Below are 57,671 nucleotides of genomic sequence, written 5' to 3' on the forward strand. Positions count from 1 at the left end.
GATATCCTGCATTAAATCAAGATATTGCTTCATGGTTCTTCCTTTCCTTTACTACCCGCCGCCGCGGGATGACAAATCACAAATATAAAGAAAGCCGCAGGGATCTGCGGCTTAAACTGAAAATGTTACGCTGAGCGCGCTGCGCTTGGGTCTCTGCGATACGCCCAAATCACCATCAACACACCCACAATAATCATTGGAGTGGACAAGATCTGTCCCATGCTGATCCAGTCGCCAAACAACCCTAAGTGCGCGTCCGGCTCGCGATAGAACTCGACAATAAAACGGAATGCCCCATAGCCAATCAGGAACAGACCGGAAACAGCACCTGCAGGACGCGGCTTCTTGATAAACCAGTTCAGAATTAGGAATAGCACGATGCCTTCCAGCAAAAACTCATAAAGCTGCGAAGGGTGACGGGCAATCGGTCCGCCCGTTGGGAAAATCATCCCCCATGCCATGTCTGTCGCACGCCCCCAAAGCTCACCATTGATAAAGTTACCCAAACGGCCTGCACCCAGTCCAAATGGCACCAGTGGTGCGATAAAATCAGATACCGCAAAGAATGTCCGCTTGGTCTTGCGGGCATACCAAGCCATGGCCGCAATCACACCCAGCAATCCACCATGGAAGGACATGCCGCCTGTCCAGACTTTGAACAGGAAGAGCGGGTCTGCAAGAAATGCGTCGAATTGGTAAAAGAGCACATAGCCAATGCGGCCGCCCAACACCACCCCCAGAAAGCCCGCGAAGAGTAGATCACTGACTTCATCCCGCGTCCATCCGCTGCCCGGCTTATCTGCACGGCGGTTTGCCAGCCAAAGTGCAAAGGCAAAACCGGCGAGGTACATCAAGCCATACCAGCGTACTGCAAGCGGCCCGATTTCAATCAGGACAGGATCTATTTGAGGGAATGTCAGTGACATGAATTCGTCTTCCTTAGCTAAAAAACATGCTTGCGCCCACCAGGAGCAAGAATACCGCGAATACGCGTTTAATAATGGGTGTCGGTAAACGGGTCGCAAGTCTCGCCCCGTAACGCGTTGTCATTACGGAAGTGACTACAATACCAATCAATGCTGGCAAGTAAACATACCCCACACTATAAGGTGGTAATGTCTCGGGTTGCGTCAGGCCGAAAAAGATAAAACCTATGACACCGGAAAGCGCCAAAAAGACACCGCACAATGATGCACTGCCAATGGCTTTGCGCATTTCGACGCCATGATAGTTCAGATAAGGCACGGTTAATGAGCCGCCACCAATTCCCGCAAGGCTCGCTATCATACCAATCGCCGCTCCACTGGTCATGCTACCAAACGGAGAAGGTAGCGGTCTGGCTGATTTTATCCGAAGTGACAGTGCCATTTGCAGAGCAAGCAACAGTACGATAATCCCGAAGACTTTCGGCAAATATTCCGTTGGCATTTTGTCAGCAATCGCACTGCCAAGCAGCCCGCCCAGCAAGATACCCGGTAACAAGGTTTTAATGATGGAAGGCTGAACATTGCCCAGGCAATAGTGTGTACAAGCAGAAGAGGATGAAGTAATCACAATGCTTGCTAGCGATGTGGCAAGTGCCATAGGCATCACGAGATTGGCAGAAATCCCCGCCCAAGGCAGAAGCACGCTAAGCGCTGGCACAACAATCAGGCCACCACCGATCCCCAACAGCCCGGCTAACAGACCAACAACGCCCCCAACGGCAAGACAAACGCCAAATAACCACAATGTGGCTTCTAACATGGAATATTCCTATTGGTGCTGCGCTTTTTTAATAGCCAGATCACCTTATTTATTTGCCCTGAGCTTTACGTCCGAGTATCGCTGTGGCTACTTACCTACCCGGATCAAACCGCCGAGATTGTACTGTTCCAAAAAGGCTTCTGAAGCGTTTCTTATATCACGCGCTAATGACAGTTGTTGGACAGTCGCCGCGTGCGACTCAAGCTGCTTACTTGGAATATGGCGCAAAACGTATTTGATTTTCGCGACACTCCGCGTATTCATACTGAGCTGTCTGTACCCCATTCCCACCAGCAGTGATGCACCGATAGGATCACCGGCAAACTCACCACAGACACTCACCGGCAATTTGAGCCGTTTGCTGTTGTCGAGAATTTGCCTAAGCACCGCCAACACCGAAGGGTGGAATGTATCATAGACGTCTGCCACGCGGGCGTTGTTTCTGTCCACGGCCAGCAAATACTGTGTGAGGTCATTGGTGCCGACAGAGAGAAAGTCGATATGAGGAGCAATGGCGTCCAATTGGTAGAGTACGGAAGGAACTTCTACCATGATCCCAAGTTTTGGCAGCTTCAAGGTCTCGCCTTGCGCACCAGCCATTTCCATGACTTCCGAAAAGGCTCGCTCTACCAGTGCTTTGGCTTCTAACAGCTCAGACAAACCAGAGATCATTGGCAGCAGAATGGAGAGATTATCGCGCCCAATGCTGGCACGCAGCATCGCTCGAACCTGAATCAGGAAGATATCTGGATGGTCCAGGGTAAAACGGATTCCGCGCCAGCCAAGGAAAGGATTGTCCTCTTCGATTTTGAGATAAGGCAACGGTTTGTCACCGCCAATATCCAATGTGCGCATGACCACTGGCTGCTTGGGATAGCAATCCAGTATCGCACGGTATTGATTCACCTGATCGTCTTCCGACGGGAAGCTTCGTTGCATCAAAAACGGCACTTCGGTGCGGTAGAGGCCAACACCATCGACCCCACGGTTGATAGCAATGCTGGTATCAGCACTGAGTCCCGCATTCAAATGGACTTCTACCCTCACACCATCAGACGTTTCTGTCTTCTTTGTGAAGGTACTTTCGACTTCCTGTTGCAGCTCCAGCTCTTCGTCACGAAGACGTTCATACTCTTCAAGAACCTGAGGCGCAGGCTCAACCAGCAATCGTCCCTTGAAACCATCCAGCACGATTTGCTTGCGGTGAACCAATTGCGGGCTGAATTCCACGCCCATGACAGCAGGAATGCCCAAGGCTCTTGCCAAAATGGCAGCGTGTGCGTTCACAGCGCCTTCTTCAGCGACGACACCAGCTAAGCGATCACGAGGGATCGCAGCCAGCATGGCTGCCGTCAATTCACGGGCAAACAGCACGATAGGTTCGTCAAAGTTCCACTGCTTGATTTCCTGATTTTCAAGGAAGTAAAGCAAGCGTTGACCCAGTTCCTTCACGTCATTGGCACGTTCGCGAAGATAAGGATCTGACATGTTCTGGAAACGCTCGGCAAAAGCATCAATGGTTTGCTTCACCGCCCACTCTGCCAAATCGCCATTCTGAATGCGCTCATTCATCGCCTTTCGCAGCATGGGATCATTCAGAAGGTGGATAAAAAGATCGAAGATCGCCAGCGTGTCCTGATTCAGTTCACTGTCAAAACGCTTTCGCAAACGGCGAAATTCGGTAATGGCTGCGCTGATAGCACCATCCAATCTGTCGCGTTCTTTTTGTGTATCAAGGCAGGATGCCGGAAAAACCAAATCCAACCGGGGCTGGGATACATCACACCAGGCTTTAGCTATAGCAACCCCCGGTGATGCAGCGGCACCTTCCAACAGTAAGGCGCCTTTTGCGTTGTTGGGCCAAAAGCCTTGCGCTTTGGCGTGAGCAAAAACTACCGCAAGTTGAGCCGCCAACGTGACCAGAAAAGATTCTTCACTTTCATCAAACTGACGGGAATCACGCTGCTGGACAACCAAAATTCCCAGCACCTTTCGGCGATAAATAATGGGTGTACCAAGAAAGGCTTGGAAAATATCTTCGCCGATATCAGGAAAGTGTTTGAAGTCGCTATGCGAACTGGCGAGTGCAAGGTTGATAGGTTCGGCACGACGGCCAACTAACCCCACCAAGCCTTCATCAAAGGAGAGAGAAACACGGCGAGCACGGGCATTAAGTCCCTGCGTCGCCATAAGATCATATTGTTCACGGTCATAATCGGCGATGTAGACAGAGCAACACTCCGTCTCCATCGCAGAACAGGTCTCACGCACTAAGACATTGAGCGCCTGTTTGACGTCGGTGGACGACGCTACATTGTTAACGATATCCCTCAGTTTCGTCAGCATCGGCACCCTCGACGTTCATCCTTAGTTTTTCGCTGTGCCCCGCTTACCTTTTCGTTTGGTCTTTCTTTCGCGAAAAGGCATCGCCATTGGCGCAAACTCTTTCATCGCGCGTCGGTAAACTTCGCGTTTAAACGACACCACTTGCCTCACAGGGTACCAATAACTGACCCAACGCCAGCCATCAAATTCCGGTGTCCCCCCGCGCTGCATGTTCACCTTTGACTCGTCACATTCCAGCTTCAGCAAAAACCACTTTTGCTTCTGACCGATACACACTGGCTTGGAATCCCAGCGTACCAGACGTTTAGGTAATTTATAGCGTAACCAATGACGACTGGTAGCCAGAATTCTTACGTCTTTCTTCGTGAGCCCTACTTCCTCGTATAACTCACGGTACATGGCCTGTTCAGGTGTTTCACCGTCATCAATACCACCTTGTGGAAATTGCCAGGAGTGTTGTCCGTATCGACGAGCCCAGAGAACTTGACCGTGGCTGTTACAAATAACTATCCCCACATTGGGACGGTAGCCATCGCCATCTATCACTGGACGACCTCAAATATAAATCTCTATTACCAGTGATTTTTTCACACTATGTGCACAGTGGTAAACAAACATTGTGTATGAGACGCATTTTTTGGGGGCTTCAACCGCCTTTATGGATAAATACCCGGCCACCACTAAGTTATAAACAATCCGGTGAGACTAAGCGCACATTTATTCACGCTTTCTGTGGATACATTTGTGCAGAACAGACTTTAAACGGGACAAAAGTGTCTATTTGACCGACATGAAAAGTGTCCACATAAGCGGAGAATTAAAATTATATTTATATATATCAAACATATAATTAAATTCAGTCTCATATTTCCAAGCAAAATCGGAGGATAAAAACAGAACGATCTTAAAGTGGTCAAAGATCCATCAAAGTAAGACTTACCCACACCGCCAGCTCACTTTCTCATCAGAATGATCCAAAAATCACCTATTTATGTGACCAAAACCACTGTATAAGCATCCATGATCCATTTTTATACCTTCGGCACTTCGATCGTTGTGGATAACTCTGTAAGGGTGCAAAAATTAGTGGATCCATTATGGTGAGGCTGATAGCGTTCATTGCAGACAACTAAGACACCGAGGCATGATGATCCCCGCACCCAACTCAGAAGCTGAACTCCTTGAACGCGCCTTTGCTTTGGCGGGCTTTACGCTCGGTGAACTGGCCGAACAACATGGACTGGAGTGTCCCGTAGATCTCCGCCGAGAAAAGGGCTGGGTAGGCATGCTGCTTGAGACCTGTCTGGGTGCGACTGCAGGCAGCAAGCCCGAGCAGGATTTTCAGGAATTAGGGATCGAACTGAAATCCATCCCTATCAGCCATACAGGAAAACCATTGGAAACCACTTTTGTCTGTGTCGCGCCACTGACTGGTGTTCAGGGTCTGACCTGGGAAAACAGTCATATCCGCAACAAGCTATCAAAAGTGCTTTGGATCCCGGTTGAAGGTGAAAGGGAAATTCCGGTTTGCGAGCGTCATGTGGGTATGCCGTTATTATGGGAGCCTTCAGAAGATGAAGAGTCGCAGCTAAAAGCGGATTGGGAAGAATTGATGGAATTTATCGTGCTGGGAAAAGTGCATGAAATCAGTGCCAGACACGGTGAATTCTTGCAGCTTCGCCCTAAAGCGGCAAACAGCAAAGCCAAAACTGAAGCCTATGGCGCTAAAGGTCAACCCATCAAAACCTTGCCCCGTGGCTTTTATCTTCGCACTCAGTTCACGGGCAAGATACTCGCCCGCCACTTTATGCTGCCGGAAAGCGAAAGTTAGCTCTAGGATCTGTCGACCTTAAAGCGTAATTTCCATGTCCTCATTACAGGAAGTATCCGCAGGCCCAAACTCATCATAAGGATCCAGCAGACGTAACGTTGCTTTTTTCACTCCCACTTTACGAAGCTTCTCTGACACCTGTTCCATGTTGTCAAAATGCATCACTTCATCAGTATTGTCGTCTTTCAATGGCTCCAGCTTGTGCCTGACTTCCACTTCCACCACATACTGTGCACCACCTGCATGTGCAATCACATAGCAATGGGGAACGTTGTCCGGATGAGCCTGTATCCAGCTCTTCAATTGCTTTAATTTCATTTCGTTACCCGCATTGTTAACCGAATGTTAATTCTAGTATAAGGTCTCAGACTAGGGTGTGTGGTTTAAAACTGATAATTCTGATCGCTCCCACGTAATCCATTTGCGACATCTCAAAACCTTCATCCAGATCTACACCCAGTCCCTCACTTTTTCGCTTGTACCAACAAGAAAACTTCCTAAGATGGAAGGTAAACCCCGCACATCTCGAAAACGTGTTTCTCGTCGTCCATGAGATGCAGCTCAAGGAGAAAGGATGCAATACCACACTCTTCCCCATACCAATCTGGAAGTCAGTAAGATTTGTCTTGGCACTATGACGTTTGGTCAACAGAACACAGAAGCAGATGCTCATCAGCAGCTGGACTTCGCACTCGACCATGGCGTGAACTTTATAGATACCGCGGAAATGTATGCGGTGCCACCGACCCCAGAAACGCAGGGGCTGACGGAGCAATATATTGGCAACTGGCTGCAAAAATCCGGTAAACGCGACAAGGTGATTATCGCCACCAAGGTCGCTGGCCCCAGAGGCGTACCTTATATCCGTGAAAACATGTCACTGGATAGACGCAATGTCCGTCAGGCTGTCAACGACAGTCTCGCCCGTTTGCAGACCGATTACATCGACCTTTATCAGGTTCACTGGCCTCAGCGCCATGTGAACAGCTTTGGTCAATTGAACTACAACCATCAGGACGAAAACTCAGGCGTCACCTTGTTGGATACTCTGGATGCGCTTGCCGAACTGGTGCGCGAAGGCAAAATCCGTCACATCGGCGTCTCGAACGAAACGCCATGGGGGGTGATGAGCTATCTTCGTCTGGCAGAAAAGCATAGCCTGCCGCGTATTGTGTCAATCCAGAACCCGTATAATCTGCTCAACCGCAGCTTCGAAGTGGGGCTGTCAGAGATCAGTCATCAGGAAGGCGTCGAGCTGTTAGCCTACTCACCGCTCGCATTTGGCGTGTTGAGCGGAAAGTACCTCAATGGCGCTAAACCAGAAGGAGCACGCTGCACCCGCTGGGAGCGTTTCGCCCGATACTTCACCGAGCAAGGGCAGGCAGCAACGCAGGCTTATGTCGATCTTGCTAAGGAGTTCGCCATTGATCCATCACAGATGGCACTGGCCTATGTGAATACCCGCTCCTTTGTCGCCAGTAATATCATCGGCGCTACAACAATTGAGCAGCTCAAAACCAACATCGATTCCATAGACGTTGAATTGCCGGAAGAATTGCTGAAGCGCATTGAAGAGATTGGCCAGCAGTACTCCAATCCTTGTCCATAGCGCTTATTGGCCTTTGGTTTTCAAATAGAAAAAGCGCCGTAAGGCGCTTTTTTATTATGTGATTACAGGGAATTCGGGAGTCACCCAGCATAGTGACTCCCTTTTGATTACGTTGTCAGGTTCAACCTTAACTTTCTACGCATTCGTGCCACTTCGCGTTGAGCTTTAAATTGAGGTGCAACGGTGTGACCGATAGATAAGCCATCTTTCTCGAAACCAATATCTCGCATTAGATGCTCTGATAAAGGCTCGCCAACGTAGCGAATTCGGCGATGGGCTTTTCTCCAGGCTGCTTCTTCACGTTTGATATCCATACGGACGAAAAACACGGCCAGACGCAGGTACATAGATTGGTTCATGACGGACTCCTTGATGAGTTACAGGAGGCCTTGGATAGATTGCGGGCGAGGGATCTTGACTAGGAAGTGTCGCTCAGAGCCGCAGTCATATCCGCGGCCCATTTGCTAAAAGGGTGCGGATTAGTGTACAGGTTTTCGCATATCTGCGCGCAGATGGGTGGCGCAAGTCATGACGGATGTAAACAGTTGATTTGTCATCTTATTGCCTCCTTTCTGCGTAAACCTGCGGAACATTCCGCACTTGTAAATTCACTGTTAATACTAATGATTTAGATCAATATATCAACGCGTTATTTAATATAACCATGAATTTAGTGGCATCTTCTTTATTCAACAACTTGAACAAAGTTTCACCGCATCCTGTTCGATTATTTGCCTATTTAAAAGGACATATACCCAAGTAACTTCTGATTGCCTGCATTTTAAGGTCGTTTAGGTATGTAGCTTCAAGTTCCTGTCTGAGAATAAATTTTGCTCTGAGACCAATCTTCTGGCGAACATCAAGAATTTATAATGCGGTGAGATTACTCGCAAAGTCCATCCTTTTTTCGGATGGTAATTAACTATTTTCAATCTTATTAGTAGATATCATGTCGTCACTAATTGAGAGGAATGAACCATGAGAACTGCTGCTGACCGTATTCGACACGCCATCGCTTTTGAGGTGATTGGCCTTATTCTCATCGTGAGCATTTTGTCCCTGTTTGGTTTTGATGCGGCGCACACTGGCGTACTGGGTGTGGCCTTCTCCATCCTGGCGACTGGTTGGAATTACGTCTACAACCTCTGGTTTGACAAAGCCATGGTGAAATTTACCGGGAAAACCGAGAAAAAGCAGAAACACCGGGTTCTTCACGCTGTGCTGTTTGAACTGGGCCTGCTTTGGGTGACGCTGCCTGCTATTGCATGGTGGCTTAACATCAGCCTGTGGCAAGCTTTCCTGATGGACATTGGTCTGGTGGCTTTCTACCTGGTTTACGCATACGTCTACAATCTGGCGTACGATAAAATCTTCCCTATCAATGAAGGGAAGCTAGTCACCCAGTAATCAATCAGACGAAAAAAAACCGCCTAATCAGGCGGTTTTTTAATTCAGCTAATTACTTAGCGAAAGCTACGCGGTGCAGGAATCAAGCTGTGCTTGTTCAGCAAACGGTACATAGTCGCACGGGATACACCCAGCTCTTTCGCCGCCGCAGACACCTGACCATTGTTGCTTTCCAGCACAGCGAGCAGTGCGTCGCGCTCAGACTCTTCACGAATCTTACGCAGGCTTTGCTTGTAATCACCCTGACGTGGCAGATCCAGATGCTCGGCTTCAATCACCAGATTATCCGCCAGCAGTACTGCACGTTTTACCTGGTTGATCAGCTCACGTACGTTACCTGGCCAGCTATAGTTGGTCAGGATCTTGTTCGCTTCTTCAGAGAAGGTGCGTGCCTGCGTGTTGTACTGACGTGCAAACTTCAACAGGAAGTGCTCAGCCAGCTCAGGAATGTCTGCACTGCGCTCTTTCAGTGATGGCACAGAAATGCGCAGAACATTGAGGCGATAGAACAGGTCTTCACGGAACTGACCTTCAGCAACCGCTTTTTCCAAATCCATGTGCGTCGCCGCAATCACACGAACATCAATCTCTTTTGAGTATTTGTCGTCGTGCGTTTCTACCGTACCGTCCTGCAAAAGGTGCAGAAGGTTTGCCTGAAGATTCAGTGGCAAATCACCAATTTCATCCAGGAACAGAGTGCCTTGGTGCGCTTGCTGCACTTTGCCTTCTGTTGTGCCATCACCAAACAGCTCGTTTTGAATAAGCTTCTCTGGTAGCGCGCTACATTTCACAGAAACGAACGGACCTTTCGCGCGGGTTGAAGCATTGTGAATCGCCATGCCCACCAGCTCTTTGCCGGTACCGCTTTCACCGTTGATCAGAACTGATACGTCAGTCGGTGCGACACGACGAACCTGATCACGCAGTTTCTTCATCACAGAAGTTTTACCCAGCAGTCCCATGTCACTGTGGTCGCCCAGTTGAGGCCATACATGACGCTCAAGCTTCAGCATGCCCAGTTGGTGACCGATGGTGCTCATCAGTTGGCTATCTGGAATTGGAGAAGTGAAGTAGTCGATGCAGAAGCTCACAATGAACTGACAAATTGCATCATTGTTGAGTTGATCTTCGCGGATCAGCGCCAGCCAGCGAACCTGCTTGTTACGGTTTACCAGTGATGCGACACCGTTAAGACTGAAATCATCGTGGCTGATATCCACAATACCAATGCAAGGACCAATGTCCTGAAGGAGAGATTGTGCTGCTCTGAGGTCATAACAGCGGTGACAACGCCAACCTGCCTGTTCCAGTGTTGCCAGCCAAGGTTCATAAGTTCCTCCTACTACGACGAGTGAACTTGGAACCGCCTCAGATCTGAATTGCATACCCATAACGCCTGCCTTTAGTCATCCATTAACGACACGTGTTCAAAATGTTGTGAGTATCATTATATTTTGTAAGACAAGCAGGTCTGTCTCAATGTAGATACAAGGTAGCTCTCAAATCAGCACAGTTCCCAGATAAGACACTTTTGCTGTTCGATTTGCTGACAACATAGGCATCTAGTAGCTGACATATTTATCAGTATTATTAATAGGATAGACTATTCCATGATGCCCAAAAAAGCCATCAAAATGGCCAACACTTTAAACACTTCTCAATTTTGAGAAACTTAAGATTCTCTTTAAAATTTCTTAGATCATAGACTATGACCCGATTTAGTGAGGCTATCTATTGATAGAGAAAGCAAAAAAACGCGCCCAAGTGAGACGCGGTCTTTCATTTAAGGCAGGGCTTAGAGAATCTATCTCACTTCTTCACCACTGGCGATAACGGTTTCTCTGACTTTGTCTGCAAACTGCAACGCTTCCTGGCGCACTTTGTCTTCATTCACCGTCAGTATGTCTCTCTCCTGCATCAGGAGCTGGCCATCAACGATGGCATGTTTCACGTTCGATGCATACGCGGAGTAAACCAAGGCTGAATAAGGGTTGTACATTGGCACCATGTTTGGCGCTTTCGTATCAATTACGATGATGTCTGCCAGCTTACCCGCTTCCAGAGAACCTATTTTGTCTTCCATGTGGAACGCGCGGGCAGCTCCCATCGTCACCATCTTAACTACCTTGATTGGCAGCATTGCGTCACGGTCTTCGTACATACAAAAAACACTGGCATAGGCCAGTGTTTTTGGTGTCTCAGAGACGTCTCAGAAGTCAGTCAGATTTAGTCTTTCTTCTGGTTCTGTGGACGCATCGCCGGGAACAGAATCACGTCACGGATAGTGTGCGTGTTGGTAAACAGCATTGCCAAGCGGTCGATACCGATACCTTGACCCGCAGTTGGTGGCAGACCATGTTCCAGTGCAGTGATGTAGTCTGCATCGTAGAACATCGCTTCGTCGTCACCTGCGTCTTTCGCATCAACCTGCGCTTTAAAACGTGCGTCCTGATCTTCTGCGTCGTTCAGCTCCGAGAAGCCGTTCGCCACTTCACGGCCACCGATGAAGAACTCAAAGCGGTCGGTAAAGAACGGATTGTCATCGCTACGACGTGCCAGCGGAGAGATATCTGCCGGGTAGCCAGTAATGAAGGTTGGCTGGATCAGTTTAGGTTCTGCGGTTTCACCGAAGATTTCTTCCAGCAGCTGACCACAAGTCCAGAATTTCTCAACGTAGATCTCCAGAGACTTCGCAATAGCCACCAGCTTTTCACGATCCTGAACGTCTTCAACGGTCAGCGCTTGGATATCAGCGTGCTCAGGGTTGTAGTGTTTGATCGCTTCCAGCATGGTCATACGCGCGTATTTACCACCGAATTCCACGGTGTAATCGCCGTAAGGCATAAAGGTTTCACCCAGAACTTCAACAGCCACGGTACGCAGCATGTCTTCAGTCAGGTCGATCAGGTCGTTGTAATCTGCGTACGCCATGTAGAACTCAATCATGGTGAACTCTGGGTTGTGGCGTGGAGACAGACCTTCGTTACGGAAGTTACGGTTGATTTCGAATACGCGCTCGAAACCACCCACAACCAGACGCTTCAGGTACAGCTCAGGCGCGATGCGCAGGAACATTTCCTGATCCAGTGCGTTGTGGTGAGTGATAAACGGACGTGCAGAAGCACCACCCGGGATCACTTGCATCATTGGCGTTTCTACTTCCATGAAGTCTTTTGACTCCATGTAACGGCGAATTGCAGAAATCAGCTTAGAGCGTACCTTGAATGCGTTGCGCGAATCTTCGTTCACGATCAGGTCAACGTAACGCTGACGGTAACGCATTTCCTGATCAGTCAGACCGTGGAATTTTTCTGGCAGAGGACGCAGTGCTTTAGTCAGCAGTTGGTACTCTTCCATGTTCACGTACAGGTCGCCTTTGCCAGATTTATGCAGTGCGCCTTTCACACCGATGATGTCACCGATATCCAGACCTTGATATTGCTCTTTCAGCACGTTCTGAACGTCTTTCGCTGCGTACGCCTGAATGCGACCGCTCACGTCCTGAAGTGCCAGGAAAGGACCACGCTTTGCCATCACACGGCCAGCAACGCTGACTTTGTGATCCAATGCTTCCAGCTCTTCCTTACTCTTTTCGCCAAACTCAGCCTGAAGATCAGCCGCTTTGTGCTCACGGCGAAATTCATTTGGGTGGCCGTTTGCATTGCAGCTTTGACGAATGTGGTTCAGTTTTGCACGACGCTCCGCGATCAGCTTGTTTTCGTCTTGTAACTGGTCAGTCATAGTGAACCTTTGAATTAACTTAAAAAATTACAAACCAGATTTCAGGCTGGCTTCAATAAACTTGTCGAGATCACCGTCAAGCACCGCTTGGGTGTTGCGGTTTTCGATACCGGTACGCAGGTCTTTAATGCGTGAGTCATCCAGAACGTAAGAGCGGATCTGGCTGCCCCAACCGATGTCAGACTTCGCTGCTTCGTTCGCCTGTTTCTCTGCGTTCTGCTTTTGCAGTTCCAGTTCAAACAGTTTTGCGCGAAGCTGCTTCATCGCCTGATCTTTGTTCTTGTGCTGGCTTCGGTCATTCTGGCACTGCACCACGGTGTTGGTTGGTACGTGTGTAATACGTACCGCTGATTCGGTGGTGTTAACGTGCTGACCGCCGGCGCCTGACGCACGGTATACGTCGATACGCAGATCAGACGGGTTGATATCGATGTCGATATTTTCGTCCACTTCGGGGTAGATAAACGCAGAAGAGAACGAGGTGTGACGACGACCGCCTGAATCGAACGGAGACTTACGAACCAGACGGTGAACACCAGTTTCGGTGCGCAGCCAGCCGTAAGCGTATTCGCCGCTGATACGAACGGTTGCTGATTTCAATCCAGCCACATCACCTTCAGACACTTCAATCACTTCGGTCTTGAAGCCTTTTGCGTCAGCCCAACGCAGGTACATGCGCAGCATCATGGATGTCCAGTCTTGCGCTTCAGTACCGCCTGAACCTGCTTGCAGGTCGATATAACAATCAGAACCGTCATGATCGCCAGAGAACATGCGGCGGAATTCCAGCTTCGACAGCTTCTCTTCCAAATCGCTTAACTCTGGCTCGATTTCATCGAACGTATCCTGATCGTTTTCTTCTACTGCCAGTTCCAGTAGTTCGGTGATGTACTCGCCGCCCTGATCAAGCTGGTCGATAGTTTCTACTACCGCTTCCAGCGACGCGCGTTCACGACCCAGCGCTTGGGCACGCTCAGGTTCGTTCCACACATCAGGTTGTTCGAGTTCGGCATTAACTTCTTCTAGACGCTCTTTCTTGGCGTCATAGTCAAAGATACCCCCTAAGGACATTTGCACGCTCGCCAATGTCCGCTAGGCGGTTTTTGATTGGATTGATTTCAAACATGGTCACTTTTCTATGTTCGGAATGAGTTTTAACCGCCGAATTCTACAGAATTGCGGACGGAATATACAGAGTGTGATGGGGATCAAAGGAGAAATTTTCGGAGAAAAATGAGAGAAAAGGCTAAAGGCCCTGGGACCTAGGTCCGACAGTATTTGAACTGTTTGGCCTAACCTAAAGCTCCAGCTCCTCCTAGGACCTTCTTTTCCTTGGCCCCCAGGACCTGCTCTTCCTTACCTAAACCGCCGCCATATGCTCAACCATCAACTGCACCGTGCGGTTGCCACGGAACTCGTTCACATCGAGACGATAGGCGACCTCGACCATTTGAACAGAAGGATCTGGCCAGCGGCGTAAGTCAATATTGAAGGCAATGGCATCTACCATTTGTCCCCCCATGACAGGTTCCAGCATCATTTTCAGGTGTTTTCCGCCCACCAGCTTTTGATGCAGCAGCCTGAACTTGCCATCAAACAAAGGTTCAGGGAAGCCTTGCCCCCAAGGACCACCAGAACGCAGCGTTTCAGCCACATCCAGATTGATCTCGTTGGAAAGAAGCTCCCCGTCAGAAAGCAGCACACCTTTCAGCTCTTCTTCGCTGATGGTGTTTTTTACCGCTTCGTCGAACAGCTTCGAGAAACGTTCAAAGTCCGCTTCCGCGATGGTAAGACCCGCTGCCATGGCATGACCGCCAAACTTTTTAATCAGGCCCGGGTTTTGCGTATCAATCACATCCAGGGTGTCACGCATATGCAGTCCCTGAATAGAACGTGCTGAGCCTTTAATGGTGCCTTCACCGCCATCAGCGAAAGCAATCACAGGGCGGTGGAATTTGTCTTTAATGCGTGAGGCGAGGATACCAATCACGCCCTGATGCCATTCACGCTGGAACAGTGCAAGCCCACAAGGCAGGCTGCTGCCTTCACCAAATTGAAGACGCTCACAAATCGCCATCGCCTCTTCTTTCATGCCCTGCTCGATTTCCTTACGGCTTTGGTTCAGGGCATCCAGCTCGCTTGCCATCTGGCGAGCCGCTTGAAGGTTTTGACACAGTAAAAGCTCAATACCAAATGACATATCATCCAAGCGGCCTGCCGCATTGATGCGTGGCCCCAAAGCAAATCCGAAGTCACTCGCCACCAGCGTTGTCATATTGCGGTTCGCCACTTCAATCAAGGCCTGAATACCCGGGCGGCATTTCCCCGCGCGGATTCGCATCAAACCCTGATGCACCAAAATGCGGTTGTTGGTATCCAGCGATACCACATCGGCCACTGTACCCAATGCAACCAAGTCCAACAGTTCCGCCAAGTTCGGTTCAGCGATACCACGCTGGGCAAACCAGCCGTTGTCACGCAGATGAGCGCGCAGTGCCAACATCAGATAGAACGCCACGCCGACGCCTGCAAGCGATTTGGACGGAAAGCCACACTCGTTGAGGTTCGGGTTCACCATGGCATCAGCATCCGGCAGCACTTCGCCCGGTAAGTGGTGGTCGGTCACGACGACTTGAATATCGCGGGCTTTGGCTGCCGCAACCCCTTCAATCGAGGACACGCCGTTATCGACGGTCATGATAAGCTCCGCGCCTTTGGCCGCTGCTTGCTCTACCACGTCTGGGCTCAAGCCATAGCCATCGTCAAAACGGTTCGGCACCAGGTAATCGACGTTGGTGCAGCCCATCATGCGAAATGCTGTCACTGAGAGCGCCGAGCTGGTTGCGCCATCGGCATCAAAGTCGCCCACCACGATAATGCGTCGCCCTTCTGCCATTGCAGCTGCCAGCAGTTCTACGGCGCGTTCAATGCCATGAAGTTCGTTGTAATTCAGCAGCCCGCGAGCGCTTCGCTCCAGTTCACCTTCAGAGGTGATACCGCGGTTAGCGTAAATACGCTGGAGTAATGGCGGAATTGAAGCAGGAAAAGCAGCATCCTGTGCCGCGTGACGACGTTTTATTTCAATCATGGAATGAACCTGTGCCCGGCGGCGTTACCACCAAGTTGATGAATGCGGATTGAGGAGACATTGTAACGGGTGACGGAGAAAGAAAAAGCCCGAGGTCTGTTTTCGGTGAGCCACAAACGTAAAAGGCGCCGACTCTCGCCAGCGCCTTGGGTATCTAAGCAGGGATTAGCTTTCTTTTTGCTTCAGCACTTGCAGCAACTGAGGCGCAGGCAGATAACCTGAAAGCATGGTACCGTCTTCCAACATGATCGCCGGTGTGCCAGTCACTCCCATTGCACTTCCTAGTGCCATATGGCGGCGGATAAGATCGGTACACTCTTTGGTCTCTTCGTCGAAGTTACGCGCTTTCGCCAGGTTCATAGCATTGGCTTTGTCATCTGCACACCAAATCGCGCTCATCTGGCCGATATTCGGTGAACGCTCACCCGAGCGAGGGAAAGCCAGGTAACGAATGGTAATCCCCAGATCATTGTATTCCTGCATTTCACGGTGCAGCTTCATGCAGTACCCACAGGTGGTATCCGTGTACACATTCACCACGTATTTCTCGTCTTTCGCCGGATAGACGATCAACTCTTTCTCTACACCTGCCTCATCGAACAGCTTCTTGTTGCGTTTGGCCTGAGTGATTTCAGTCAGGTTGATAGATTCCGTCGGTGTAGTGTGGAAAAGCTGGCCGTAGATAAAGTAAGAACCGTCTTTATTGGCATAAACTACACCGCCATTGGTCACGACTTCGTACAGACCTTCAACCGGTGCTTTTTCAATGCTTTCAACATTCAGGCGGTATTTTGTCAGTACATCAGCAATCGCCGCTTTATCTGCGCCTTCCGCAGCTTGTACGCCGAATGACAACATGGCAGAAGCAATCAAAGCACGCGCCATCAGTTGTTTTAAATTCATAGTGTTCAGATCCTGAAAATGGGTTTGCGGGCAAACTGTCACTCACTCAGACCGGACAGAAACGAAAAAAATCCCAAGTGAGGTAAAAAAACGCCCGTTCGGCTGCATTATGCCCGAGGATGGTGCTCCTGATGCAACTGTTTTAGTCGCTCAGTCGCGACGTGAGTATAAATTTGTGTGGTCGACAGGTCACTGTGCCCCAACAACATTTGCACGACACGTAAATCTGCACCGTGGTTCAGCAGGTGCGTTGCAAAAGCATGGCGCAAAACGTGTGGCGAAAGCATGTCACCATCAATGCCTGCGAGCGCCGCATAAAACTTGATACGGTGCCAGAACGTCTGACGGGTCATCATGCGGGCGCGGCGGCTAGGGAAAAACACATCCGAGCTTTGTTCACCAAGCAATGCCGGGCGACTGTGCGCCATATATCGCTCCAGCCAGTCGATTGCTGCCTCTCCCATCGGCACCAGACGCTCTTTGCCCCCTTTACCAATAACACGCACCACGCCCTGACGCAGGCTTACGTTTTCAGTGGTCAGGCTGATAAGTTCAGTCACGCGAAGGCCTGTCGCATACAGCAGCTCCATCATGGCTTTATCGCGAAGCTCGAGAGTGTCTTCCACATCGGGCGCATCAAGTAGCGCTTCTACCTGCTCTTCCGACAAATCTTTTGGCAGACGCTTAGGCAATTTGGGGCTGATCAATGTGGCCGTTGGGTCGTCTTCACGCTGCTTTTCGCGGTAAAGGTATTGGAAAAGACGACGCATCGCAGAGAGCATACGGGCGCGGCTGCTTTGCTTGTAATCCTGATCGAATAACCAATGCTGGTAATCCTGCAGTTTGGACGATGACACTTTCACCAGAGCCACGCTGTCATTATCCAGCCACTGGCAAAGTTTGGTCAGATCGTTTCGGTAAGAGGCTAGGGTATTCTCAGATAAACCCCGCTCCATCCACATTGCATCCAAAAACTGCTCTACCAATGCCGCGTTTTGTTCCACGATTCACTCACTTAAGTTCAATTGTTGCTTCTCTCAAACTACCTCACCCCCGTATGAATGCAAGGTTTACCCTGATTAAGCAAAACGATTGCAGCAAAATGCGCCAAATCCTCGTGGTTTACGGGGTGGAGATACAAGGCCACGAGGAGTAGAATCCCCTCGACGCAACAGCAGGAAAAGCACATGAAAATAGGTTTGTTTTACGGCTCCACCACCTGTTACACCGAAATGGCGGCAGAGAAAATCCGCGATATCCTGGGTGACGATTTGGTGGATATTCACAACATCAAAGAAACGCCGGTTGACCAAATGAATCAGTACGATTTGCTGTTGCTGGGCATTTCCACTTGGGACTTCGGCGAGTTGCAGGAAGACTGGGAAGCGGTGTGGTCACAACTTAATGGCCTGAACCTGCAAAGTAAAGTCGCAGCCCTTTTCGGTCTTGGGGATCAAGAAGGGTATGCCGAATGGTACCTTGATGCCATGGGCATGCTACATGATGAGCTGTTGCCAACTGGCCTGAAATTTATCGGCTACTGGCCAAATGAAGGTTATACCTTTGAAGCCTCAAAAGCGCTGACCGAAGACGGTAAACAGTTTGTCGGTCTGGCACTGGACGAAGACAGCCAATACGAACTGAGTGATGAGCGCATCGCCACCTGGTGCGAGCAGGTGTTGGTTGAGTTTCAGGAAACGCTCTAGCCTCAGTTCCTCAGCCGGCTTTCAGACATAAAAAAACCACCGCATCCGGTGGTTTTTTGTATTCCAATAACCTTGCTTTACGCGTGTGACGTTTCGTCTTTACGCTTACCCGCAAAGCTTACTGCAACCAGCGCAATTGCCGTTGGCAGCAGCCATGCCATGCCATAGTTAAACAGTGGCAGCACTTTCAGCGCAGACACATCAACGCCCGCGACTTTCGCTGCATCCAACAGTGCGAACACCAAAGACACACCCAGTACCACACGGTATGCCAGTTGTGGGTTAGGCATAAAGCGGCGCAGGAACGTCAGAGCAATCAGCGCAATCGCAACTGGGTACAATGCAAACAGGACAGGAACAGAAATGGCGATCAACTGGTTCAGGCCTACGTTCGCGACCACTGCACAAGCAATAGACAGGATAACCACCCATTGACGGTAAGTGATCTTGGTCAGGGTGCTGAAGTAGTCAGAACACGCTGAAACCAGACCAATAACCGTCGTCAGACACGCGAGTACAATGATGGTCGACAGAATGATTTGACCAGCAGGGCCAAACAGCGCCAACACGTAAGCTGACAGAATGGCACCACCGTTTGCCGCGCCCGGTGCCACACCCGTCGCTGTCGCGCCCAGATAGAACAGAGAAACGTAAACAAATGCCAGACCCGCGGCCGCAATCACACCTGCATAAATCAGGTACTGACAGGTTTTCGCCTGATCCGTCACGCCTTTCTTGCGGATAACATCAACAATCAACATACCGAACATCAGTGCGGCGAAGGTATCCATGGTGTTGTAACCTTCAAGGAAACCTGTTGTGAACGCCTGATCCACATACGCACCCTGCGCTGCCACAATATCGCCTTGTGGGTTCACCACAACCGCAATCGCCAGAACTGCCAGTGCCGCAAACAACGCAGGCGTCAGCAGCTTACCAATAGTGTCGATAAGCTTGCCCTGAGACAGGGAGAAGAACATCGCGATGGCAAAGAACACCACAGAGAAAAGCGACAATTCGAACTGGCCCGGTGCATTCAGGAAAGGCTTAAAGCCCATCTCATAGGCCACCAAACCTGCACGTGGCGCTGCAAAAGCAGGACCGATAATGATGAAAATCAGCACCGCCATCAGTGTTGCGACTGACGCTGGCAGATCGCGGGTCAGACCTTTCCAGCCGCCACCCGCCACGGCAACCGCGACGATACCAATAAGAGGAAGGCCTACAGCAGTGGTCAAAAAGCCCAGCATTGCAGAAAAGGTGTGTTCACCTGCCAGAAAGCCCGCCAGAGGAGGAAAGATGATATTTCCGGCCCCGAGGAAAAATGCAAAGGTCATAAACCCTAGCGCGAGTATATCGCTAACCTTTAAACTCTCTTTCACTTCGTATTACCTATGTGTGTTTGCTTAATAATTGTGTAATCAACCGGTTAGCCTTTTGGTTATTTTTACTGTGCAATACCGATTACGCAGAATAATGACGAAGTTTCAGTGCACAGACAATATAACATTAAAAATAGACCATAAATCTATTTTTTAATTTTAAATTGGCATTTACAACTAATTATTAGCATTTAGCCGATAGAAGTTAAAGATCTTGACCGCAATAACCCATAACATGATGGCAACATAATTATCTATTTTTTAAGCAATTGTCGACAATGGCAACGAGTAGACAACAAGAGGGTACCGTGAGTAAAGGCTTCAGATTCAAGCAATTTACTGTCGAAGATAAAGGCTGTGGCATGCCAGTCAGCACAGATGGCGTGCTGCTTGGCGCTTGGGCTGAGGCGGGCGAGTCTGATGAAGTGCTCGATATTGGCACGGGCTCTGGCTTACTGGCACTGATGATGGCGCAGCGATTTCCCGCAGTAAAAATCACCGCGCTGGATATCGATGAGCACGCCACCAACACCGCGCAATTCAATTCAGAACAATCTGCTTGGGCAGATCGGATAACTGTGCTGCATCAGGATATTACCGAGTGGGAAAACCCGTTGCAGTTCAATACTATTATCTGCAATCCCCCTTACTTTACTTCCGGCGAGCAAGCGGGTGATTCTCGGCGAGCCACTGCGCGTCACACCGACACCCTTTCTCACGACACCTTATTAAAAGTGATAAAGACTCGACTTTTACCCAACGGACAGGCGCATTTGATCTTACCTTCAGTGGAGGCTGATGCCTTGCTGGCGAAAGCCAAAGAGTATGGACTTTATTGCCAACGGCTGTTGAACGTGCAACCAACCGCCAACAAACCGGTGAGTCGAAAGTTGATGTCGCTATCGAATCAGGAAGAACATGGTTTAGATGCCAAAACCTTGGTGATCCAGGCGGCGGGAAGCTATACAAACGACTTTATTTCGCTCACAAGAGATTTTTACCTCAAGATGTGATGATCGTACTTGAATTAGTCTCTATAATTCGCCCCCTAACTTTGAGTGGAGAAACAACGCGTGCGAACTTTTGCTGAACTAGAACTGGATCCTCAACTGCTACAAGCGCTGGATGACATAAGCTTCGAGCGACCAACAGCGATCCAGGCTGGCGTGATCCCTCATGGTATGGATGGCCGTGATATTTTGGCGTCTGCGCCAACGGGAACAGGGAAAACGGCGGCTTTTGTATTGCCATTGCTGCAACACCTTATCGACTTCCCTCGTCAGAAGCCGGGTCCTGCACGCGCCCTGATCCTGACTCCAACCCGTGAACTGGCCATTCAGGTTGCTGATCAAGCCCGCGCGTTGGCGAAATATACCGATTTAAAGATCATCACCATCACAGGTGGTATCTCGTACCAAGAACACGCTGAGATTCTGGGTAAAACCCAAGACATCGTGGTTGCGACTCCTGGCCGTCTGATGGAATACATCGAAGCTGAACGCTTTGACTGCCGTGCGATTGAAAGCCTGGTTCTGGACGAAGCTGACCGCATGCTCGACATGGGCTTTGGCCCTGCCGTTGATAAACTCTCTACCGAATGTCGCTGGCGTAAGCAAAGTATGCTGTTCTCCGCAACGCTGGAAGGTAAAGGCATTGAAGGTTTCAAGAACACCCTGCTGACCGATCCGGTAGAAGTAGAAGCTGAGCCGCCGCGCCGTGAACGCAAGAAGATCACCCAGTGGTACTACCGCTGTGACGACATGGCGCATAAAAATGCCCTGTTGAAAGCGATTCTGACGGAACAGGCTGAGCGTGCGATCATCTTTGTGAAAACCCGTGAGCGTCTGGCTGCACTGCGTGAATTCCTGACCAAAGAGAAAGTGAATTGTGCATGGCTGCAAGGTGAAATGGCTCAGGCAAAGCGTACTTACGCGATCGAGCGTTTCACCACTGGTGAAATTAATGTTCTGTTAGCAACTGATGTTGCAGCACGTGGTATCGACGTGCCAGACATCGACCACGTCATCAACTTCGACCTGCCACGAAAAGCCGACGTGTACCTGCACCGTATCGGTCGTACTGCCCGCGCGGGTAAGAAAGGTAACGCCATTTCTCTGGTAGAAGCGCACGATCAACCCATGATGGATCGTATCTGCCGCTACATGAAAGAAGACGTGAAAGAACGCTATGTTGATGGCATGAAGCCAAAACATAAGAAACCGGAATTTAAGAAGAAAAAGAAAAAGCTTTCTAACAAAGAAGTAAAAGGAAAAGCGAAGAAAGCGGCGAAAAAAGCAGCGAAAAAATCCGCATAATCAAGCTTTTACTGGATTTTCAATTTAATTAACGTTAGAAAAGGAGGCGAAAAGCCTCCTTTTTTATTTGTTTGCGATCAGTCGCAGATAAATATTCTGGTTTGCTAATGGAATGCAGACTAAAGATCGGGCTCACAATCCGTCACATTGACAACACAAAATGTTAACAATTTATGTCATTTTCGGATTATCCTGCCGTTGGATAAAAAATCATCTATCCAATATTTTTTATTAGAGGGATCTTGTAATGCAATCTGTTGTTGATTTTTTAAACAGCATTATCTGGAGTCCAGTGCTTATTTACACCTGTTTGGGTGCTGGCCTGTTCTACTCCATCGTGACTCGCTTTGTTCAGGTTCGTCAGTTCAAAGAAATGACTCGCCTGCTGTTCTCTGGCAAAAGTTCTGAGAAAGGTATTTCGTCTTTCCAGGCACTGGCCGTTTCACTCTCAGGCCGTGTTGGTACCGGTAATATCGCAGGTGTCGCTGCAGCGATCGGTTTCGGTGGTCCGGGTGCCGTTTTCTGGATGTGGGTTGTTGCCTTCCTTGGCGCTGCAACGGCTTACACTGAATCTACCCTTGCACAAATCTACAAAGAAGAAGACAAAGGTGAATTCCGTGGTGGTCCGGCTTACTACATCGAGAAAGCGATGGGTCAGAAGTGGTACGCATGGATTTTTGCCATCGCGACTATTTTTGCCTGTGGTGTTCTGCTGCCAGGCGTACAGTCAAACAGTATCGGTAACGCCGTTGAAGCCGCATTCGGCTCTGGTGAAATGATTGAAACCGCGATTGGCACCTACAGCCTGGCGAAAATCATCACCGGCACCCTCATCTCCATTTTGCTTGGTTTCATCATTTTTGGTGGCGTGAAGCGAATCGCGAGCTTTACTCAGGTCGTTGTGCCTTTCATGGCGCTGGCTTACATCATCATCGCATTCGTTATCATTGCGCTGAACATCACTGAAATCCCAGGTATCGTTGCGATGATCATTGGCGACGCATTCACACCTATGGCGGGTGTTGGTGCTGCTATCGGCTGGGGTGTCAAGCGTGGTGTTTACTCAAACGAAGCGGGTCAGGGTACAGGCCCACACGCAGCGGCTGCCGCGAACGTTCAGCACCCTGCGCAACAGGGTCTGGTTCAATCTTTCTCTATCTACATCGATACCCTGCTGGTATGTTCTGCCACTGCGTTTATGATCCTTATCACTGGCGCTTACAACGTTCACGGTGCTGGCGAAGCCTTCATCATCCAAAACGTTGCTGCAGACATTACTGCGAATGGTCCTGTCTTCACCCAGATGGCAATTGAGAGCACCATGCCGGGCTGGGGCAAACCGTTCATTGCGATTGCACTGTTCTTCTTTGCGTTCACCACGATTCTGGCTTATTACTACATTGCAGAAACCAACGTGGCTTACCTGCGCCGTACCATCAAACTCCCAGGCATGATGTTTGTGCTGAAAGTGATTCTGATGGCAGCGGTATTCTACGGCACCGTGAAAACCGCGAACCTCGCGTGGGCGATGGGTGACGTGGGTGTGGGTCTGATGGCTTGGCTGAATATTGTCGGCCTTGTGATCATCTTCTTCCTGAGCAAGCCTGCCCTTAAAGCGCTGCACGATTACGAGCGTCAGCAGAAAGAAGGTGTGGAAGAATATACCTTCGATCCTGTGAAGCTTGGTATCAAGAACGCTGACTACTGGGAGCGTCGTCTGGCACGTCGTACTCAAGACAGCGAAGCTTCAGATGAAGTCTCCGGCAAGCCGGTCAATCCAACTGCTTAATCGAGATTATTGAGATAAAAAAGGTTAGCCTCGGCTAACCTTTTCTTTTTAATGACTTTACAAGCGCGATTACTGCTCTTCGCGCTTAAACACCAGTTCCTTGTCGCTCGACTCTTCTGCGCAGAACCAGTATCCCGCCGTATCAAACTGCTTTAACGCTTCAACCGAATCAATGCGGTTGTCGATGATGTAACGCGCCATCATGCCTCGCGCTTTTTTGGCAAAGAAGCTGATGACTTTGTACTGGCCGTTCTTCTGATCTTTAAACACTGGCGTGATGATCTGCCCGTCCAATTGCTTAGGTTTGACTGATTTGAAGTACTCGTTCGATGCGAGGTTAACCAGTACCTTATCGCCCTGCGCAGCCAGTGCCTGATTCAGCTCACCCGTGATGATGTCGCCCCAGAATTGATAGAGGTTAGTGCCGCGTGGATTCGCCAGTTTGGTGCCCATTTCCAAGCGGTAAGGCTGCATCAAATCCAGAGGACGCAACAGACCATAGAGGCCTGACAGCATTCGCAGGTGATTCTGCGCCCAATCAAAGTCCTCTTCACTGAAAGTTTCCGCTTCAAGGCCAGTGTAAACATCGCCTTTGAATGCCAAAACCGCAGGACGGGCATTGTCGGTTGTGAACTCCGGCGACCACTCAGCAAAGCGTGCCGCGTTCAAACCTGCAATCTTGTCACTCACCTTCATCAGGCTCGAAATATCTGCCGGTGTCAGCTTACGGCACACATCAATCAAAGCTTCAGAGTGCTCGGTCAGCGTCGGTTGCGTGTAACGCTCCGTCGCGAGCGGTGATTGGTAATCCAAGGTTTTTGCCGGAGAAACCACAATCAACATAGTGTCATTCCTTTCAATCTCTTATTAGCGCAAAGAGTAACACCGACCATCAAAAAAGCCACGCGATCAAGCGTGGCTTTTTCCGATAACTGCCATAGACGAAACCGAATGAATCACTGTATAGGCGAACGATTTTCCGATTCTGTTACTTGCGGTTTACCCCAAACGCCAGGCTCAATCTGGTTGAGCATGTCAGGGTGATTGCGGCTGTTGAACGAAGGCACTTTGCCCTGTTTCACCTGCTGGTTGTAGTCTTTCGCCAGTGTCACCACGGTGCCGGAGAGCAGCAGGATGGCAATCATGTTCACGATCGCCATCATGCCCATTGAAGTATCCGCCATGATCCACACCACTGGCAGTTCAGCCATCGCACCAAACATCACCATGCCAAGCACCACGCAACGAAACAGGTTCAAACCGGCCTTGTGGTTGTGCTCAAGGAATATCAGGTTAGTTTCCGCATACGAGTAGTTGGCAATGATCGAGGTAAACGCGAAGAAGAAAATCGCGACTGCTACAAAAATGCCCCCCCAGTCACCCACTTCGTTAGAAAGCGCACGCTGGGTCAGTTCAATGCCGGTGATCTCACTGCCCGGCATGTATTCGCCGGACATCAGGATAATTGCCACGGTGGCAGAACAGATAACGATGGTGTCCACAAACACGCCCAGCATCTGCACATACCCCTGAGACGCTGGGTGTGGCGGGTACGGCGTTGCGCTGGCTGCCGCATTCGGCGCAGAGCCCATGCCCGCCTCGTTGGAAAACAGGCCACGCTTAATGCCTTGCACCATGCCTTGTGCCACTGTGTAACCCAACGCACCCGAAGCGGCTTCTTCCAGACCGAAAGCGCTGCGGAAAATCAGTGACAGTACATCAGGCACTTTTTCCAGATTGGTCAGCATGATGTACATGGCAAGCGCCAGATAAAGCAGCGCCATCACAGGCACAATCAACTCAGCCGTGCGGGCAATTTTTCGAATGCCACCAAAAATAACAAAGGCAGCAAGTACCACCAGCACAGCACCAACATGGAGGGGATCAAAGCCAAAAGCAACATAAGCTGCCTGAGTAATGGAATTAGCCTGTACCGAGTTGAACACTAAGCCAAAGGCAATAATGAGCAGCACGGAGAAGACCACGCCCATCCAGCGCATGCCGAGGCCTTTTTCCATGTAATATGCTGGGCCACCACGGAAATTGCCATCGTCATCACGGGTTTTGTAAAGCTGCGCCAGCGTGCTCTCGGCAAAAGCCGTTGCCATTCCCAGCACAGCTATCAACCACATCCAGAAAATCGCACCTGGGCCACCAAGGGTTAACGCAACAGCAATGCCCGCCATATTGCCCGTGCCCACGCGCGCTGCAAGACTGGTACATAATGCCTGAAACGAAGAGATACCCTCTTTGTCTGACTTACGGCTGTTTTTCATCACCTTGAACATGTGCCCAAAGTGACGAATTTGAATAAACCTAAGACGCAGCGTAAAGAAAATGCCGCCACCGATCAGAAGATAGATGAGCACCGATCCCCAGATCAGGTCGTTTAAAAAGTTGATGAGACTTACCACGCCTACCTCTCTGTACGCATAAACTGATTCGCAGTGTCGTTGTTCTCCGATGCGGAGAAAATGCGATTTGATGCGACTGACGCAAGCCTAGCGTCTGCCGATAATGATGCGGGTCTCGTCGGCAAGAAAGCGTCACAAGAACCCCAAAATGTGTCGGTTTTGCGGCAGATCCCGCAAATTGCCGCGAGATGATGCTACCAGCCACGATAAAAATCAATATGAATTAAACTTCATATCCAGTGAGCAAAAAACACCCACACATCAAGACCAAGCGTTTGCGTTACTGCTTTTCCATAACAGGATTGGAACATCGCGTTCACCTTGTCTGGCACCCTTTATGCATTTTATTCAATGTGTGACCAAATTCGATATTTCCCCGGTCTTTTGCTGTGACAGGGGCTTGGGGAACACCTCCCCAGATAAATTTGATGTTGTAGCTGTGAGACAACTTAAGGCACTGCAACTGCACACATTTTGCCCAGCGACGGAATAAAGGTGATTGCGTTCTCATAAAAACTTCACTGAGGTGCAACAAATGAGAAACACTTCAATTTTATTTTGTCGGAGGTTTGATACTTAATTAGCGACCGCAACGGTAAAACGAGGTGAATTTATGGATAGCTTTGCCTTTGATGATGTATTCGATCAAGAGCGACCACAACGCGGTGGACGAACCAAACAAGCAAAACGTAAGTGGAGAGAAATTGAGGCGTTAAAAGACAGACAACGCCTGCGCAAAGAGCTGCAAGATATCGATATGCTCGGTGACTTCAACGACAGCGATTTCGATTTTTAAGTAGCGTACTCACTGGTTTAAATCGTCAATTTACTGACAACATAACATTGGAATTTTAAAGAAAAGGCACCCGATAAGGGGTGCCTTTTTTTGTCTGTCACTATGGGCCTTTGAGAGCAGCAGAAAGCTCTTTGAACCTGTCAGCCACCTGCTCACCAAACAGCGGATCAATATCCTCTACCTCCCATTGTGTCTGCAGGTACTTCCAATCTTCAGTCGTCAGAGTTTGCTCCAACACAGGCAGAATGGTTTTCTCTTCCAAGTCCAGGTGTTCTTTCTGACAGCCTACAAATCGGTTGAGATTGTCGGCAAAGAGATCGAGCGGAATGACAGCGTCCATCAATATCATGTCGACGGTATCCGCAAACTCAGCGGTTAAACCTGCCAGCGCTTCGTGCTCATCATCCAATCTGGCCACCCCCTCTGAATCAGGGTAATGCTGTAAGTAGTAGTGGTAGATAAGGTCTTCTTTTGGATGGTGATACTTTTCAGCGTACTCTCGCAGGTAGCTAACCGTGTCCTTAATCAGGCTGTAGTTAACGGGCCTTTCCTGCTGAATGGCGGTCAGCTTTTTCGACAACAGTTTAAGCAGTCGGCTGATGTTCCGGTGATCTCTATGAATGCTGGCTACTAACATAGCTCCTCCCTTTCTTCATTCACACCACGAGATCAGTCTATCGAACCGGACTGTTCACAAATTGCGCAAGGTCATTTTTTGTTCAGTTTCACCTTTGCAGCACATACAAACAAAAAGCCCGCGATGAAAATCACGGGCTTTCTAAAATCAATGAAACGAATCTATCCGTCGAGTTCTGGCTGCCAGTTAATCGGCGCTTTACCAGACTGGGTAAGCAGTGTGTTTGTGGTAGAAAAATGTTTGCAGCCCAAAAATCCACGATGCGCGGAAAGTGGAGATGGGTGTGGCGCTTCCAACACATGGTGACGATTACGATCAATCACACGGCCTTTCTTGCGGGCGTGGGAGCCCCAAAGCAGGAACACGACGCCTTCACAATGTTGGTTTACAGCTTCTATCACGCGATCAGTGAAGGTTTCCCAACCTAAGTGGGCATGAGAGTGTGCGTTACCCTGCTCGACCGTCAGAACGGTATTAAGGAGCAACACGCCCTGATCCGCCCAGCTTTTGAGGTATCCATGCTGTGGAATGGTGAAACCTGGAATATCCTGAGCCAGCTCTTTATACATGTTCACCAGCGAGGGTGGCGTTTTGATTCCGGGCAGGACTGAAAAACAAAGACCATGTGCCTGATTAGGACCGTGGTAAGGGTCTTGCCCCAGGATCACCACTTTCACATCTTCCAGCTCTGTAAAGCGGAAGGCATTAAATACGTCTTCCTTAGGCGGGTAAATCACTGTGCCTTTCTCACGGGCTTCCGCCACATAAGCCATAGTGTGTTTGAAATAGTCCTGTTCCTTTTCCTGGCCAATCACATCGTGCCAAGTCATCGCCTGTGTCATGCTTTCCCCAATCCTCTCTATTCTTCAGCGTCCGCTATTCTACGCAGAAACACGCTCAGATGCTGTGACTTCAAACTGACGTAACAAGCGGATTTCATCCGCCCACGCTTCCGGTTTAATGGTCTCCAGAATCAATGGAATGCCATTGAAGCGATTGTCCTGCATGATGACCTCAAAACACGGTAAACCAATCTCGCCCTCCCCCAGCGCCTGATGACGGTCAACCCGGCTACCAAAAGGCGTTTTCGAGTCGTTGAGGTGCATACCACGCAGATACTGAAAACCTACTGTGTTATCAAACTCCGCAAAAGTCGCTTCTGCCGCGCTGTGAGTGCGAAGATCATACCCTGCCGCAAAGGCGTGGCAGGTATCAATACAGACACCAACACGGGATTTATCTTCCACTTGCGAGATAATCGCCGCCAGTTGCTCAAACGACCATCCAAGATTGGTCCCCTGACCCGCGGTGTTTTCAATCACAGCAACGACCTCTGGTACGGCTTGATGTGCCTGATTGATAGATTCAGCAATCAGGGAAAGACAGGCTTCCTCGCTGATTTTCTTCAAATGGCTACCGGGGTGGAAATTCAGCAAGGGTAATCCAAGAATTCGACAGCGCTCCATCTCATCAATAAACGCCGCGCGGGACTTTTCCAGCTTTTCTTCTTCAGGTGCCCCTAAATTGATGAGGTAAGAATCATGTGGCAAAACAGCTTCTGGTACGAAACCGTGCTTTTGGCAGTTTGCTTTGAATGCCGAGACATTTTTCGCTTCCAGTGGCTTTGCCTGCCACTGTCTTTGGTTCTTGGTAAACAGTGCAAACGCATTGGCACCAATTGCTGCTGCATTAACTGGCGCATTTTCTACGCCGCCGGATGCCGACACATGCGCTCCGATAAACTTCATCTTCTCTCTCCTGGCCGAAACCGTAACCGACAACATTTTAAGTTACTCATACCGTAAAAGTCCGTTTTGATTTGCATAACGCTCTAGCACCACCAGACTGTGCCATCACATGGACTTAGGGCGATATCCGTATGTATTGCAGTGCAAGTCACACGCTCAAAATGTAGTAATTAAATTACATTTGTAATTTTTCACAGAGTATCGCCTTGTTAAAAAATTGTTTTAAACCATATATTTGATCTTTTATTGATTCAAAACAAAAAATCCAAGGCGTAAATTTCGCATATTTTGATTGTATTTTGACTAAAATCAAAATAACCTTACAAACAATAAGGTATACAAGTACCCAGCTCATCAATTGATGGAAAATTAAAACCACCAAGCCTATCAAAAGGGGAAGGATTATGATCACTGGTATTCAAATCACTAAAGCGGCAAACGACGACCTGCTGAACTCTATCTGGCTGCTGGACAGCGAAACTAACGAAGCACGTTGCGTTGCAGCAAAAGCAGGTTTCGAAGCGGATCAGGTTATCCCTGCTGCAGACCTGGGCGAGTACGAAAGCCGTGAAATCGCTATCGAAGTACCTGCAAAAATTGAAGGTGGTCAGCACCTGAACGTTAACGTTCTGAAGCGTGAAACACTGGAAGACGCAGCTAAGCACCCAGAAAAATACCCACAGCTGACTATCCGCGTATCTGGCTACGCTGTGCGTTTCAACTCTCTGACTGTTGAACAGCAGCGCGACGTTATCGCACGTACTTTCACTAACACTCTGTAATATTCACAGTGTTAGCAGAAACATAAAAAAACCGGCCAATTGGCCGGTTTTTTGTTTTCTATCGCGTAAAATTAGCCAGCGACCTTCATCAGGTATTCACGCAGCTGAGCGAAATCCGCATCCTGCTCAACAGACAGCAGTTCCATCGCCGCGTGTTTTGCAAGAGGGCCTGGCAGCGGAATGTCCTGACCCAGGATCTCATCGACAGACTCTTTGAACTTCGCTGGATGTGCGGTACACAGGAACAGGCCATGTTCGCCATCCTGCAGTTGCTCGTCCAACACACGGTAAGCAATCGCACCGTGCGGTTCGCACAGGTAACCACCGTCAAACATCGCTTTCAGCGTTTCTGCCGTTTGCTCATCCGTCACTGCACCTGCGCCCAGCTCGTTCAAACCCCAACCTTGGCGCTGGCAAAGCTCTTCAATGCGCGGCCAGTTGTTTGGCTGACTCACATCCATGGCATTTGACAGCGTTGGAATAGTTGGCTCTGGCGTCCACTCACCGGTTTGCAGATAACGTGGCACGGTATCATTCACGTTAGTTGCCGCAATGAAACGTTTGATTGGCAGGCCAATCGCTTTTGCCAGAAGGCCTGCCGTCAAGTTACCGAAGTTGCCGCTTGGCACTGCAACCACTAAGTTCTCGCGTTGCGCTTTAGTCAATTGCGACGCAGCTTCAAAGTAGTAACAAATTTGCGCCATCAGGCGGCTAATGTTGATTGAGTTTGCTGAGTTCAGACCAATCGCGGCGCGAAGCTCTGCATCATCAAAGGCGTTTTTCACCATGGCCTGACAGTCATCGAAAGTGCCATTGATAGCCACAGTGTGGATGTTGCCACCCAGAGTACAGAAGAGTTTTTCCTGCAGCGGACTGATCTTGCCTTTCGGGTACAGGATAACCACATTGATGTTTTCCATGCCGTAAAACGCATGGGCAACAGCGGCACCGGTATCACCAGAAGTCGCAGTCAGAATGGTCACCTTGCCGCTGTCAGACACTGCTGCCAGCGATTGCGCCATAAAACGGCCACCAAAGTCTTTAAACGCCAGTGTTGGACCGTGGAAAAGCTCAAGTGCGCTGATTTGATCAGTCACTTTCTCGACAGGTGCCGGGAATTGGAAGGCATTTTCCACCATGCTGCGCACGGTTTCAGGCGACAGCTCATCACCGATGAATGCAGAAAGAATATCGCTGCTGCGGCTGACAAAATCTTTGTCCAGCAGTGCATCAACGTCGTCAAATTTTGGCAGTTCGCTTGGGAAGAAAAGACCCTGATTACGGCCAAGACCTTGTTTTACCGCTTGACCGAACGAAACCTGCTCGTCGTTTTCTTTGATGTTGTAAAGCTTCATAGTTCACTTCCTGTCACTGTCGATCCTTTCACATCCAATCGACAGATGTGGACAAATCCTTCTTCGTTCTGAACGTAATTTTCCTCTAGCCACTTCGCTACGCGCTCTGCCACGGCTTTATCATCCGTGATGCTAAACAGCGTCGGGCCCGAACCTGAGATACCGGTCGCCAGTGCGCCTGCATCTTCCGCGTAGTGTCTGGCTTCGGCGAAGCCCGGCAGCAATTTCTCGCGGTAAGGTTCAGCAACCACGTCCTTGATCATGCTCGCAGCAAGTTGTGGCTGGCCAGAATAACAGCCATGGATAAAGCCTGCCAGATGGCGACCGTGATTAATCACATCCTGACGACGATATTGTGCAGGCAAAATCGCGCGCGCCTCCGCCGTCGGTACTTTGATACCCGGGTACGCCATTACCCAGTACCACTCGTCAAAGCAAGGCACTTCCTGACTGATGATTCCCATTTGTTCAACCATCAACTGCAGGCCACCCAGATAACATGGCGCTACATTATCGTAGTGAAGACTACCGGAAATCGCGGCTTCCATCTCGCCCATCAGCGCCAGCAAAGTGGTTTCGTCCAACGCTTCATCATGGAACTTATTCAGGGCATCAAGAGCGGCAACGATAGAACAAGCACTGGAACCCAAGCCTGAACCGATAGGCATGTTCTTTTCGAGCGTCATGGTGACGTGACGAACAGGCTGTCCCAACTTTTCCATTTCACGGGAGAAGACCACGAAGCTCTGATAAACGATGTTCTCTTCCTGATCTTTCGGCAGCTTATCAACAAAACTACCGACGCAGTTCAAGGTAAAGGGTACATCACCACCATCTTCCACTTTCACGCGATCGCCAAGCAAAGTGCCGTCGATGGGCGACACAGCGGCGCCCAATACATCAAAACCGACACTGACGTTACCGATTGAAGCCGGTGCGTAAACAACAACGCTCATCTTATACCCCCAGTTTCCAGCCAAGTGTACGCATCAAGTCTGCAAACACACCTGCCGCTGTCACGGCAGTACCTGCACCGTAGCCTCGCAGTACCAATGGGATTGGCTGGTAGTAACGGCTGTAGAAAGCCAGCGCGTTCTCACCTTCCTTGATTTTGAACATAGGGTCGTCAGCATCCACCGCCTGGATTTTCACTGAGCACTTGCCGTTCTCGATGCTACCCACATAACGCAGCACTTTACCTTCGGCACGCGCATCGCTCGCCAACTTCTCGAAGTAAGCGTCAGCTTCCGGCAGTTTTGCCATAAAGGCTTCTACATCGCCTGAGGCGTCAAAGCCTGGTGGCAGTGCTGGCTCAACTTCAACATCTTCCAGCTCAAGGTGCATACCTGCTTCACGGGCAAGGATAAGAAGCTTACGCGCCACATCCATGCCAGAGAGGTCGTCACGTGGATCCGGTTCAGTGAACCCGCTCTCACGCGCGGCTGTCGTTGCTTCACAGAAGCTCTGACCTTCGTCGAGCTTACCGAAGATGTGAGATAGAGAACCGGACAGGATGCCGGTGAACTTCTCGAGCTCGTCACCTGCAGCAATCAGGTTTTGGAGGTTTTCGATGACTGGCAGGCCAGCGCCCACCGTGGTGTCGTACATGAACTTACGACGGGTCGCACGTGCAGACTTACGTAGCTGCTGGTAGTACGCCATGCCCGCCGTGTTGGCTTTTTTGTTCGGCGTGATGACGTGGAAGCCCGCAGACAGGAAATCAGCGTATTGATCTGCAATGCCCTGCTCAGAGGTACAGTCGATAAACACAGGGTTGATGATGTGATTTTGCTGAACCAGACGCACCATACGAGGCAGGCTGAACGGCTCGTCCGCTTTCGCCAGCTCATCACGCCAGTTGTTCAAGTCGATACCTTTGCTGTTCAGCAACATACCGCGGCTGTTTGCCATGCCGCAGACGCGGATAACAATCCCCTGGTCGGCCAGTTTCGCCTGCTGGCGTTTCACTTGCTCAACCAGCTCGCCGCCGACACCACCAACACCGACCACAAACACATCCAGGTAGTGGTTAGAATTAAAGAGGTTTTCGTGACACGCTTTCACCGCTTCAGACACGCTATCATCCGGGATAACCGCAGAGATTGAACGCTCAGAAGAACCCTGCGCAATCGCGACGATATTAACGTTGACTTCTGCCAGTGAAGTAAAGAACTGAGATGCCACGCCTTTCGAGGTGCGCATCGCGTCACCCACCAGCGACACAATGGCTACGTTATCAACGAAGTCCACAGGCTCAAGCAAGCCGTCTTTTAATTCCAGCTCAAAGCTTTCCTGCAGAACGCGTTGTGCCATTGGTTTGTCTTCCGCTTCGATACAGAAGCTGATGCTGTATTCAGAAGAGGATTGGGTAATAAGAACAACGGAAACACCCGCAGCTGACATGGCACCGAATACACGGGCAGCCATGCCGACCATACCTTTCATGCCTGGACCTGAGACATTCACCATGCTCAGTTTGCTTAACGTGGTGATCCCTTTCACTGCCAAGTTGTCTTCACCGCTGTCGTTGCCGATCAAAGTACCTGCACCCTGTGGGTTAGCGGTGTTTTTGATCAGACAAGGAATATGGAAACGTGCGATTGGAAGAATAGTTTTCGGGTGAAGCACTTTTGCACCGAAGTAAGAAAGCTCCATGGCTTCCTGATAACTTAGAGATTTAAGCAGTGTCGCGTCTGGCACCAAACGTGGGTCACAGCTGTAAACGCCGTCCACATCCGTCCAAATCTCACAGCATTCAGCGCGGACACACGCCGCCAACACGGCTGCAGAGTAATCAGAACCATTACGACCAAGGGTAACCAGCTCACCTTTTTCGTTAGAAGCGGTAAAGCCAGGCATCAAACCGATATGTCCGGCAGGAATTGGCTCTTTTTTGAAGCGCTCAGAAGACACTTCAATATCAACAATACCTTCTACATAGTCGCCTTTAGACAGCAGGTATTTAACTGGATCGATAACGAAAGTGTTGTAGCCACGGGCTTCAAGCAACGCAGACATGGTTGCAATAGAAAGGCGTTCACCTTTACTGATGATGCGAGAGTATATGTTGTCAGGACAGAGCCCCAACAGTGCAATACCATGGATGTATTGCTTTAACTGGTTCACAGAGCGCTCTAGCTTGTCATGGAGAGAAGCTTTATCGATGCTTGGCTCCATTTCCTCCAGTCCGTCAAACAAAGCAGAAAAGATCTTCCTGATCTCAGCCACCTGGATCTCAGCTTCGCCATGTTTGACTGTGTTATCGATCACATCAACCAACAGGTTAGTGATCTTAGCAGGGGCGGACAGTACCGCCGATACCTCGCTTTGGCAGGTATTGCTGGTGATGATCTCTGCTGCGCGGCTGAATTTCTCAGCATTTGCCAGCGAAGTACCACCAAACTTTAATACTCGCATCCTTTCCTCCAATTCCTTCCAGAACTCGCAAATTCAATAATAAAGGGGTTAAAAAAAAGCCCGTACCTTGTTGGGTACGGGCTTCTTTTTAAAATTCTGTGCATGTCAGCCCGCACCCGCACCAAAGGTGTTGGTAATAATGGTGATAATGGTTGTAGTGCCGACTGTTTTAAGCATGGCTTTTTAACCTTCCGTGCTGCGTTTTTATAACCTTTACCGAACAAGGGTATCAAGGTCAACAAAAATTTAAGTTATCTCTCAAAAAAACGCTTCATTTCGCAAGTATTTCTAACGAATTTAAAAGATGAGAAACCGCACCATTTACCAGCATCTTCCTTGCTAAGAAGGGTTAAGGCAGACATAGTTAGTTGAATTGGACAGAAAATCAGCAACCGCGAAGGAGGGAACCATGGCAGTTGCGATGGAAGAATTGGTCGCCCAGACCATATTGCAAGGCTCTGACGCCATGTATGGCCGATTTTTAGATGTCACGGCTGGGGCACAGGAAAGGTTTGAGGCGCGCGACTGGAAAAGCGTGCAGAAAGCCCTGAAAACCCGCATTAACTTTTATGACCACCACGTGGGTCTTGTCAGCCAGCAATTGAAAACCATGCTGGGAAGACAACACGCCACCCGTTCCTTCCTGATGGCGGTAAAAGCGGAGTACAGTCGCCTATTGGATGATTACCCCCGCTATGACATAGCAGAAAGCTTCTTTAACTCTGTCTATTGTCGGATGTTCGATCACCGCAACATCCGCCGTGAGAAGTTGTTTGTAAACAGCTCTCAAGGTGGCCGCATTCCAAAGTACCCAACGCCATTACTCAAGCGTTACTCTTCCGACAGAAAGCTAATCCAAACCATAGAGCGTGTTCTTGATGACACCCCTTTCACTATGCCGTGGGTCAACAAGGCAAGGGACATTCACCGTATTGTCGAAGCCATGCAACGCAGGCTGGGGCCGCAATTAACTGAAGAAGTCACCATCGACATGGTGCGCGAACCTTTTTACCGGAATAAAGCCGCCTACCTAATTGGACGCATAGATATGGCGAATCAGGTTCGCCCCTTGGTGTTGCCCATTCTGGTGAACTCAAAAGGCGAGTTGTATGTTGATGCCTGTATTACTGACTCTGACGAGCTCAGCGTGATCTTTGGCTTTGCCCGCTCTTACTTTATGGTGTTCGCCCCTGCACCTGCTGCGTTGGTTGATTTTCTTAACCTTCTGATGCCCCATAAAACGCCAGCCCAACTCTACACGGCGATTGGATGTCAGAAACACGGTAAGACTGAGCTCTACAGGGAGTTCCTTCACCATATCGAATCTTCTGATGATCAGTTCGTTATTGCACCGGGGATCAAAGGGATGGTCATGTCGGTGTTCACGCTGCCATCTTATGGCTTTGTCTTTAAGATCATCAAAGATAGATTCGCCCCGCAGAAGGACATCACCCACGCGGTAGTCAAAGAGAAATACCGCTTGGTTAAAGAGCATGACCGGGTTGGACGCATGGCCGATACCCTGGATTATCGCAACTTCATTTTCCCGAGAGAACGTTTTAGCGAAGAGTTGATTGAAGAGTTACTTGAGGTCGCACCATCACTGATCAAACTGACCAAAAATGAAGTCCATATTCGCCACCTCTATATGGAACGCAGGATGATCCCGCTTAATATCTACCTTGAGCAGGCAGATGACGATGAGTTGAGAAATGCTGTTCAGGAATATGGCGACGCAATCAAACAGCTGGCTGCGGCCAATATTTTTGCCGGTGACATGCTGTTCAAGAACTTTGGTGTATCGCGTCACAGCCGGGTGATCTTCTACGATTACGATGAGATTTCTTATCTGACCGAAGTGAATTTCCGCAAAATTCCGCCACCTCGCTTCCCTGAAGACGAAATGGCTGCGGAGCCTTGGTATAGCGTGGGAGAGTTTGATGTATTTCCGGAAGAATTCCGCACTTTCCTGCTCATTAATCCAAAGATCCGTGCTCTGTTCGACGAGCTTCATTCCGATCTCTTTGATGCAAGCTACTGGAAAGACCTGCAAGAGAACATCAAACAAGGTCAATTTAACGACGTATTCCCTTATAGCGATGAGTGTCGTTTCACGAATCAGTAAAAATGAGACGCTGAGCAATCGGCGTCAATTTTTTAACACAATATAGGCATGCCACTTGCTTGATAATTAACCGCCAAACGCATTCGACGAAAAATTGCCGCATGCACAACGCGGTGTTGTAACCGACTGAATATACAGGCAGGGTGAGAGGGGAACCGAAATTTACCGAACTCTCTTTATCAAAAACAAAACAAGTGAACTAGACTGAAAACTCAGTCTAATAAGAACGAATCAGGGAAGGTGGCATAATGAAAAAAATCCTGCTCGCCGTTACCCTGCAATCAGTGGCGTTTTTTGCATTCGCGCAGGGTTCGTTACCGCTGTATGAATACGATGACGGAAACCAGAAAGCCTGGTTTTCGAGCTCTATTACAACTGGCAATCAAAGCTATGACAGTTGGACCATCAGTTCTGGTTATCACTATCCGGTGCTGAAAAACGTGAACGTGTATCTGGGAACTGAAGTCACGACTGAAACTAATCACAGTGCCAGCAGCAAAGGGTTGCTCAGTGGTATCCAGTACAACTTTAACGAAAAGCTAAGTATCGGCAGTTCCGTTCAGGCTGAACGCATCAATGAAGAAACCATCGGTGTAGTGGGAATGAGCAGCCAGTTACGTCTGACAGACAAGCTCAATCTGGAAGCCAAGTTCGATTACAACCTCAACCAGACACCTGCAGCCTCTGCCAATTATCAACTTGGCGTGGGTTATCGTTTCTAGCCCAATCTGCTGCAAAGAGAAAAACCGCCTGTTGGCGGTTTTTTCGTTTCAGGCTTCAAACAACTTTTAAGATGGCTCGCCAAACTCTAGCGGGTGCTGGCTGATCATCACACCATTAAGATCAGCAAACAGATAATCCCCAGGAGAGATGGGAACCCCTTCAATACGGAGCTGAACATCTTCATCACCCAGACCACGCTTTTCTGTTTTGATCGGGCAAACGCCCAAGGCTTTTACGCCAAGCGCCATCTCACTTAATGCACCTGCATCACGGACAGCACCATAGATCACTATGCCTTCCCAACCATTTTCTACCGCTCGCTCGGCCAGCAAGTCGCCCAGTAAAGCTTTATTGAGATTGCCATGTCCATCCACGACCAAAACGCGGCCCGCACCGGGCTTACCCAGAATGTCACGCACCTTGGAGTTGTCTTCATAGCAACGAAGCGTTTCCACCCGGCCAAAGAAAACGTGCTTTCCACCAAAATCTCGCCACTGAACAGGTACCCATTGCACTTCATCGCCATATGCATCACTGATATCAGGCAGTAAGTCTTCCATGCTTCCTCCTCTCAAGTATCTGTATCAAGCTAGCAAGATCCGCCCGCTTCGCCTTTCCCAACTTCCATAAAGCTGGCATAGCTCACTCAAACTTTGGTGTTAGTGACAAAGTGGGATTGAGTTGTGGTCAATTTCGGAAACTTACACATAGTTCCAAGTAACTCTTGGATATAAAGGGAAAAAGCATGTGTGTAACGGTACGCAATTTTCTCCATTTTAGGCGTGACTGGCAGAATGCTCTCAACAGGAGATAGTTGACCGGTATGCAACAAAATGGTCTGATAAAAGCGTTTTTACACAATATTCACACCTGTGGTAATAGTACGAAAAAGTTAATTCGAGTTTGTAAAATTCCGCGGAGTTTTTAAACCAGAATTCCACCAAATGCGACCACAGAGGGCGAGATTGACGTATATCAATAAAGATTGAAAAAAGTTGCGTTGATTTATTACTAAATATTGTTAGCACGCTGTTAAATGAATACAATCAGCGCTATCCAAAGGATTAGCTGGTCAAAATGAGTTGACCAGTAGTATGCAGGGCGAAAAATCGCAACTGCAACCAGCTTCTCTAGGGATGGCGTTTGTATCAGGAAAGTATGCTCGTAAAGCGCATCAATCGGTTTGATATACTTTTCCTGTTTGTAAATTTTCTTCACAGGGTCGATAAGACACTGTGGTTGATTGGGGAGACGCCTTTTCGCTGTCCCCAGTACCAGATTCCTTAAAGAAATTAGGTAACGCCAATGCAAACCCCTCACATTCTGATTGTTGAAGACGAACACGTAACTCGTAATACGCTGAAAAGCATCTTCGAAGCAGAAGGTTATACCGTTCTGGAAGCCAACGATGGCGAAGAAATGCATCAAGTGCTTTCTAACAATCAGGTTCACCTGGTTATCATGGACATCAACCTGCCTGGTAAAAACGGCCTTCTGCTAGCTCGTGAACTGCGTGAGCAAGGTGACATGGCGCTGATGTTCCTGACCGGTCGTGACAACGAAGTTGACAAGATCCTGGGTCTGGAAATCGGTGCGGATGACTACATCACCAAACCATTTAACCCACGCGAACTGACTATCCGTGCACGTAACCTGCTGACCCGTGCGATGAGCCAAGGCGCACTGCCAGAAGACAAGCGTTCTGTTGACCGTTATGTGTTCAATGGCTGGACGCTGGACATCAACAGCCGTTCACTGATCAGCCCAGACAGCGAACAGTTCAAACTGCCACGCTCTGAGTTCCGTGCACTGCTGCACTTCTGTGAAAACCCGGGCAAAATCCAAACCCGTGCAGATCTTCTGAAGAAGATGACTGGACGTGAGTTGAAACCACACGACCGTACTGTTGACGTGACTATCCGTCGTATCCGTAAGCACTTTGAGTCTTTCGGTGACACACCGGAAATCATCGCGACGATTCACGGTGAAGGTTACCGCTTCTGTGGTGAGCTGGAAGAAGTCTAATTTCTTCCGGAAAGCGTATAAGAAAGGCCTGCAATGCAGGCCTTTTTGTTATCTGAAAGTCTTTTATTAAAGAAAAGGAACCTCGAAATTTAAGCTCCTTCTCCTAACTTGTTAGCGGCTAAACCTCTTTAGAATAATCCTCAAGCCACTGTTTGAGCACTTCCAGATCCTGAACATAGCCTTCTTTGATTTCATCGACCCAGTCAGCAATGTTCTCCCACCAGGCTGGCAACTCTGGCGATTGCGCTTTCTGCGCCACTTTCTGGATATGTTTCAGACCGATTGACCCAGCTGCACCTTTGATTTTGTGTGCTTCACTGGCAATACCATCCTGGTCTTTCGCCGTCATATTGCTGTCGAGGATCTGAATATACTCAGGCATCAGATCTTCAAACATCTTGATGCTTTGGAACACAGGCTCTGGGCCAACGATATCCACGTAAGAGGTTAACATTTCCAGATCCAGAAGCTTATCAAGCATCTCATTGCCAGGCTTCTTGCGCTTTTTCACTTCCGCGGCTTCTGTCGCGACAGGACATTGCAGCGCGAGCCGCTCTATCACCTCTGCTACTGCAGAGACACTGATCGGCTTGCTAATCGCGTCGTCCATGCCATTTCGGATGTATTCGGTTTTGTCTTTAATGACATTCGCGGTCAACGCCACCAAAGGGGGCAATGCATCACCACTGTTTCTCAGCGTCTGGGCAATATCAAAGCCAGTCATGTCAGGCAGTTGGATATCAAGAAGCAGGAGATCGTACTCAGATTGCGGGTACATGTTCAGTGCTTCCTGCCCACTCCTTGCAACATCCACCGAGTGACCCAGACTTTCCAGCAGGTTGGTAGCGACCGTGATGTTAAGCTCGATGTCTTCCACCAGCAGAATGTGCAATGGACTTTGATCTGCGTTCACCTTCTCTTTGTTCGACACTGGCGCACACACAGGCACAGACAATGTCACGGTGAAGTTACTGCCTTCCCCAACCTCACTGTCGACAGTAATATCGCCGTTCATCAGTCGGGCTAATTTACGGGAAACCGCCAAACCAATCCCGGTACCCACAGCATGAAGATTATCCTCACCCTGCTTCACCTGGTAATACATGGCGAATATCTTGTCCTGCTCTTCTTGAGGAATCCCGATACCACTGTCTTCCACATCGAACTGCAGATGCGCGATGTCATCTTCAACATCACAGCTGACCGTCACATTCACAGCCCCCTGCTTGGTAAACTTCACCGCATTGCCGACAAGGTTCCAAAGGATCTGACGAAGACGTGTGGCATCCACTTTCACCGCAGGTGGCAGATCCGTCAGCCTGTCTAGCGTAAAGCGAAGGCCATTTTGCTGCGCCATCAGTGCACTGATGTTTTCAATCTCTGAGACAAAGTCTGGGAAATCCAAAGGCTGTGGCATCAACTCAAGACGGCTTCGGTCAGACTTGTCCATATCAATGATGTCGTTAAAGATATTGCCCAACGTAATCGCACTGACATGAATGGTTCTGAGATACCCCAACTGTTCTTCAGACAAGCGGGTTTCAAGCAGCATTCGGCTAAGGCCGACAATACCGTTCAGCGGCGTACGAAGTTCGTGACTGATGGTAGAGATAAACGCGGTCTTGTCCCTACTCGCCTTTTCGAGCGCATCCTGATAACGCTTACGCTCAGTGATCTCACGACCAAAACCGACCAGACCAAGGCGTCTGCCATCGCGTGAGTAGAAAGGTAGTTTGCGAAGTTCAAAGTAAGCTTTGCGGCCGTCCTTGTATTCCAGCCACTGCTCGTAAGTCAGTGAGACATTGTTATCAAACACTTGTTGGTCAGTTTCCACCACCTTGCTGGCGATGTCTTCACGGTAAACATCCCAAGGAGTCAGACCCACCAGCTCTTTTTCTTTCTTACCGGTTAAATCTTCCATCGCGCGGTTACAACCGGAGAACTGACCTTTTTCATTACGGTAGTAAATCAAATCTGGTGAAGCATCAATAAACGAGCGCAGCAGCGCAGTTTGCTCTGCCAACTCCACCTGCGCCTTTTCGCGCTGATAGACCTCGTTTTCCAAATCTTGCATCGCTTCTTCGCGTGCTTCCTCTGCGCGTTTACGCTCCTCAATTTCCAAATTTAGCTGGGTGATATTTTCGGTTAGCTGGCGGTTGAGCTCCATATCACGGGCGCGCATTTCTTCGAGCTTAGAAACCAGTTTGGATAATCGTTGCCGGGACTCTTCTAGCTGATCGACGACGACAGAAAGGAAATACACCGCCCAAGGGGTGATAAGCAAGCCAAAGAAAACTGAGCGAACGATATCTGTGTCATGCACCGTGCCGTTCAAAACAAGGGTAATACCGACTTGCACAATCACCGCAAGAGCCACAAGAGCCAGCGCAAGCAACATACTGAACCTGACCAGCCCAAGCTTGACCAGCAGATCCACGTAATACTGCGCTAAAAGTTTAATTTGCTTCATTGAACATCCAGATCAACAGAAATAAGAAGTGGCTGAATCGGCCTTGAATCAGCTTGGGAAAATAATAACGCTGGGGACGGAGAAGCTAAAGAAAAAGGGGCAGATTACTCCGCCCCTTCGACAAATTTAGTAGAAAGCATCAGGCATTGGCCGATAACGGCGTTTCTTGCAGTGACTGGCTGGATGCCACTTGGTTTCTCCCGGCATTTTTCGCACTGTACAGCGCTCGGTCAGCAAGGGAGACTAAGTCGCCATAGTCCTGTCCGGCAACCGGGTATAGTGTCGCTATTCCCTGGCTGAGGGTGATTCTGTCAGCCACTTTGGAAAACTCGTGAGGAAGTCCTGCGGCTTTCAGTTCGTCAGCTATATTTTGAGCCACCACCAATGCACCATGCTCAGTAGTGTTGGGAAGAAGAATCGCGAATTCTTCCCCACCATAACGGGCCACCGCATCCAATGGACGACGGATAACACGCTGGAAAACATCAGCCACCCGTCGTAGCGCTTCATCCCCCTGCTGATGACCATAGTTATCGTTGTAAGGCTTAAAGTAGTCAATATCACAGAGGATCAGCGAAAGCGGCTCTTGTTCACGGATGTGCGAGTGCCACATCTTCACCAGTTGCTCGTCAAAACTGCGTCGGTTTGCCACCTTGGTCAGGCCATCGACAAAGCTCAGCTCTTCCAGCTCCATGATGGCATCCGCAAGCTGCTGCTGAGTGGCTTTACGCTCTGTGACGTCACGGGCAATCACCAGCACACCAATGGTGTCATCCGTCGGGTCGCAGAATTGGGTCTTGGTGAGTTCATACCACACCATTGTGCCATCACGTTTCATCACCAAATCTTCGTATTTCACTGTGTCGCCATTTTCGAGCACAGGAACGTCAATCTTACGGTGTTGCGCAAGTACTTCCGGTTCCATCAGATCTTCAGCATTCTCGCCTTCAAGATCATCATGCGGGGCACTCATTGCTTCTGCAAAGGCCGCATTTCCTCCCAGGAACTCATAGTTTTTGTTGTAGATGCCAATCGGATCCAGACTGGCCTTAAAGATGGAGGTCAGCACATTACTGTGTTTTTTGAGCTGCTGCTCAACTTCCTGACGAGCTTCAATCTCTTGCTCCAGCGACTGTCGCATCATGTGCCAGTTGGTCACATCATGGCTGATGCTCAGCGTACCGAATATGCTGTTTTCGTCATCAAGCAGTACAGTCTGATTAGATTCCAGCAGACAACTGTCACCATTAGGATTCGTCGTCCAGCTTTGCTGTGTACGTCTTCCTCGAGTGCTACCGTCAGCGGAGAAAATCAGGCCTTCCTGTTCCCGCCCTTTCCAGAACCTGTCGTAAGCCAGGTTTGAGCCCACAATGCGCCCTTCTTTATCCTGAAAACAGATCAATTCAGACAGAGAGTTAATAACACTTCGGAATATCTGGCTGTCGTTTTCAGCAAACGGTTCGCTATACACAGCTTCAGATTTGGGTTCCAGCGAGACAATCCATATCCGTTGTCCGCCACACCAAACGGGCAGGCCGGAGAAACGGGCATGGCGGGGAGTACGATGATCAGAAACGGCGCGAAAATCTGCCGTCATTTCAACAAAAGGATGGGGCCAGCGGCGCGTTGCCAATAGCGCGTTAATGGTTTCTTGTTCGCGCTCTCCACGAATGCGGAACTTGTGTCCACGCGATTCGACATTAAACAGACGCACAAAACTGCGGTTCGCATACAAGATGCTTCCGTCTTTATGGTTAATAATTGCTTTTGGAGAATGGAGATTGGCTAGATAGAGTTGCCAGGTTTTCATCGACATCACACGGCGATGGGAAACCCAGACCATTCCTAATAAAAAACCTACCAATAGCAATAACGAGGCTACCGGTAACCACTCAATCATCCTTCCACCTCTTGCCCGTCATCCCTGAAGAAGCATTTTTGAATAAAAATCACGCTTCATCTTGCCACACGGTTATGAAAGAAAACGAATAGCCCTCATTGATTTTGCGAGGTATCAAACGTTGGTCACATTATTGAGGAAAATGAAATGGCCGACTCGTCAAGCTACCCTGAACGCCTTTCACATTGAGCGCTCGAGCAATACCTGTCATCGCGAGCCAGCGGTTTTCACACCATTCTGGCGCCAGCAAGGTAGGCTTGCGAGCATTAGCAGAAACGCGGTGATAAACCACCTCTGCTGGTGTGCGCAAAATCATTTCAGATGCACTCTCGACATAATCGTCAAGTGAAATTGCATCAAGTCGCCCTGCCCGCCAAGCCTTTGCCATCACAGACCCCTCTACTATATGTAGTGGGTGAAGTTTAATGCCATCGGTTCCTGTCTCAATCACCTTATCAATCGTATTGATGTGATCGGCTTTGGTATCTCCAGGCAAACCGACGATCAGATGCGTACAAACATTTAACCCTAATGCACGCGCCTTTCGGGTTACCGCATCGTAACAGGCAAAATCGTGACCTCTATTGATGCGTTTTAACGTGTTGTCGTTGGCTGTTTGAAGACCAAGTTCCAACCAAATCTCGAACCCTTGTTCTTTATAGTGGGCAAGAAGATCAAGCACGGCATCTGGTACACAGTCAGGTCGGGTTCCTACACAAAGGCCAACGATGTCTGCGCTTTTCAACGCCTCCTCATACATAGCTTTGAGCTTTTCCACTTCTGCATAAGTACTGGTGTAAGCCTGAAAGTAAGCCAGATAACGCTTAGCTCTGTTTACTTCCGTTGCTCGCTGAGCAAGCTGCGTGGTGACAGACAACTGTTGTGCCGTTTCATCGGCAAACGAGGCCACATTACAGAAGGTACATCCGCCCCTTCCTAACGTACCGTCCCGATTAGGACAACTGAAACCGCCATGCAGAGTGAGTTTGTGAACTTTTTCGCCATACCTGCGTTGTAAATCCTGACCAAAGGTATTCACCAGTTGATGAAGTTCCATCGTCGACCGCCCGAAAAGTTGGATAGAGGTAAAAAGCGCGCGATCCTAACATCCGACAAAAAGAGAAAACCTCGATCAAATCAATATTGGATTAAGTTTTCATCAACAAACTGAAAGTTTATTACATTTCCTTTACACATTGAAAAGTCACACTTCTCATCCGCTTCCTATATATTCATCGAATCACCCTTATGGCGAATTTTTATTCATTTGAAATAAAAATTCAGTCTAACGGAACCGTTTGCATAGCAATCAAAGTGCAACTTTTTATGGTAATTAATTTTCCGAAAATGTAGGATAGCTACAGCTGCGTCCAAATTGTGAGCAATAAAATTCGCCAAATAGCGCCATGTTTTAGTGTGTTATATGGGTAATTACAAAAAGCGCAGCATTTCTGCATAGAATTGCAAAAGGAGATGGTTACTGCTTTTAGGCAGTGATCGGGCTTGGTTGCCGCGAATAAACACATTTTGTGGATTCAAACTTGGCGACCGCTCAGCTGTGCCCGCAACAGGTACAGCAAGGGAAGACAAATGCTCCCCCTGCATTTGTGTCAACTGGAAGGACGTAAACATGACTGATTCAGTGCTACGCACCGAGGGACTTTATGTGCCCGAAATGGAACACGACGCCTGTGGTATTGGCTTCGTTGCCCACCTGAAGAACAGAAAGTCTCATGCGATTGTTACTCAGGCACTTGATATGCTGGCCCGCATGGAACACCGTGGCGGCCAGGGCTGTGACCCATGTAGTGGTGACGGTGCAGGTATTCTTTTACAAAAACCCCATGAATTCTTACTCGAAGAAACCCGCAAGCTAGGTATTCAACTGCCTTCATCGGACAAATACGGCGTCGGTGTGATGCTGTTCCCGAAAGACGAGAACAAGCGCCAGCAATGCCGTGAAATCTTCGAGCGCAATGCCAAACGCCTCGATCTGGAAGTGATCGGCTACCGTGTTCTGCCAACCGACAACTCAATGATCGGCGCAGACCCTCTGAGCACAGAACCTCAGTTTGAGCATGCTTTTGTTACAGGCGGTGTCGGCCTGTCTCTGGACGAGCTTGAGCGTAAACTGTTCGTACTGCGTAACTACACCGTGCGCGTGTGTCTGGAGAGCGTCTCAAACATTGGCGACGACTTCTATATCAACTCTTTCTCTGCAAAGACACTGGTTTACAAAGGCCAGCTGACCACCGAGCAGGTACCTCAGTACTTCCTCGATCTGCAGAACCCGTCAATGGTGACGGCGCTGGCGCTGGTTCACTCGCGCTTTTCGACCAACACCTTCCCTCGCTGGCGTTTGGCGCAGCCTTTCCGCTATATCGCACACAACGGTGAAATCAATACCGTTCGCGGTAACCTGAACTGGATGAAGGCGCGTGAAGCTCTGCTCGAATCAGAGTTGTTCACTGACCAAGAACTGAAAATGCTGCTGCCTGTGTGTCAGGAAGGCGCATCGGATTCTGCAAACTTCGATATGGCACTGGAACTGCTGGTTCTGAGCGGTCGAAGCCTGCCACACGTACTGATGATGATGGTACCGGAAGCGTGGCAAGAGAATGCGAATCTGGATCCAAAGCTGCGTGCTTTCTATCAGTACCACGCAAACATCATGGAACCGTGGGATGGCCCAGCGTCTGTTTGTTTCACTGATGGCGTGAAAGTAGGTGCGACTCTCGACCGTAACGGTCTGCGCCCAAGCCGCTATACCGTCACTAAAGACGATTACCTCATCATGGCATCAGAGTCAGGTGTGGTAGAAATCGAGCCGGAAAACATTCAATTCCGTGGTCGTCTGCAGCCTGGCCGTATCTTCGTGGCGGACCTTGAGCAAGGCCGCATCATTTCTGATGAAGAAGTGAAGAACGAAATCGCTTCTGCACAGCCCTATCAGGAGTGGGTTGAGAAGAACCTGCTGCACATTGATAAGCTGCCAGAAGCTGATACCAAACATCATCAGCCATCTCCTGAGCGTCTTCTACATCATCAACAAGCATTCGGTGTGACCTCTGAAGAAGTGAACGAAATCATCGTTCCAATGGCAAAAGACGGCAAAGAAGCACTAGGCGCTATGGGTGCTGACTGGCCACTGGCAGTACTGTCACACCAGTCACAGCACCTTTCTAACTACTTCAAGCAGCTGTTTGCACAGGTCACGAACCCGCCAATCGACCCAATCCGTGAGCGCATGGTGATGTCGCTGAAAACGTATCTGGGTAAAGATCAGAACCTGCTGACCGAATCGCCTATTCACTGCCGCAAAGTTGAGCTGGAATCGCCAGTACTGAGCAATGCTGAGTTGGAAAAACTGCGTGCGGTTGACAACGATCACCTGCAAGCAAAAACACTGGATATCGTATTCCGTGCCAGCGGTGAGCCAGGCAAACTTGAGCGTGCGTTGAAGCGCATCTGTCAATACGCAGAAGATGCCGTGGTTGATGGCTACTCCATCATCCTCTTGACTGACCGTGCAGTGAACTCTAACCACGCAGCTATCCCAGCGATGCTGGCTGTCGGTGCGGTTCACCACCACCTGATCCGTAAAGGTCTGCGTGCGAAAGCCGACATCGTGATTGAAACCGGTGACGCGCGTGAAACCCATCACTTCGCCACACTCGTTGGCTACGGTGCGAATGCTGTTAACCCGTACCTCGTCTACGAAACGCTGGTGGATTTGCAGCGTAAGAAGAAGCTGGATCCGGAAGCGGATGTGGATGTGCTGTTTGAACAGTACCGCAAAGCGATCAACGCTGGCCTTTTGAAAATCTTCTCGAAGATGGGTATCTCAACCCTGCAGTCCTACCACGGTGCGCAAATTTTCGAAGCACTGGGTATCAGCAAAGCAGTGGTCGACAAATACTTCACCGGCACCGTTTCCCGTATTCAGGGCCTGTCGATTGACGATATCGCGAAAGAAGTATTGGTTCGTCACCGTCTGGGCTACCCAACGCGTGAAATCCCTGTCCAAATGCTGGACGTAGGTGGTGTTTATCAGTGGAAACAACGTGGTGAGAAGCACCTGTTCAACCCTGAAACTATCCACTTGCTGCAAAACTCCACCCGCAACAAGGATAAAAAGCAGTTTAAAGAATACTGCCATGCAGTAGACAGCCAAGGCGATGATGCTGCAACTCTGCGTAGCCAGTTTGAGTTCGTGAAGAACCCTGCTGGCAGCATTCCTCTGGACGAAGTTGAGCCAGTTGAGAACATCCTGAAGCGTTTCGCGACCGGTGCAATGAGCTTTGGTTCTATCTCTCATGAGGCGCACTCCACGCTGGCGATTGCTATGAACCGTATCGGCGCTAAGTCGAACTCCGGCGAAGGCGGTGAAGACCCAGTCCGTTTTGACAAGAAAGAAAACGGTGATTGGGAACGTTCTGCTATCAAACAGGTGGCTTCTGGCCGCTTCGGTGTCACCTCTTACTACCTTGCCAATGCTGATGAAATTCAGATCAAGATGGCACAAGGCGCGAAGCCAGGTGAAGGTGGTCAGCTTCCAGGTCACAAAGTTGATGACTGGATTGGTCGCACCCGTCACTCCACCCCAGGGGTTGGTCTGATTTCTCCACCGCCACACCACGATATCTACTCTATCGAGGACTTGGCACAGCTGATTTACGACCTGAAGAATGCAAACCGTAAAGCACGTGTGAACGTGAAGCTGGTTTCTGAAGCGGGTGTCGGCACCATCGCTTCAGGCGTAGCGAAAGCAAAAGCGGACGTGGTTCTGATTGCTGGCTTCGACGGCGGTACCGGTGCATCACCACTGTCTTCAATCAAGCACGCAGGTCTGCCATGGGAACTGGGTCTGGCTGAAACGCACCAGACACTGCTGAAAAACGGCCTGCGCAACCGCATCGTCGTTCAGTCTGACGGTCAGATGAAAACCCCTCGTGACCTCGCAGTAGCGACTCTGTTGGGTGCTGAAGAGTGGGGTGTGGCAACAGCAGCACTGGTTGTTGAAGGCTGTATCATGATGCGTAAGTGTCACCTCAACACCTGTCCTGTTGGTATCGCTACCCAGAACAAGACACTGCGTGAGCGCTTCGATGGCCGCGTAGAAGACATCGTCACCTTCTTCACCTACATGGCTGAAGGTCTGCGTGAAATCATGGCTGAGCTGGGTTACCGCTCTATCAACGAGATGGTGGGTCAGTCACAGCACCTGAAAGTCCGCTCTGATGTCGGTCACTGGAAATACCAGAACCTGGATCTCAACGTTGTTCTTTACAAAGAAGAGCCACGTGAAGGCGATGCAATGTACTGCCAGCGCGAGCAAAACCATGGTTTGGAAACCGTGCTTGACCGCCGCCTGATTGAAGCCGCGTCCAGCGCGCTGAAAGAAGGGCGTAAAGTCGATGCCGAGTTCGCAATTGTGAACACCGACCGCAGTGCCGGTACCATGCTGTCGAACGAAATTTCGAAAGTGTACAAAGATCAGGGTCTGCCGGAAGCAATGAGCGTGAAGTTCAAAGGTTCTGCAGGTCAAAGCTTCGGTGCCTTCCTCGCAAAAGGCGTGAACTTCACCGTTGAAGGTGATGCGAACGACTACTGGGGTAAAGGTCTGTCTGGCGGTACGCTGGTACTTTACCCAGACGCGAAGAGCGACATCATTGCCGAAGACAACATCGTTGTCGGTAACGTCTGTTTCTACGGTGCAACCTCGGGCGAATCTTTCATACGCGGTGTAGCCGGTGAGCGTTTCTGTGTACGTAACTCAGGCGCGAAAGTGGTTGTCGAAGGTATCGGTGACCACGGCTGTGAATACATGACCGGCGGTATTGCCATTGTTCTGGGTCAAACTGGCCGTAACTTCGCTGCGGGTATGAGTGGTGGTGTGGCTTACGTTTGGGATCAGTTCAATGACTTCGAATCCAAGCTCAACCCTGAGCTGGTGGATCTGGATCCGCTGGATGAAGAAGACATCGCACTGCTGAAAGAAATGATCAGCAAGCACCATGCACTGACAGGCAGTACGGTTGCAGAAACATTCCTCGCGAACGTTGAAGAGAACCTCAAGTCTATCGTCAAAGTGATGCCACGCGACTACAAAGCTGTGTTGCAAAAACGCAAAGAAGAAGCCGCTAACAAGGAAGAAGTGGAGGCTGTAAATGGGTAAGCCAACCGGATTTCTAGAATATGGCCGCGAACTGCCGGCTAAAAAAGACCCTGCCGTTCGTATTCAGGACAACAAGGAATTTGTACTGAACGACGAATTTGGCGAGAAGATTAACGAGCAATCTGCCCGTTGTATGGACTGTGGTGTGCCTTTCTGTCACAACGGTTGTCCTATCGGGAACATTATTCCAGAGTTTAACGACGCCGTTTACCGCGACAGCTGGGAAGAAGCTTGGAACATTCTGAGCTCAACGAACAACTTCCCAGAGTTCACTGGCCGGGTTTGCCCGGCTCCATGTGAAAGCTCTTGTGTCCTGGGGATTAACCAGGACCCAATCACCATCTGTAACATTGAAAAAACCATTGTGGAAACAGCATACCGCGAAGGTTATGCCAAACCGAAAACCCCGACTGCCCGCACAGGCAAGAAAGTGGCGATCATCGGATCAGGTCCTGCAGGTCTTGCAGCGGCTGAGCAGCTCAACAGCGCAGGTCACTCGGTGACTGTGTTTGAGCGTGATGAAAAAGTCGGTGGCCTACTGCGTTTTGGTATCCCAGACTTCAAGCTGGGTATGGACGTGATTGACCGTAAAATCAGCCTGATGGCTGAAGCGGGTATCGAGTTTAAAGTGAACGCTCATGTTGGCGTTGATGTTAACGCTCAGCAAATCCGTCAGGACTACGATGTCGTACTGCTGACTGGTGGTTCTACTGTGCCACGCGACCTGCCAATCCCGGGCCGTGAGCTCAACGGCGTGCATTTTGCGATGGAATTTCTGGGTCAGAACAACCGCCGTGCAAACGGTATGGATCTGAAAACTGAGGAAATCCACGCCAAAGGCAAACACGTTGTGGTTATCGGCGGTGGTGATACAGGCTCTGACTGTGTGGGCACATCAAACCGTCATGGCGCAGCAAGCATTACTCAGGTGGAAATCATGCCGATCCCACCAGAGAAGCGCCCTGCGAATATGCCTTGGCCTCAGTACCCGATGATCCTGCGCACGTCGACTTCTCACGAAGAAGGCTGTGAACGTCACTGGAACATTCTGACCAAAGAGTTTATCAGCGACGAAAACGGCAACGTGAAAGCACTGCGCATGGCTGACATCGTATGGAAAGACGCAGCACCTGGCGAGCGTCCAACCTTCGAAGAAGTTGCAGGCTCTGAGCGTGAAATCCCCTGTGATCTGGCATTCCTGGCGATGGGCTTCTTGCACCCAGAACCACACGGTGTGCTGGCACAACTTGATGTGGCACTGGATGACCGCGGCAATGTTGCAACACAGGACTTCCAGACCAACCAGAAAGGTGTATTCGCTGCAGGCGATATGCGTACAGGCCAGTCACTGGTTGTACGTTGTATCAATGAAGGCCGTGAATGTGCCCGCTCTATCGATGCATATCTGATGGGCGGCACCAACCTCGAGGCCAAAGCGGACTCACTGATGCTCTCCGCATAAAAATAACGAGTGTTATCTTCCAGTTTTGCCAGCCCTCTGCGGCTGGCTTTTTTCATTTTGAACCCGCATCAAAGCTTCACCCACCAAAAATTGACAACTTTTCATAAATAACCGCTCAGATAGACCAAGTTAATCTCTGCGACAGAGTTAAAAAAACCGCCATAAAATGCTGCATGTAGGCAGTATTTTCGACATATATAGCTGTTAATCAGCAAAGTTAATGTAATGTGACGAAATTTGACCTCTTCATCATTAACCGATAAGTTGATTGGTCCGCATACTCATGTGACCTGACGCAACTATGTTCAGGCTATATAGGTATACGTAAACTCGAAACTGATTTCTTGGTTATAAACACACTCCCAGGAAGGGAGGAAGGCCAAGTATCAGTGCCAGGAAGGCATTAATACTGCAGTCACTGCCTGGAGCAGTCGCAAGGGAGAATTGCAATGTCGCTGTATGATCCAATGCTGGAGAAAGACAACTGCGGCTTTGGCCTCATCGCTCACACCGAGGGTGAAGCCAGCCACAAACTTGTCCGAACCGCAATTTCCGCACTGGACCGGATGACCCACCGAGGCGCAATTAACGCTGATGGGAAAACCGGTGATGGTTGCGGCTTATTACTTCAAAAGCCCGATAACTTTTTCCGAATCATCGCTGAAGAGAACAACTGGACCCTCAGTAAACTCTACGGTGTAGGTATGATTTTCCTTAGTAAAGATCCTGCTAAAGCGAAGCGCGCTAAAGAGATCTTCGAACAGGAAATTGCAGCCGAAACCCTTTCTATCGTGGGCTGGCGTGAAGTACCAACCAACGAAGACGTGTTGGGTGAGATCGCCGCCAGCTCCGTACCGAACATTGAGCAAGTGTTCATCAATGGCCCAGCAGGTTGGCGTGCCCGCGATTTGGAGCGTCGTCTCTACATCGCCCGTCGTCGCGCTGAGAAAGCGCTCGCGGACGACCCGGATTTCTACATCACCAGCCTGTCAACGCGCACCATTGTATACAAAGGCCTGTGCATGCCAGCAGACCTGCCAAGGTTCTATTTAGATTTGGCAGACTTACGCCTTGAAGCATCTATCTGTCTGTTCCACCAGCGCTTTTCAACCAACACCACCCCGAAGTGGCCGCTGGCACAGCCTTTCCGTTATCTCGCGCATAACGGCGAAATCAATACCATTGAAGGTAACCGTCAATGGGCGCGCGCCCGTGCTTATAAATTCAATTCACCGCTGCTGCCTGATCTGAAACAGGCCGCGCCGTTTGTGAATGAAACCGGCTCTGACAGCTCCAGCCTCGACAACATGTTGGAAGTTTTCCTCGCCGGCGGTATGGACCTCTTCCGCGCGATGCGAATGCTGGTGCCACCTGCTTGGCAGAACCACCCAGACATGGACCCGGATCTGCGCGCATTCTATGATTTTAACTCCATGCACATGGAGCCGTGGGATGGCCCTGCAGGCATCGTAATGTCCGACGGACGTTATGCCGCTTGTAACCTCGACCGTAATGGTCTGCGCCCTGCCCGTTATGTGGTGACCAAAGACAAACTCATCACGCTAGCATCCGAAGTCGGTATCTGGGATTACGCCCCGGATGAGGTAGCAGAAAAAGGTCGTGTTGGACCGGGCGAACTGCTGGTTATTGACACCTTCGAGGGTGAAATCTGGCATTCTGCCGATATCGATAACGATCTGAAGAGCCGCCACCCTTACAAAGCATGGCTGGATAAGAATGTTAAGCGCCTGACACCGTTTGAAGAACTGCAAGCAGAAGACTCTTCCGGTCAACGCGGCATGGATGACGATGAGCTGCATGTCTTCCAGAAACTGTTTGGCGTTTCGAGCGAGGAGCAGGATCAGGTACTTCGCGTACTCGGTGACATCGGTCAGGAAGCCACAGGTTCCATGGGTGACGATACCCCAATGGCAGTGCTTTCTTCGAAAGAACGCCATGTCGCTGACTACTTCCGTCAGAAGTTCGCCCAGGTCACCAACCCACCAATCGATCCACTACGCGAAAATCACGTGATGTCACTGGCGACCTGTATCGGCCGCGAAATGAACGTGTTTTCAGAAACCGATGGCCACGCCCAACGTGTTGCGTTCAAGAGCCCGGTGCTTCTGTATTCCGATATGGTTCAGCTGTTGGAGCTGGATGATGAGCATTATCGCAACAGCATCATCGACATCAACTTCGACCCAAATGAGAAAGATCTCAAGCAAGCGATTGTCGATCTGTGCGATCAAGTTGAGCGCGTAGTACGCGACGGCACTGTACTTGTTGTTCTGTCCGACCGCGGTATTTCGAAAGAAAAATTACCCATTCCTGCGGCAATGGCAGTAGGTGCAGCCCAAAAACGTTTGGTGGACGCGCAGCTTCGCTGTGATGCCAACATCGTGATTGAAACTGCCACTGCCCGCGACCCACACCAGTTCGCCGTGTTGCTTGGTTTCGGCGCGACAGCGGTTTATCCGTACCTCGCTTACGAATCCATTGGCAAGATGGTCGAGAAAGGTGTCATCCAGAAATCGATGGGTGATGCGATGCTGAACTTCAGAAACGGCATAAACAAAGGCCTGTTCAAGATCATGTCGAAGATGGGTATTTCGACCATGGCCTCTTACCGCTGTGCACAGCTGTTTGAAGCTGTTGGCCTGAACAGCAATGTGGTTGAGCTTTGCTTTAAAGGCGTCGCCAGCCGCATCCAAGGCGCGGATTTTTCTGACTTCCAGCAGGATCTACACAACCTTGCGCGTAAAGCATGGTTGAAACGTAAGCCCGTCGAGCACGGCGGTTTGCTGAAATATGTCCACGGCGGTGAATACCACGCCTATAATCCGGATGTGGTCAACACGCTTCAATCTGCGGTTCGCTCCGGCGAAGCGATGGATTACAAAACCTACGCAGAAACTGTCAACAGCCGTCCAGTCTCATCGCTGCGCGACTTGATGACGTTGAAACCTGCCGAAAAACCAATTTCTCTTGAGAAAGTGGAAGCGGCAACCGAACTCTTCAAACGTTTTGACTCGGCTGCCATGTCAATTGGTGCCTTGAGCCCTGAAGCGCACGAAGCACTGGCGATTGCGATGAACCGTCTGGGTGGTAACTCCAACTCAGGTGAAGGTGGTGAAGACCCACGTCGCTTTAACTCAGAGCGCAACTCACGCATCAAGCAAATCGCTTCAGGTCGTTTCGGTGTGACACCACACTACCTGACCAATGCTGATGTGCTGCAAATCAAAGTGGCTCAAGGCGCGAAACCGGGTGAAGGCGGTCAACTGCCGGGTCATAAAGTTACTGCGGAAATCGCACGTCTTCGTCACTCAGTGCAAGGTGTGACCCTGATTTCACCGCCGCCTCACCATGATATCTACTCGATTGAAGACTTGGCGCAGCTGATTTTCGATTTGAAGCAGGTGAATCCTGATGCATTGGTTTCCGTGAAGCTGGTTTCTGAGCCAGGCGTGGGCACCATCGCAGTGGGTGTCGCGAAAGCTTATGCGGATCTTATTACTATCTCAGGTTACGACGGTGGTACCGGCGCAAGCCCGCTGACTTCCGTGAAATACGCGGGTAGCCCTTGGGAACTTGGCCTAGCTGAAACCCAGCAGGCATTGGTCACCAATGGCCTTCGCCACAAGATCCGCCTTCAGGTTGATGGCGGTCTGAAAACCGGTCTGGATATCATCAAAGCGACTATTCTGGGGGCTGAAAGCTTCGGTTTTGGTACCGCACCAATGGTTGCGCTGGGTTGTAAGTACCTGCGTATCTGTCACCTCAACAACTGTGCGACCGGTGTAGCAACACAGGACGACACCCTTCGCCGCGAATACTTCAAAGGCTTGCCAGTGCAGGTGATGAACTTCTTCAAAGGCCTCGGCGAAGAAGTGCGTGAACTGATGGCAGAGCTTGGCGTTGAGAAACTCACTGACCTGATTGGCCGCACCGACTTGCTCGAAGCAGTCGACGGTTTCACCGCCAAACAGCTCAAGCTGGATCTTTCAGACATTCTGGAAAGCCCGCAGCCAAAACCGGGTAAATCCGTGTTCTGGAGTGAGCCAAACGCACCGTTTGATAAAGCGGAGCTTAACCGGAAGCTGCTGGAAACCTTTGAAAAGGCGATTGAAGAGCGCCGCTCAGCCAGCGCGTATCTCGACATCCGAAACACTGACCGCTCGGTGGGCGCATCACTCTCCGGTGCCATTGCTAAACGTTATGGCAACCAGGGCATGGCGGCGTCACCACTTGAAATCAACCTTCAGGGTACAGCTGGCCAATCCTTCGGGGTCTGGAACGCCGGTGGCGTTAACCTTACCCTGACCGGCGATGCCAACGACTATGTCGGCAAAGGCATGGCAGGCGGTAATATCGTGATCAAGCCGCCAGTTGGTTCAGCCTTCGATTGCCACGCATCTACCATCGTCGGCAACACCTGTCTTTACGGCGCAACGGGCGGCAAGCTCTTTGCAGCAGGTAAAGCTGGTGAGCGTTTTGCGGTACGTAACTCTGGCGCCCAAGCCGTCGTCGAAGGCGCAGGCGATAACGCCTGTGAATACATGACAGGCGGTATTGTGGCCATTCTTGGCCATACCGGCGTGAACTTTGGCGCAGGCATGACAGGCGGTTTTGCTTATGTGCTTGATGAAGCTGGAGACTTTGCAGGTCGCGTCAACCCAGAACTGGTAGAAGCCTTGTCACTCGATAAGCTGGCTATCCATCAGGAGCACCTCCGTGGTCTGATTGATCAACACCTCGAACTGACCGGCTCCAGCCGTGCTCAGGAAATAATCGCGGACTTTGAACAATGGATCAGTAAATTCTATCTGGTGAAACCGAAATCAGCGGACGTGCGTTCCCTGCTGGGTCACCAAAGCCGAAGCGCAGCTGAGCTGCGTGTTCAGGCGCAGTAACGGAGGACCCTATGAGCCAGAACGTATACCAGTTTATCGACGTGCAACGTATCGACCCTCGAAAGAAGGCGATCAAAACACGTAAAACCCAGTTCGTTGAAATCTACGAACCTTTCACTCACAAGCAGGCGTCGGCGCAAGCCGACCGCTGTCTGGACTGCGGCAACCCTTACTGTGAATGGAAATGCCCGGTGCACAACTACATTCCGCAGTGGCTGAAGCTTGCCCAGGAAGGACGCATTATTGAAGCGGTTGAGCTATCGCACCAGACCAACAGTCTGCCGGAAGTTTGTGGCCGCGTGTGTCCACAGGACAGACTGTGTGAAGGCTCCTGTACCCTCAACGACGACTTTGGCGCCGTCACCATCGGTAATGTTGAAAAATACATTACGGACAAAGCGTTCGAAATGGGCTGGAAGCCAGACATGTCAGGCGTCACTTTGACTGACAAGAAGGTCGCCATCATCGGTGCAGGCCCTGCAGGCCTTGCCTGTGCAGATGTCTTGGTCCGCAATGGCGTGAAACCGGTGGTGTTTGACCGATATCCGGAAATCGGTGGCCTGCTGACCTTCGGTATTCCGTCCTTCAAACTTGAAAAAGACGTGATGCGAAACCGCCAACGCGTCTTTACCGAAATGGGTGTCGAGTTCCGACTCAACACTGAAGTGGGTAAAGATGTCGAGCTGCAGTCTCTGGTTGATGAGTACGATGCCGTGTTCCTTGGCGTTGGCACCTACAAGTCCATGCGTGCAGGTTTGGAAAACGAAGATGCGCCGGGTGTATTTGATGCCCTGCCGTTTTTGATTGCCAATACCTACCGCGTAATGGATTTAACGGAAAATCCGCCGGAATACATTGAT

The 57,671-nt window shown here is 49.9% G+C and carries 43 protein-coding genes and 1 other annotated feature (2 of these 44 cut by a window edge); of the genes, 16 read left to right on the top strand and 27 right to left on the bottom strand.

Annotated elements, in window-relative coordinates:
* The 5 genes from G5S52_RS17995 to rppH form a co-directional block, all read right to left on the bottom strand.
* Window positions 1–33, bottom strand: the 5' portion of a protein-coding gene (locus G5S52_RS17995; protein WP_165017044.1) for a thymidylate synthase. It extends 807 nt beyond the left edge of the window; only the first 33 of its 840 coding nucleotides appear in the window; it begins with the start codon at window positions 31–33; its stop codon lies off the left edge, out of view.
* A gap of 92 nt (window positions 34–125) precedes the next feature.
* On the bottom strand, window positions 126–926 hold the full coding sequence (lgt, locus tag G5S52_RS18000; protein ID WP_165017046.1) for a prolipoprotein diacylglyceryl transferase: 801 nt from the start codon (window positions 924–926) through the stop codon (window positions 126–128).
* Between the two features lie 13 nt (window positions 927–939).
* The gene (locus G5S52_RS18005) at window positions 940–1,746 is read right to left on the bottom strand and encodes a sulfite exporter TauE/SafE family protein (protein WP_165017049.1); all 807 of its coding nucleotides are present in this window, start codon (window positions 1,744–1,746) and stop codon (window positions 940–942) included.
* An 87-nt stretch (window positions 1,747–1,833) separates the two neighbouring features.
* Complete coding sequence (gene ptsP / locus G5S52_RS18010; protein WP_165017052.1) at window positions 1,834–4,092, bottom strand: phosphoenolpyruvate--protein phosphotransferase; 2,259 nt, start codon at window positions 4,090–4,092, stop codon at window positions 1,834–1,836.
* 21 nt (window positions 4,093–4,113) lie between these two features.
* Window positions 4,114–4,638 (bottom strand): RNA pyrophosphohydrolase, encoded by a 525-nt coding sequence (gene rppH / locus G5S52_RS18015; RefSeq protein ID WP_002540369.1) that lies wholly within the window; start codon window positions 4,636–4,638, stop codon window positions 4,114–4,116.
* A 601-nt stretch (window positions 4,639–5,239) separates the two neighbouring features.
* Here rppH and mutH point away from each other — a divergent pair.
* Entirely contained in the window at window positions 5,240–5,923 is a 684-nt protein-coding gene (mutH, locus tag G5S52_RS18020; RefSeq protein ID WP_165017190.1) for a DNA mismatch repair endonuclease MutH, read from the top strand.
* 18 nt (window positions 5,924–5,941) lie between these two features.
* Here mutH and G5S52_RS18025 read toward each other — a convergent pair whose 3' ends face one another.
* The gene (locus tag G5S52_RS18025; protein ID WP_002540372.1) at window positions 5,942–6,241 is read right to left on the bottom strand and encodes a DUF6482 family protein; all 300 of its coding nucleotides are present in this window, start codon (window positions 6,239–6,241) and stop codon (window positions 5,942–5,944) included.
* A gap of 256 nt (window positions 6,242–6,497) precedes the next feature.
* Here G5S52_RS18025 and G5S52_RS18030 point away from each other — a divergent pair, with 256 nt between their 5' ends.
* A complete protein-coding gene (locus tag G5S52_RS18030; RefSeq protein ID WP_165017054.1) occupies window positions 6,498–7,532 on the top strand; it encodes an NADP(H)-dependent aldo-keto reductase in 1,035 nt (344 codons plus the stop codon).
* 107 nt (window positions 7,533–7,639) lie between these two features.
* Here the strand turns inward: G5S52_RS18030 and G5S52_RS18035 are convergent, their stop codons facing one another.
* The gene (locus tag G5S52_RS18035) at window positions 7,640–7,891 is read right to left on the bottom strand and encodes a hypothetical protein (RefSeq protein WP_062667242.1); all 252 of its coding nucleotides are present in this window, start codon (window positions 7,889–7,891) and stop codon (window positions 7,640–7,642) included.
* 619 nt (window positions 7,892–8,510) lie between these two features.
* Between G5S52_RS18035 and G5S52_RS18040 the strand changes: the two genes are divergently transcribed.
* Complete coding sequence (locus G5S52_RS18040; protein WP_165017057.1) at window positions 8,511–8,939, top strand: PACE efflux transporter; 429 nt, start codon at window positions 8,511–8,513, stop codon at window positions 8,937–8,939.
* A gap of 56 nt (window positions 8,940–8,995) precedes the next feature.
* On the opposite strand, the gene G5S52_RS18045 is transcribed toward G5S52_RS18040, so the two are convergent.
* From G5S52_RS18045 to xerD, 7 genes are all read right to left on the bottom strand, one after another.
* Window positions 8,996–10,330 carry a sigma-54-dependent transcriptional regulator gene (locus tag G5S52_RS18045; protein WP_002540379.1) on the bottom strand — a complete coding sequence of 445 codons (1,335 nt, stop codon included), beginning with the start codon at window positions 10,328–10,330 and terminating at the stop codon, window positions 8,996–8,998.
* A gap of 413 nt (window positions 10,331–10,743) precedes the next feature.
* A complete protein-coding gene (locus tag G5S52_RS18050; RefSeq protein WP_368737483.1) occupies window positions 10,744–11,124 on the bottom strand; it encodes an amidohydrolase family protein in 381 nt (126 codons plus the stop codon).
* Window positions 11,125–11,165: 41 nt separating this feature from the next.
* Window positions 11,166–12,680: a lysine--tRNA ligase gene (gene lysS / locus G5S52_RS18055; RefSeq protein ID WP_165017060.1), complete on the bottom strand. Its 1,515-nt coding sequence runs from the start codon at window positions 12,678–12,680 to the stop codon at window positions 11,166–11,168.
* A gap of 27 nt (window positions 12,681–12,707) precedes the next feature.
* Window positions 12,708–13,806, bottom strand: a protein-coding gene (gene prfB, locus G5S52_RS18060) for a peptide chain release factor 2 (RefSeq protein ID WP_165017063.1) whose coding sequence is annotated in 2 segments (ribosomal slippage) — window positions 12,708–13,730 and window positions 13,732–13,806 — 1,098 coding nt in all. Because the reading frame shifts where the segments join, the coding sequence is not laid out codon by codon here.
* 234 nt (window positions 13,807–14,040) lie between these two features.
* Window positions 14,041–15,768 carry a single-stranded-DNA-specific exonuclease RecJ gene (gene recJ, locus G5S52_RS18065; RefSeq protein ID WP_165017066.1) on the bottom strand — a complete coding sequence of 576 codons (1,728 nt, stop codon included), beginning with the start codon at window positions 15,766–15,768 and terminating at the stop codon, window positions 14,041–14,043.
* Window positions 15,769–15,933: 165 nt separating this feature from the next.
* Window positions 15,934–16,671 carry a bifunctional protein-disulfide isomerase/oxidoreductase DsbC gene (gene dsbC / locus G5S52_RS18070; RefSeq protein WP_165017069.1) on the bottom strand — a complete coding sequence of 246 codons (738 nt, stop codon included), beginning with the start codon at window positions 16,669–16,671 and terminating at the stop codon, window positions 15,934–15,936.
* 107 nt (window positions 16,672–16,778) lie between these two features.
* On the bottom strand, window positions 16,779–17,675 hold the full coding sequence (gene xerD, locus G5S52_RS18075) for a site-specific tyrosine recombinase XerD (protein ID WP_062706058.1): 897 nt from the start codon (window positions 17,673–17,675) through the stop codon (window positions 16,779–16,781).
* A 183-nt stretch (window positions 17,676–17,858) separates the two neighbouring features.
* Between xerD and fldB the strand changes: the two genes are divergently transcribed.
* A complete protein-coding gene (gene fldB / locus G5S52_RS18080; RefSeq protein ID WP_165017072.1) occupies window positions 17,859–18,377 on the top strand; it encodes a flavodoxin FldB in 519 nt (172 codons plus the stop codon).
* A 77-nt stretch (window positions 18,378–18,454) separates the two neighbouring features.
* Here the strand turns inward: fldB and brnQ are convergent, their stop codons facing one another.
* Window positions 18,455–19,759 carry a branched-chain amino acid transport system II carrier protein gene (gene brnQ, locus G5S52_RS18085; protein ID WP_082804422.1) on the bottom strand — a complete coding sequence of 435 codons (1,305 nt, stop codon included), beginning with the start codon at window positions 19,757–19,759 and terminating at the stop codon, window positions 18,455–18,457.
* A 278-nt stretch (window positions 19,760–20,037) separates the two neighbouring features.
* Here brnQ and G5S52_RS18090 point away from each other — a divergent pair, with 278 nt between their 5' ends.
* The 3 genes from G5S52_RS18090 to G5S52_RS18100 all read left to right on the top strand — a co-directional run bounded on the left by G5S52_RS18090 (window position 20,038) and on the right by G5S52_RS18100 (window position 23,863).
* On the top strand, window positions 20,038–20,772 hold the full coding sequence (locus G5S52_RS18090; RefSeq protein WP_205743968.1) for a tRNA1(Val) (adenine(37)-N6)-methyltransferase: 735 nt from the start codon (window positions 20,038–20,040) through the stop codon (window positions 20,770–20,772).
* A gap of 60 nt (window positions 20,773–20,832) precedes the next feature.
* Window positions 20,833–22,074 carry an ATP-dependent RNA helicase SrmB gene (srmB, locus tag G5S52_RS18095; RefSeq protein ID WP_165017075.1) on the top strand — a complete coding sequence of 414 codons (1,242 nt, stop codon included), beginning with the start codon at window positions 20,833–20,835 and terminating at the stop codon, window positions 22,072–22,074.
* 247 nt (window positions 22,075–22,321) lie between these two features.
* A complete protein-coding gene (locus G5S52_RS18100) occupies window positions 22,322–23,863 on the top strand; it encodes an alanine/glycine:cation symporter family protein (RefSeq protein WP_165017078.1) in 1,542 nt (513 codons plus the stop codon).
* A 69-nt stretch (window positions 23,864–23,932) separates the two neighbouring features.
* On the opposite strand, the gene yaaA is transcribed toward G5S52_RS18100, so the two are convergent.
* Both yaaA and G5S52_RS18110 read right to left on the bottom strand, forming a co-directional pair.
* On the bottom strand, window positions 23,933–24,706 hold the full coding sequence (yaaA, locus tag G5S52_RS18105) for a peroxide stress protein YaaA (protein ID WP_165017082.1): 774 nt from the start codon (window positions 24,704–24,706) through the stop codon (window positions 23,933–23,935).
* Between the two features lie 113 nt (window positions 24,707–24,819).
* Complete coding sequence (locus G5S52_RS18110) at window positions 24,820–26,277, bottom strand: alanine/glycine:cation symporter family protein (protein ID WP_165017085.1); 1,458 nt, start codon at window positions 26,275–26,277, stop codon at window positions 24,820–24,822.
* 613 nt (window positions 26,278–26,890) lie between these two features.
* Between G5S52_RS18110 and G5S52_RS18115 the strand changes: the two genes are divergently transcribed.
* The gene (locus G5S52_RS18115; RefSeq protein WP_002540400.1) at window positions 26,891–27,073 is read left to right on the top strand and encodes a DUF3545 family protein; all 183 of its coding nucleotides are present in this window, start codon (window positions 26,891–26,893) and stop codon (window positions 27,071–27,073) included.
* 100 nt (window positions 27,074–27,173) lie between these two features.
* Here the strand turns inward: G5S52_RS18115 and G5S52_RS18120 are convergent, their stop codons facing one another.
* The 3 genes from G5S52_RS18120 to nfo form a co-directional block, all read right to left on the bottom strand.
* The gene (locus G5S52_RS18120; RefSeq protein WP_165017088.1) at window positions 27,174–27,710 is read right to left on the bottom strand and encodes a hemerythrin domain-containing protein; all 537 of its coding nucleotides are present in this window, start codon (window positions 27,708–27,710) and stop codon (window positions 27,174–27,176) included.
* Between the two features lie 161 nt (window positions 27,711–27,871).
* Window positions 27,872–28,552, bottom strand: coding sequence for a uracil-DNA glycosylase (gene ung / locus G5S52_RS18125; RefSeq protein ID WP_165017091.1), 681 nt, complete (start codon window positions 28,550–28,552; stop codon window positions 27,872–27,874).
* A gap of 39 nt (window positions 28,553–28,591) precedes the next feature.
* Window positions 28,592–29,458 carry a deoxyribonuclease IV gene (gene nfo / locus G5S52_RS18130; RefSeq protein ID WP_165017093.1) on the bottom strand — a complete coding sequence of 289 codons (867 nt, stop codon included), beginning with the start codon at window positions 29,456–29,458 and terminating at the stop codon, window positions 28,592–28,594.
* 404 nt (window positions 29,459–29,862) lie between these two features.
* Between nfo and grcA the strand changes: the two genes are divergently transcribed.
* Complete coding sequence (gene grcA / locus G5S52_RS18135; protein WP_002540405.1) at window positions 29,863–30,240, top strand: autonomous glycyl radical cofactor GrcA; 378 nt, start codon at window positions 29,863–29,865, stop codon at window positions 30,238–30,240.
* Between the two features lie 71 nt (window positions 30,241–30,311).
* Here grcA and thrC read toward each other — a convergent pair whose 3' ends face one another.
* From thrC to thrA, 3 genes are read right to left on the bottom strand one after another with little or no spacing between them, the layout of a single operon-like run.
* The gene (thrC, locus tag G5S52_RS18140) at window positions 30,312–31,595 is read right to left on the bottom strand and encodes a threonine synthase (protein WP_062667217.1); all 1,284 of its coding nucleotides are present in this window, start codon (window positions 31,593–31,595) and stop codon (window positions 30,312–30,314) included.
* Entirely contained in the window at window positions 31,592–32,551 is a 960-nt protein-coding gene (gene thrB / locus G5S52_RS18145; protein ID WP_165017095.1) for a homoserine kinase, read from the bottom strand. Before thrB ends, thrC begins: the two co-directional genes overlap by 4 nt.
* Window position 32,552: 1 nt before the next feature.
* Window positions 32,553–35,012 carry a bifunctional aspartate kinase/homoserine dehydrogenase I gene (gene thrA, locus G5S52_RS18150; protein ID WP_165017098.1) on the bottom strand — a complete coding sequence of 820 codons (2,460 nt, stop codon included), beginning with the start codon at window positions 35,010–35,012 and terminating at the stop codon, window positions 32,553–32,555.
* A gap of 49 nt (window positions 35,013–35,061) precedes the next feature.
* Window positions 35,062–35,179: a sequence feature (Thr leader region), on the bottom strand.
* A 242-nt stretch (window positions 35,180–35,421) separates the two neighbouring features.
* On the opposite strand from thrA, the gene aceK reads away from it, so the two are divergent.
* A complete protein-coding gene (gene aceK, locus G5S52_RS18155) occupies window positions 35,422–37,137 on the top strand; it encodes a bifunctional isocitrate dehydrogenase kinase/phosphatase (RefSeq protein WP_165017101.1) in 1,716 nt (571 codons plus the stop codon).
* 248 nt (window positions 37,138–37,385) lie between these two features.
* Window positions 37,386–37,859 (top strand): hypothetical protein, encoded by a 474-nt coding sequence (locus G5S52_RS18160; RefSeq protein ID WP_165017104.1) that lies wholly within the window; start codon window positions 37,386–37,388, stop codon window positions 37,857–37,859.
* A gap of 66 nt (window positions 37,860–37,925) precedes the next feature.
* On the opposite strand, the gene G5S52_RS18165 is transcribed toward G5S52_RS18160, so the two are convergent.
* Window positions 37,926–38,420 carry a putative 4-hydroxy-4-methyl-2-oxoglutarate aldolase gene (locus G5S52_RS18165; protein ID WP_165017107.1) on the bottom strand — a complete coding sequence of 165 codons (495 nt, stop codon included), beginning with the start codon at window positions 38,418–38,420 and terminating at the stop codon, window positions 37,926–37,928.
* 745 nt (window positions 38,421–39,165) lie between these two features.
* On the opposite strand from G5S52_RS18165, the gene arcA reads away from it, so the two are divergent.
* The gene (arcA, locus tag G5S52_RS18170) at window positions 39,166–39,885 is read left to right on the top strand and encodes a two-component system response regulator ArcA (protein WP_002540413.1); all 720 of its coding nucleotides are present in this window, start codon (window positions 39,166–39,168) and stop codon (window positions 39,883–39,885) included.
* A 118-nt stretch (window positions 39,886–40,003) separates the two neighbouring features.
* Here the strand turns inward: arcA and arcB are convergent, their stop codons facing one another.
* From arcB to mnmL, 3 genes are all read right to left on the bottom strand, one after another.
* Entirely contained in the window at window positions 40,004–42,355 is a 2,352-nt protein-coding gene (arcB, locus tag G5S52_RS18175; protein WP_165017111.1) for an aerobic respiration two-component sensor histidine kinase ArcB, read from the bottom strand.
* A 139-nt stretch (window positions 42,356–42,494) separates the two neighbouring features.
* Window positions 42,495–44,255: a GGDEF domain-containing protein gene (locus tag G5S52_RS18180; RefSeq protein WP_165017114.1), complete on the bottom strand. Its 1,761-nt coding sequence runs from the start codon at window positions 44,253–44,255 to the stop codon at window positions 42,495–42,497.
* Between the two features lie 130 nt (window positions 44,256–44,385).
* Window positions 44,386–45,312 carry a tRNA modification radical SAM protein MnmL/YtqA gene (mnmL, locus tag G5S52_RS18185; protein WP_165017118.1) on the bottom strand — a complete coding sequence of 309 codons (927 nt, stop codon included), beginning with the start codon at window positions 45,310–45,312 and terminating at the stop codon, window positions 44,386–44,388.
* Window positions 45,313–45,885: 573 nt separating this feature from the next.
* Between mnmL and gltB (G5S52_RS18190) the strand changes: the two genes are divergently transcribed.
* The 4 genes from gltB (G5S52_RS18190) to G5S52_RS18205 all read left to right on the top strand — a co-directional run.
* Window positions 45,886–50,433 (top strand): glutamate synthase large subunit, encoded by a 4,548-nt coding sequence (gltB, locus tag G5S52_RS18190; protein ID WP_165017121.1) that lies wholly within the window; start codon window positions 45,886–45,888, stop codon window positions 50,431–50,433.
* The gene (locus G5S52_RS18195) at window positions 50,426–51,895 is read left to right on the top strand and encodes a glutamate synthase subunit beta (RefSeq protein ID WP_165017124.1); all 1,470 of its coding nucleotides are present in this window, start codon (window positions 50,426–50,428) and stop codon (window positions 51,893–51,895) included. The genes gltB (G5S52_RS18190) and G5S52_RS18195 overlap by 8 nt, the downstream gene beginning before the upstream one ends.
* 449 nt (window positions 51,896–52,344) lie before the next feature.
* Entirely contained in the window at window positions 52,345–56,811 is a 4,467-nt protein-coding gene (gene gltB, locus G5S52_RS18200; protein WP_165017127.1) for a glutamate synthase large subunit, read from the top strand.
* 11 nt (window positions 56,812–56,822) lie between these two features.
* Window positions 56,823–57,671, top strand: partial view of an FAD-dependent oxidoreductase gene (locus G5S52_RS18205; RefSeq protein WP_165017130.1) — the 5' portion only. Its footprint extends 567 nt past the window's final position; the window shows 849 of its 1,416 coding nt (coding positions 1–849); it begins with the start codon at window positions 56,823–56,825; its stop codon lies off the right edge, out of view.

Source organism: Grimontia sedimenti (assembly GCF_011045095.1).
GTDB classification, from domain to species: Bacteria; Pseudomonadota; Gammaproteobacteria; order Enterobacterales; family Vibrionaceae; genus Enterovibrio; species Enterovibrio sedimenti.

What these genes read in the sequence shown, in the direction of transcription:
- G5S52_RS18160 (WP_165017104.1), top strand. Translation starts at nt 37,386, where the DNA reads ATGAAAAAAATCCTGCTCGCCGTTACCCTGCAATCAGTGGCGTTTTTT.
- G5S52_RS18165 (WP_165017107.1), bottom strand. Translation starts at nt 38,420, where the DNA reads ATGGAAGACTTACTGCCTGATATCAGTGATGCATATGGCGATGAAGTG.
- grcA (WP_002540405.1), top strand. Translation starts at nt 29,863, where the DNA reads ATGATCACTGGTATTCAAATCACTAAAGCGGCAAACGACGACCTGCTG.
- G5S52_RS18115 (WP_002540400.1), top strand. Translation starts at nt 26,891, where the DNA reads ATGGATAGCTTTGCCTTTGATGATGTATTCGATCAAGAGCGACCACAA.
- gltB (WP_165017121.1), top strand. Translation starts at nt 45,886, where the DNA reads ATGACTGATTCAGTGCTACGCACCGAGGGACTTTATGTGCCCGAAATG.
- lysS (WP_165017060.1), bottom strand. Translation starts at nt 12,680, where the DNA reads ATGACTGACCAGTTACAAGACGAAAACAAGCTGATCGCGGAGCGTCGT.
- G5S52_RS18035 (WP_062667242.1), bottom strand. Translation starts at nt 7,891, where the DNA reads ATGAACCAATCTATGTACCTGCGTCTGGCCGTGTTTTTCGTCCGTATG.
- recJ (WP_165017066.1), bottom strand. Translation starts at nt 15,768, where the DNA reads ATGATTGAAATAAAACGTCGTCACGCGGCACAGGATGCTGCTTTTCCT.
- yaaA (WP_165017082.1), bottom strand. Translation starts at nt 24,706, where the DNA reads ATGTTGATTGTGGTTTCTCCGGCAAAAACCTTGGATTACCAATCACCG.
- G5S52_RS18025 (WP_002540372.1), bottom strand. Translation starts at nt 6,241, where the DNA reads ATGAAATTAAAGCAATTGAAGAGCTGGATACAGGCTCATCCGGACAAC.
- arcB (WP_165017111.1), bottom strand. Translation starts at nt 42,355, where the DNA reads ATGAAGCAAATTAAACTTTTAGCGCAGTATTACGTGGATCTGCTGGTC.
- G5S52_RS18030 (WP_165017054.1), top strand. Translation starts at nt 6,498, where the DNA reads ATGCAATACCACACTCTTCCCCATACCAATCTGGAAGTCAGTAAGATT.
- arcA (WP_002540413.1), top strand. Translation starts at nt 39,166, where the DNA reads ATGCAAACCCCTCACATTCTGATTGTTGAAGACGAACACGTAACTCGT.
- ptsP (WP_165017052.1), bottom strand. Translation starts at nt 4,092, where the DNA reads ATGCTGACGAAACTGAGGGATATCGTTAACAATGTAGCGTCGTCCACC.
- G5S52_RS18090 (WP_205743968.1), top strand. Translation starts at nt 20,038, where the DNA reads ATGGCAACGAGTAGACAACAAGAGGGTACCGTGAGTAAAGGCTTCAGA.
- lgt (WP_165017046.1), bottom strand. Translation starts at nt 926, where the DNA reads ATGTCACTGACATTCCCTCAAATAGATCCTGTCCTGATTGAAATCGGG.
- dsbC (WP_165017069.1), bottom strand. Translation starts at nt 16,671, where the DNA reads ATGAATTTAAAACAACTGATGGCGCGTGCTTTGATTGCTTCTGCCATG.
- gltB (WP_165017127.1), top strand. Translation starts at nt 52,345, where the DNA reads ATGTCGCTGTATGATCCAATGCTGGAGAAAGACAACTGCGGCTTTGGC.
- mnmL (WP_165017118.1), bottom strand. Translation starts at nt 45,312, where the DNA reads ATGGAACTTCATCAACTGGTGAATACCTTTGGTCAGGATTTACAACGC.
- thrA (WP_165017098.1), bottom strand. Translation starts at nt 35,012, where the DNA reads ATGCGAGTATTAAAGTTTGGTGGTACTTCGCTGGCAAATGCTGAGAAA.
- G5S52_RS18005 (WP_165017049.1), bottom strand. Translation starts at nt 1,746, where the DNA reads ATGTTAGAAGCCACATTGTGGTTATTTGGCGTTTGTCTTGCCGTTGGG.
- G5S52_RS18040 (WP_165017057.1), top strand. Translation starts at nt 8,511, where the DNA reads ATGAGAACTGCTGCTGACCGTATTCGACACGCCATCGCTTTTGAGGTG.
- aceK (WP_165017101.1), top strand. Translation starts at nt 35,422, where the DNA reads ATGGCAGTTGCGATGGAAGAATTGGTCGCCCAGACCATATTGCAAGGC.
- fldB (WP_165017072.1), top strand. Translation starts at nt 17,859, where the DNA reads ATGAAAATAGGTTTGTTTTACGGCTCCACCACCTGTTACACCGAAATG.
- nfo (WP_165017093.1), bottom strand. Translation starts at nt 29,458, where the DNA reads ATGAAGTTTATCGGAGCGCATGTGTCGGCATCCGGCGGCGTAGAAAAT.
- G5S52_RS18120 (WP_165017088.1), bottom strand. Translation starts at nt 27,710, where the DNA reads ATGTTAGTAGCCAGCATTCATAGAGATCACCGGAACATCAGCCGACTG.
- ung (WP_165017091.1), bottom strand. Translation starts at nt 28,552, where the DNA reads ATGACACAGGCGATGACTTGGCACGATGTGATTGGCCAGGAAAAGGAA.
- G5S52_RS18045 (WP_002540379.1), bottom strand. Translation starts at nt 10,330, where the DNA reads ATGGGTATGCAATTCAGATCTGAGGCGGTTCCAAGTTCACTCGTCGTA.
- G5S52_RS18180 (WP_165017114.1), bottom strand. Translation starts at nt 44,255, where the DNA reads ATGATTGAGTGGTTACCGGTAGCCTCGTTATTGCTATTGGTAGGTTTT.
- mutH (WP_165017190.1), top strand. Translation starts at nt 5,240, where the DNA reads ATGATCCCCGCACCCAACTCAGAAGCTGAACTCCTTGAACGCGCCTTT.
- G5S52_RS18100 (WP_165017078.1), top strand. Translation starts at nt 22,322, where the DNA reads ATGCAATCTGTTGTTGATTTTTTAAACAGCATTATCTGGAGTCCAGTG.
- G5S52_RS18195 (WP_165017124.1), top strand. Translation starts at nt 50,426, where the DNA reads ATGGGTAAGCCAACCGGATTTCTAGAATATGGCCGCGAACTGCCGGCT.
- thrB (WP_165017095.1), bottom strand. Translation starts at nt 32,551, where the DNA reads ATGAGCGTTGTTGTTTACGCACCGGCTTCAATCGGTAACGTCAGTGTC.
- thrC (WP_062667217.1), bottom strand. Translation starts at nt 31,595, where the DNA reads ATGAAGCTTTACAACATCAAAGAAAACGACGAGCAGGTTTCGTTCGGT.